Genomic DNA, 42,472 nt, shown 5'->3' with positions numbered 1-42,472 from the left:
TGGCGGTTTACGACAGCCGATGCACGCATCAAACTACAGCGACTTTACCCATCAACTGAAAATTGACAGACCACTAGAGAGTTTTGAGTTAATTCAAATCCCCTTGCGTCTTCTGCCCCCCTTGCGTCCTCTGCCTCCTATCTTTTTTAGCCTTTAGCCTTTAGCCCTTATCCTTTCTAATGTGCGCTTCCCGGAAATTACCTGCTAAGCAGCAACGGGCGATCGAAATTCTCCTGCGGCTGAAGCGTCTCTACCCTGATGCAACCTGTTCGCTAGACTACGAAACGCCCATGCAGCTTCTGGTTGCTACCATTCTGTCCGCTCAATGTACGGATGTGCGGGTCAACATGGTGACACCAGAACTGTTCCGACGCTTCCCCGATGCGGCAGCAATGGCAGGTGCTGATTTAGACGAGATTGAGACGTTAGTTAAATCCACGGGCTTTTACCGCAACAAAGCGAAGAACATCCAGGCGGCCTGTCGCATGATCATGACGGAGTTTGGCGGTGACGTGCCACAGGTGATGGAAGACTTGCTGAAGTTGCCAGGTGTCGCACGTAAAACAGCCAATGTCGTGTTGGCGAATGCGTTTGGCATCAACATGGGCGTCACCGTCGATACACACGTCAAACGCTTGAGCTTTCGGTTGGGCTTGACGAAGCATACCGACCCAGTCCGCGTTGAGCGCGATTTGATGAAGCTGTTGCCGCAGCCTGATTGGGAAAACTGGTCGATTCGGCTGATTTATCACGGTCGCGCTGTGTGTATGGCGCGGAATCCCCAGTGCGATCGCTGCGCCTTTGCCGACATCTGCCCCTCTGCAACGCTCTCTCAAAAACCACTGGCGACTCCAGAACCCGATGATCTGGCGATTACACCCGAACATCCCCAGCCTGCGAGTGTTGAGAAGTCGGGGGTCTGAGCTAGCCATTAGGCTCAGCGGTCGTTGTGCATGAAGACCCCCGACTTCTATCGGAACGCTTTAAATTTAGTTGGCAAAAAGTCCGCTTAATTCACTACAATAGTAAGCTGTGTCTTAATTTAAAGAGTATCGGAATGACTCATGGCTAAAAAGAGCATGATTGAGCGCGAAAATAAGCGCAAGAAGCTAGTGGCAAAGTACGCCGAGAAGCGGGCAGACCTGAAAGAGCAGTTCGCAGCAGCAACCTCGCAGCAGCAACGGCTGACGATCCATCGCGAGATTCAACAGCTTCCCCGCAACAGCGCTCCCACCCGCGTTCGCAATCGTTGCTGGGTGACGGGTCGTTCTAGAGGCTTCTATCGCGATTTTGGTCTGTCTCGCCACGTTTTGCGTGAAATGGCGCATCAAGGTCTATTGCCTGGTGTGGTGAAGTCAAGCTGGTAAAGGAGTTTTTAGTTGTAAAGCCCTTTGGGCATACGAGAAAGGTTTTTAGTTGTTAGTAAAAACGCTGCTTGAGCTGATTCCAGGTTTGGTTACAGCTCGTGTGTCTAACAACTAAACACTAACAGCCAACAAGTGTCTTATTGTCCACAGCACCGATCGATTCCCAAGCTGTCTAGCAGCAAATCGCTGACGGCATTGGCGACGGTGAATTCGCCAAAAAAGCTGTTTGAAAAATCAAAGGATTCCATTTCGGTGACGATCGCCATCACCAGCGAACCGAGATCGTTTTCACCTTCCATGCGCTGCCGGACAAAGATCTGAGCGGCGCGTTTTGCTATCTGCCAGTTTGCGTCTTCTGGAATAAACTCTTGATTGAGCCATTGCAACAAGGCTGCCCGCAGCCATTCCCCTTCCTGTACGGGGTTTCGGGCAGGCGGCAGTGTAATGGGAGGAATCGGTTCAGCCATGAGCACGATCGGGTTTCACACGTTGCTGCTCTTTAGTGTAAGCCTGCCGGGGGGCGTTAGCAGGCGATCGCAACGCCAAACGCTAAAATCAACTGATGCAGCCCAGAGAAACACAGCCCAGAGAAACACAGCCCAGAGACTACGATGCCGTGCTTGGTGGTTCCAGCCCTTCACCCACGGGGGCGATGGTACTGGGTGGGTTGGAGGGTGTCAAACAGCGCTTTGGTAGCCCGATCGCCACACAGCGAATCGCTGCATTGCTGGAGGCACGGAAATACGGTCAGGTCGAGCTAGAGTTGCTCATGCAGGCGCTGCACGATGAATCGCTTCAGGTGCAAAAGGCTGCCTACTTGCGGCTGCAAAGGCATAAAGATACGATCGCGCAACGTGCCTTGGAGATGTATGACCCCTATGTTCTGTTTGAGTGTCTGGGAACATTGACGGGACACATGAGTGGTGTGACAGCGGTGGCAATCAGTCCCGATGGGCGATGGCTTGTCAGTGGTAGTCGTGACGAAACCATTAAGGTGTGGGACTGGTGGGCGCAAGAAGCGATCTTTACGCTCAACGCACGCACCTTTATCTATGCCATCACCGTTAGCGAAGATGGGGAAACCTTTGCCATTCGGGGGCGTGATCAAACTGTGAAGGCATGGATTTTGCGCACGGGACAGCAGATTCGGCCAGAAAAAGGAGCGCTACGCGCGATCGCGTCTGTCACGCTTACGGACGATCGTCACCTCATTAGCAGCAGTCAGAACGCGATCAAAATTTGGAACCTGAAGACTGGACGGGAACTCTGCACCTTGAAGGGACACACCAGCTTGGTTACTGCCGTTGCAGTCAGTGCCGATAAAGAACTGATTAGCAGCGGCAGTGAAGATCGAACGGTACGGGTGTGGGGAGTAGCTTAGAAGAAAGGCTAAGGGCTAAAGGCTAAAGGCTAAAGGCTAAAGTAAAAAAGATCCTGCTTTAATTTGCAAGGCTCGATCGAGCAACTTTTGCCCACACCTCATACCCAGTTCCAAATGACTCAATCGTTGAATCAGCCTGGTAAAGATGACGTCGTTTTGGGTGGTTCTGGGGTGATTCCGACAGGGGCAGTGATTCTGGGTGGCTTAGATGGGGTTCGCAGACGGTTGACTAGTCCGCTTCCAGAGCAGCGGGCGGCAGCGTTGCCGGATGCACTCCAGTATGCGCAGCGTGGACTTAATCTGGTGATTCGGGCGTTGGGCGATCGCTCTCCAACTGTGCAGCAGGCAGCCTATGAGCTTTTGCAGGCATGCACCGAGCCCAAGGTTGTCCGAGCTGTGGAGCAGTTTTATGCGAGTGCCTATTACGATCACCTACAGCGGCTTTTGGCTGGGAAACAGTGGCAAATGGCAGACCAGGAAACACGAGTGGTGATGCTAGAGCGCTACGGTCTGGGTGTGGATGAGCCGTTGCAGGCAAATCAGCTCAGGGGCTTTCCCTGTAAGGATCTACGCACGATTGACCAACTTTGGATGAAGTATAGCCAGGGGCGCTTTGGGTTTAGCGTACAGAAGGCAATCTGGCAGAAGTACGATCGCCTTTACTGGAACAAGTCCGATGTATGGTGCGCCTTTGCCGATCGTGTGGGCTGGCGTACCCACAACCTGCTTGTAGACAACCACTGGAAACGTCACGGCGAAATTACCTTCAGCCTCAGTGCGCCTGTAGGACACCTGCCGTTTCTAGGCGATAAGTTTGGGATTTTCACGGTCGAGGCGATCGTCAATCGACTGGGTGACTGTCAGCGATGACACAGGAAGCGGTTTTCTTTACAGCCGCCAAGCGTTGATCTTCTGATCATCAAAAAAAACAGTTTTCTAATACCTCACGCTACCTGGTTCGAGGTCGAAGGTTGGTCGATATGGTTTGGGTGTGTACCTGCATTGCCTGGTTTAAGGCAGCAATGAATTGTTGGATATGCGTTCTGTCATGGGTTGCCATGAGGGTTAGGCGAAGACGACTGGTCGGCACCGTGGGTGGACGGATGGCTGGCGCAAAAATGCCCGCTTGTCGCAGCGCCGCTCCCAGGTGAAGGGCGATCGCCGGACTTGCCGCCTGTAAACACAAGATGGGTGATTCCGACGGTAGTAGCGTCAGGTCTACATCCGGATTGTCTGCAAGCTGCTGGGTTAATGCTTGCTTGAGTGCGGCGACGTTTTGCCAAAGTTGGGTGCGGCGTTGGGGTTCTTGTCGGGCGATCGCAACCCCTGTTAATGCGGCTGCGGTATCCGCCGGAGAGAGTCCCGTCGTGTAGATCCAGCCAACCGATCGGTTTCGCAGGTAATCAATCAACGTTGCCGAACCTGCAACATAGCCACCCAAACTGCCCAATGCCTTGCTGAGCGTACCCACCTGGATTAATGGACTGCCAGTGCAGCCAAAGTGTTCGACACAGCCTGCCCCTGTTGCGCCTAAGACCCCTGTGGCGTGGGCTTCATCGACCAGCAGCATGGCGTCAAATGACGTTGCTAAGGCTAAAAGCTCTGACAACGGGCACAGGTCGCCATCCATACTGAAGACGCTGTCGGTCAGCAGCAAACAGCGACGGTAGCGATCGCGGTGCTGCTCCAAACGCTGCCTCAACTGTGCAACATCGCAGTGGGGATACGTCAAAACAGTTGCACCACTCAAAATGGCACCATTCTTGAGGCTGGAGTGGTTGTATTGGTCGGACAAAATGAGATCGCGTTTGCCGACCAGAGCGCTGACCGTTCCCAAATTAGCGAGATAGCCAGAGCTAAAAACCAACGCGTCTTCTGTTTGCTTCAGCGTTGCGATCGCCCGCTCCAACTGCTGGTGAAGATCACGATGCCCACTGACTAACCGCGATCCGGTGCTGCCTGTACCGTACTCCTGGGTAGCAGCGATCGCGGCTTGAATCAGGCGATCGTCTCCAGCCAAGCCCAAATAGTCATTGCTGGCGAAGTTGATGACGGGTTGCCCATCCAGTGTCATCACTGCACCAGAACGCCCATGAAGCGTCTGCATCGATCGATACCACCCTGCCCGATGAATGGTCGCAAGGGCATCCTCCATCCAGGAATAGGGATCGGCAGTCATGAAGGGTACGCAGTCATGAAGGGTACAAAGTTAGTGAGGGATTGTAGGTAAAGAAGAAGTTGTCAGTGGTCAAAAACCAACCTGATTGGTTTCACAAACAAAGCCGAAGTTCAATTGCTCCAAGGCGTCAGGAATCAATGTTGTCCGCATAGCTGATAGCTGACCGCTGATAGCTGCTCACTCCACAACGCCTAAAAAGCCATGCCTATCTGATGCATGTAGCTGAGCAGCCAGTTGGCGATCGTGGCGCGTCGCGTTTTACGGGGTACAAGTTCGTTGACTTTATAGCCTTGAAACCCCAGTTTTTCTTTCAGTAACTGTTTGTCCTCGGCGGGAATCGATCGCGTCAGTTTCACGGTGGCTGGACGACTGGCAATAAAATCGGGCGGTTCGGGATAGGCTTCTTGCCAATCGGGTGCAACGGCGGTAATGTCCCAGCGATCGTCTGTGCCCGATCGATAGCCTAAATAGTGCCACGCCAGGCGATTGACTGTATCATCCTCCAGCGTTTCATTGAGGATTGCCCAGATGGTTTCGGTGGTTAGCGGTGGAAGGTCAGACATCAGTTTTGTTCGCGTCAATCAGCCATCAGAAGACTACAGCGGTTTGCATTTGCATTCACCCCACCCCACCCCGTTCGGCTGAGCGCTCACGTCGAAGCCCCACACCCCACACCCATATTGATCCAGCTTTGCCTGACTAATCTGATCATGGCTGTATGTTATGCCCTTTGCAAGATGCGGTTCTATTCCTGTAGGTCAGAGAATGCTCTCACCATAAATATTCGGGTGAACCGTCGTTTAGAGGGTCATTATGACAAGTGCTATTGAATTCAGCTTATTTGCACCTTACAACAAAGAAGCCGCGTTGATTGGGTCATTTTCTGATTGGAAAGCCATCCCAATGACTAAAGGCAAGGACGGTTCCTTTCGGGTCAACGTTGACTTAGAAGACGGGGTTTATCAGTATAAATTTCGAGTCCGCTCCAAAAGCTGGTTTTTTGAGCCCGAGCAGTGGGTTGATGTTACCGATCCCTATGCGACAGATGTCGATGGCACCAGCAGCGAGGAGAACGGTATTGTTCGCATCAAAGGCGGTGAGCGCATTGTTGATACTTATGTCTGGAAGCATGATGATCATCCCTTACCCGCTGATCACGAACTAGTGATTTATGAACTCCATGTCGCTGATTTTTCGGGTGGTGAGGATGATAAAAAAGCACGTGGGCAGTATAAGCATGTGCTCGAAAAGCTGGATTATTTATGCGACTTGGGCATTAATGCGATCGAACTGATGCCCATTAAGGAATATCCCGGCAGCTACAGTTGGGGCTACAATCCGCGTCACTTTTTTGCCTCCGAAACTAGCTACGGTGCCAGCAGAGACTTAAAAAAGCTGATTGATGAGTGTCACGCCAGAGGCATTCGCATTTTGATGGATGGTATTTACAACCACTCTGAAGCCTCCTGCCCGTTGACTCAAATCGATCACGACTACTGGTATCACCACGAACCCCGCGATCCCGACAACAACTGGGGCCCAGAGTTTAACTACGAACATTACGACGAAAACTTGGAAACGTACCCTGCTCGACGCTTTTCTGGCGATGCGGTTCGTTACTGGGTGGGGGAATACCACATCGACGGCATTCGTTTTGATGCGGCACGACAGATTGCCAACTATGACTTTATGCACTGGATTGTGAATGAAGCCAAACAGACGGCGGGTGCCAAGCCTTTCTATACGGTTGCAGAGCATATCCCTGAAACCCCCAGCATCACGAATGTGGATGGTCCGATGGATGGCTGCTGGCACGACAGCTTCTATCACTGCATTTTGGAGCACATCTGCGGCGATACTTTCGATCTGGAGCGGCTGAAGGATGTGCTGGATGCCAAGCGTCAGGGCTTTCTGGGTGCAACGAACGTAGTTAACTATCTGACCAATCACGACCACAATCATGTGATGGCAGAACTGGGCGATCGCGAAATTTTGGGCGAGGAAGCCTTCCGTCGCGTGAAACTTGGTGCCGTTCTACTGATGACGGCTATGGGTGTCCCACTGCTCTGGATGGGCGAGGAGTTTGGCGAGTACAAGTACAAGACGATCGAACAAGCCAAAATCGACTGGACGCTACTTAGCGGCGATCTGAACCAGGGGCTATTCGCGTACTACAAAGGCTTGATTACCCTGCGGAAGGAGAACCACGCGCTCTACACTGAAAACATTGAGTTTTTCCACGAAAACCCAGACGGCAAAGTGCTTGCCTACACGCGCTGGAATGACGAAGGTTCCCGCTTAGTGGTCGTTGCCAATTTCTCCGATCAGTTCTTGGGCGGCTACGAAGTCGTTGATTTTCCCGCCGCCGGCACCTGGCACGAGTGGACGGGCAACTACGATGTTGCAGTTGGCGATCGTCGTCTGGCGATCGATCTTGGCCCCTTTGAAGCCAAAGTGTTTGTCTGGCAGGCTTAGGATGGTGAGGGGATGAGAAAAGTTTTGAGTTTTGAGTTGTAGGACAGGAGTGAGAAGTTCTAAGCTTTGAGTTGATTCTGACCCCTCTCCCCTCTCCCCTCTCCCCTCTCTTCCCTTGAGCCTTTCCTCCACAAACTTGCCTGATCACCAAAAGGGCTATGGTAAGATAAGGGACTGCGACTCTATATCAACCAGGAAGACGTACGAGATATGCCTCTGCTGCAACAGCGTAAACAAGAACTGATTTCCGACTACCAGGTTCACGAAACCGATACTGGATCTTCGGATGTCCAGGTGGCGATGCTAACTGAGCGTATCAACCGTCTCAGCCAACACCTCAAGACCAACAAAAAAGACCACGCCTCTCGTAAAGGGCTGCTGGGGATGATTGGCCTGAGAAAGCGCCTTTTGTCATACATCCAGAAGCAGGACAATGCTCGCTATCGGGCTCTCATTACACGGCTGGGTATTCGCGGCTAAACGATTCGCGGTAAAATAAGGTCAGGGCTGTCTATGACTGCGAAGAAAAAGAAGGCTCAAAATAACGCCGCTTCTACTACTTCTACAGATAAAGAAGTAGACGAATTGATTCGTTTACCGTTTGAACCTGCTCAAACCCGTCCAAAGCCATCGAAACAAGTTGCTCCAGTCAAGCAAGGTGCGACAGTTCAGGGGGCAACATCGCCAGCAAAGGCGTTTGCTAAAAGACAGCCGAACATCTCGCCGATCCCTGAAGTCGTCAATCGCCGGATGGTGAGCCGAGCGGCAAAGTTTTGCGGCATTCCGACTGCTGGTGCATTGCTTACCTTTGTGGTTAGCTACGTTTTGATCGCCAACGATTTTTTTAAACCACCTACAGTTGTCGTACTTCTCGTTAGCCTGGGCTTTTTTGGTCTGGGCGTGTTGGGCTTGAGCTACGGTCCCCTTTCTGCCTCCTGGGATGAGGAGCGAGTGGGGCACTGGTTGGGCTGGGACGAATTCAAACTCAATTTTGGGCGGCTTCAAGAGACCTGGAAAGCTGCCAAATATGAGAAAGACTCTCCCCCTTCTGCTTGAACTTGCCTGTAACTCATCGACCAGATGTCACAGCATGCGGTCGGTTGCCCTTCCTAATTCCAATTCTTAATAGTTAGTGACGTTTTAGTGCCGCGATCGTTCAGATCCTTACCATTCTTTATTTACTAATCTATTCACTCAGCAGCAGGGAGACAGACCAATGATTGTCGTCATGAAAATCGGTGCCCCAGAAGCCGAAATTACCCGACTCACTGAGGAATTCTCTAGCTGGAATCTGAATTCAGAAAAGATTGTTGGGAAGCACAAAGTCGTCATTGGTTTGGTTGGCGACACCGTTGATATGGATCCACTCCAGATCCAGGAGTCTAGCCCCTGGATCGAGCAAGTCCTGCGAGTAGAAAAGCCATACAAGCGCACCAGTCGGGAATATCGTCACGGCGAAGCGAGTGAGGTGATTGTCCCGACGCCGAATGGGGCGGTTGCTTTTGGTGAACACCATCCTCTCGTAGTGGTGGCTGGTCCCTGCTCAGTTGAAAACGAAGCGATGATTGTTGAAACGGCGCGTCGAGTGAAAGCGGCAGGCGCACAGTTTCTGCGTGGGGGTGCGTTTAAACCCCGCACATCGCCCTATGCGTTTCAAGGGCATGGCGAAAGTGCGCTTGGCTTGTTAGCTGCTGCACGAGAGGCGACTGGTTTGGGCATCATTACCGAACTGATGGACGCGGCTGATTTAGAGATTGTCGGTGAGGTCGCCGATGTGATCCAGATTGGTGCCCGCAACATGCACAACTTTTCACTGCTGAAGAAGGTTGGCGCTCAAGATAAGCCCATTGTGCTGAAGCGCGGCATGTCAGCCACGATCGAAGAATGGTTGATGGCAGCCGAATACCTCCTTGCCGCTGGCAACCCGAATGTGATTTTGTGCGAGCGGGGTATTCGTACCTTTGACAACAAGTACGCGCGGAATACATTAGACCTGTCTGTTATTCCAGTGCTCCGATCGCTCACCCACTTGCCCATCATGATCGATCCCAGCCACGGTACCGGGCGATCGGAGTATGTGCCGTCAATGGCAATGGCGGCGATCGCGGCGGGTACTGATTCGTTGATGATTGAAGTCCACCCCAACCCCAAGAAAGCGTTGTCTGACGGCCCTCAATCGCTGACACCAGAACGGTTCGATCGTCTCATGCAAGAGCTTTCTGTCATTGGTAAGGCAACGGGGCGCTGGTTTGCCGAACCTGCAACAGTCGGCGTGTAGGAAATTTCCAGCAGACATTTTTTTAGAAATGTCCTTAGGGGCTGTAAAGAAATAACGTCATGGACTGTAGCGGTCAGCCATTAGCGGTCAGCCATTAGACAAAAGCTGACCGCTGATAGCTGATAGCTGATCCAAAAGTATGCAGTTATTTTTTAACAAGTCCTTAGCTTAAGCTGCTGCCATTCGCTTGTGCTTGGCAAGGCGAGTTTGAGGCCGTCAAGGTTTACCCTTGTTGGGTTACAGTCATAGAGCAATCGTTTCGTTCACTTTTTGCCTGTGGATTACCAAACGGCGCGGAGTTTGTTGGTCAATCAAGGGATGGCGACAGAACAAAATCCAGACGCGCTACTTACTCACCTGAAGCAGGGACAGCCTCCTATCCCGGGTCAGGTCACATCAGTTTTGCTAGCGCTGAAGGTCGTCTTTGAGTCGCTGCGAGAAAGCGCTGAGTTTGAGCGAGAACTAGCTTGCGCGCTCTATCTTTTGGCTAGTGACAGTCGGCAAGAGTTTGAAAACGGTCAGCGCTTAGGGGTTGATTGGCCACCGTTGCTGGATGAAGACCTCGCCCGCATTGCCGCAGCCGTGAAGAGTATATTTGTGGGCACGTGGCAGGGGTCAGAAAGGCTAAAGGCTAAAGGCTAAAGGCTAAAGTACCTAAAACTTATCCTTCATACTTTATCCTTTCCCCTTTTCCTCACCGATTACGCAATTCCGCTTCTAGCTTTGGTAAGTCGTCCCTCAGAAAAACGATGATTTTGCCAGAGTAGGCAAAGCCGTTCTTTTGTCGGGCAATTTCGAGCCAGTAGGCATAGCGATCGCCTTCGCGAACTTCGCCTTGCAGCGCTGCCAGCAAGGGAGTATCGCGATTGACCGCCCGATCGAGGGTGTTCTGGGTGGGATAGGCGTAAAGCGTTTTTGCCTGAGCGAAGTCCTGGTAAACGGTGGGCCCGTAGATGACGCGCAACGCTTCTTGCAGGCGATCTCGGGTCACGCCATTCTGTATATCGAAAAACGAGGTTTCTTCAGTGCGAATAATGCCACCCGTTGAACCCGACGAGGCTCTCCCAACTTGCTGTGGGGATGCGGAAAACATAAAGCGCTGAGCGGGTGTGTCACTTTTTCGCACTAGCAGCTTTTCGCCACGAACGGGGCGTAGCGTTGGATTGGCCTGAATCCACACAACTGCCTCGTCGGGCGTTTGCCCTGGCAATGCCTGAACACGTCCCGCTAGCAGACTGAGGGCAACACTGAGCCCGATCGAGAGCCGTCGAGTATAGTGCTTTTTCGGGGGGACTAAGTGCTGCGTAGGAGATGTATGAGGCCGCGTCCTACGCCCTAATCCACCCTTCAGCCGATCGTGCATCACCGCAAGTCTGTCATCCATTGTCCCTGGTCTACTTGTCTAGAGTTAAGCCATCTTGCCATCACTTTCGCCGTTTGGCACTGCAATGTCTTAACTATTCACTAGGCTCATTGGCTCAACGCGGAACGGGAACTTGGCTGAGTAAGGCACTAATTACAGTATCTACCTGGAGTCCATCAAGTTGGGCTTCGGGGCGCAGCATGAAGCGATGGCGCAGCGTCGGTGGGGCAACCGCTTTAATATCATCTGGTGTGACAAAATCACGTCCACTTAGCCAGGCGGTTGCCTTACTGGCCTGAAGCCACGCAACCGCCGATCGCGGTGATGCACCCAAGGCGAGATCGGGATGCTGGCGCGATCGCTGTACCAGGGCAAGCAGGTAATCAAGCAAAGAGTCGGCTACTTTGACCGATCGCACTCCCTGTCGTGCAGTCAGAATTTGCTCTACTGACAGCAAGGGCTTTAGCTTTGCCAGATCCAGCCGTTTTGTTTGCAGCCCTGTCTGACTGTTCAGCAGCATTTGCTTTTCGGCTTTTGGCTCTGGGTAGTCCACAATCAGCTTGAAAAGGAAGCGATCGAGCTGTGCCTCTGGTAAAGGGTACGTGCCTTCAAATTCCAGTGAGTTTTGTGTGGCAATCACCCAAAACAGATCGGGTAGAGGCAAACTTTGCCCATCCAGTGTGACCTGCTGTTCTTCCATTGCTTCTAGCAACGCCGCCTGAGTTTTGGGTGGGGTGCGGTTCACTTCGTCTGCCAGCAAAATCTGCGTAAAAACGGGGCCTTTCTTCAGCGTAAAGTTCCGAGTATTCAGGTCAAAAATATTGGTGCCCAGAATATCAGAGGGCAAAATATCAGGCGTCAGCTGAATGCGGCGAAAATCTGCCTGTACCAGTTGTGCTAACACTTTTACTAGCAGCGTTTTGCCCGTTCCTGGCACGCCTTCTAAAATGACGTGTCCGCCTGCCAGCAGTGCCACCATAAACTGCTGCACCAGCGCATTTTGCCCCACAACAATCTGGCTTAGGGCTTGGGAGAGGCGATCGAAGGCGGCGTTGAGTTCAGGCATGGGGAGGGGAGGGGAGAAGTGAGAGGGCAATTCTACTTTTAGTTTTTAGTTTTTAGCTTTTAGCTTTTAGCTTTTAGCTTTTAGCTTTTAGCCTTTAGCCTTTCCTCCCTAGCTGTTGTCGAATGGTTTTTATTTCCTGCAACCACTTTAACAAGTCTGATTCACCGATTCGGCGGGAGTGTATCGCTGGATGCAGTGCCGCTTCTAGTATGGCAGCGGGTTGTCCGGTTTGCTGTGTCCAGGCATCAAGTAGTGTGGCTAACGGTAGCGGCTCTGTGCCTAAGCCAAGGGCTTTTTGGACTTCCAACTGCTCTGCTTTACAGACAGTTGTAACAACAAACTGGCTGCTTTCAGCTTTACGCAACACGGCTGACAGCGCTTGAATATAGGCTTTGCTATTGTCAGTCGATGGCGTAGGGAGGGCGATCGCGGGGCCTAACCGTCGATTTTGTCCCCAAATGAGTACTAATAGTATGACGATCGTCTGCAGGACGACTAGTAGAACGGGCGTTTTTGCCAGGTAGCCTAGCAAGCTGCCAGATGTTTCTTGCTGAATCACATCACTATCTTTATAGCCGTGTGAATATTCGTCTACCCAGATCGGCAAATTTGGCGTGGTAACGAGTCTTGCTAAAAATTCATAGTTCCCTTGAGCATTCTGATAAGCATTCGCTGCCAGATTGGGAGTGGATGCAAAAATAATCTGTCCCTTGCCCACCGCTTGTCGCCAAACAATAGAGCCAAAGGAGTCGTTTAACAGTGGCTTGGTTTTCGCGTCGCGATCGACTCCACGACGGCTGGTCTGAATGCGGATCTCACCAACGGGATTGGCGATCGTGCTATCAAACGGCGCTTTCGTCACCGGAGTATTGACACCGAGTAGCACCAAGACGTTGCCGCGTTCCACCCATGACATACTGGCAACCGAGAGCGGCTCGCCATTGCTGATCTGGAGCAAAGTGATTGGATCGGTAGGTGCAGCGGCGGTAGCAGAGAACGCGGCAGCGCTGATCCCTGCGGTTGAGGCTCCAGGGGCAAGGGTTTCGATCGCAGGCGTTTTTGGCTCACTGGGTTGGAATAGCGACTGCAGGGGCTTTTGCCAACGGTGAATGGTCAACCCTCTGGACTCCATCAACGCGTACCAGGCTCCATAGCCATGAGGTGCTCGCCCATAAGTAGAGCCACTCTGAAGCCGATTGCCTGGAGCCGCAAAGAGACTGAGAATAACTAAGGTTGCCAGGGCGATCGACAGTAGCCAGATTTGTCGCTTAGAGAGGGACATGGGGGAGAGGAAAGAGGGGTGAGGAGAGAGGGGTGGGGGAAGCAGGGGCGGCAGAAGGCATGGGACAGGAGGCAAGAGGCGAAGAAGAGGAACGTCTTTTGAGCGTACAAGCAAGGTTTTTAGTTTTTAGAAGAAAGCTGACCGCTGACCGCTGACCGCTGACCGCTAAACGCTAACCGCTAAACGCTAACCGATTAAAACACCCCTCACTCCTTACCCCCCACCCCTCTCCTCTTCAATGTCTCGATAGGCTCTTTGACAGCGATCGAACTCAGCCACTGAAATGACGGTGTTGTCGAAACAAAGTTGTTCATGGGTGCGAATGAGTACTTGATACGGCGCAGAGCGTGGCAGCGTTTGCACGATTTGAAGATACTCGCCATCGGTCCGGCTGGGCTCGTGGGGAATCGGTTCTGTGTCATTCAAGCGCTGGAGTGCTGCCAGATAAAGGGCGCGGCAGGCTTCGCGATAGTTACCTTGTTGGGCAAAGGTACGCGATCGCTGGAGCCATGCTGCTACCGTTAAAGGGGGATTGGTAGAGGCTTTGCGATCGGTCTCTCCCGCTTGGGCGATCGACATGGCATTGAAGTAAGGCCGCGCAAGCTGGTAGATCTGCCAGCCTAGCCAGCCTAGCAAAAGACCTGCTATCACCCAAAACAGCAGCCTCAGAAGCCATTCTGGCAGTGACCAGTTGGGCAACCGGGCGCTATCGACAGGCGCAAACAACCGTTCCAGACCTTCGCCTATGCGTTGCTGCAGCAATTGAAGCTGCCACTCAGGGCTGTTTTTCTCGAAGGAGCCTGCCATTGGTTTGCGTTCCTTAGATTGCGCGATCGGTGACTGAGACGCCGGATGTTAGAGCGGAAACTGCCGACTAATCCACTTCTTCTGGGGCTGGCATTTGCACCAGGATGACACTCACACGCTGACTATCATCCAGCACAGTGAGTTGAACGTCATCAATCTGTAACGTATCGCCTGCTTCTGGGGGGCGCTGCAACTCTTCTAAAAAGAGCCCCGCCAGGGTTGCGGCTTCGTCGCGAGGTAACTGCACATCCAGTTCATTGTTCACGGTTGCAATGCTGGCACGAATTTTGAAGATGCCTTCGTGCGCGCTAATCTGGCGAAATTCGCGTTCTTCTTCAGCATCGTACTCATCGCGGATTTCACCCACAATTTCTTCCAACACGTCTTCTAACGTCACCAGTCCAGCAGTGCCACCAAACTCATCGCGCACAATGACCAGATGCAGACGATTTTGCTTCATCTCTGCCAGCAGATCAGTGGCTGACTTGGTTTCGGGGATGTAATGAACGGGACGCAACAACTCGCGAATGCCAGGAGGCTGCTCCAGCATCGGAGGCAAGGGGCGAATGAGATCTTTGACATGCAAAATGCCAACAATATTATCCAAATCGTCTTCACAGACAGGCAAGCGAGTGTGGGCGTTCTCAGAAACAATCTGACACGCTTCTTGCAAGGACGTAGTGCTTTTGAGGTACTGAATCTGTACTCTCGGCACCATGATGGCTCGTGCCGTGATGTTGCTCAACTCAACGGCACCATGAATAATGCGACGCTCTTGCTCACCTACGGCACCACCAGCTAGCCCAGCATCGATCATTGCCTTGATTTCTTCGGTGCTGACAGAGCCTTCCTCCTCGATCGCAGAATTGCCCGTTAGCTCCAAAATTAGATTGGTGGAGACGCTGATCAATTTGACGATCGGCGCTGTCAGCTTTTGCAACAGGCGTAACGGACGAATGCAAAAGAGAGAAAATTCTTCAGCATGACGAATTGCCAGTTTCTTGGGTACAAGCTCGCCAAAAATCAGGCTTACGAGAGCGATCACAGCCGTCACACCGACTAGCGAAATCTTTTCGGCTAAAGCTGGGGCAATAAACGGATGCAGCACCTCGGCAAGTGGAGTCGCCAGATTTTCAGCAGCGAAGGCACCATTAAGAAAGCCCGTTAGCGTGATGACCAGTTGAATCGTTGCCAAAAAGCGAGTGCTGTCTTGGGTTGTTGCCAGCACCAGGCGAGCACGGCGGTTACCTTGATCTGCCAGCAGTTGCAGGCGAACATCACTGGCGGAAACGAGGGCAATTTCTGATGCTGCAAAGAAGGCATTGATGGCAATCAGAGCAACGTTGATTCCAATGAGTAGGGGAATGTTGGTCGCTGTATTCATGTCGGAGGTTGGGGATAAAACGGTCTTCTCTAAGAAGACGCGCTAAATTATCCAGCCAATAATAAAGTTAGGGACTGTCCAAAGTTTAGCGTCTATCCCGTGTCCTTTCTCAAGGGGGTTCGCACAGACTCAGATTACAGTCGCGCCTTCTCCGTGAAACATGCTGTGAAACACTCCGTGAAATATGAAGATGGCAGACGGGTGTCTACTTCTCCCCCAATGAGATGAGACTTTGCGAGGCCTGATAGGGACTCTTGCGCTCTGCAGCAGCGCTACTCCGTAAACCACTCATGATAGAAGGGAGGGTGATGGGCCAAAGAAGGGAGGCCATGATCAGCATTATCCACGAGTCAAAATGGGTTTTGGGCGTCGATTCATCCTCTAAAAAGGCTTGCAGCGCTGTTGAAAAGACGAGAGCCGCAGGAATCAGATAAAACACCATAGAACAAGGAAGCAACAATAGGCACATCCTATGAGTCAGTATGAGAGGAAGTCAATGAGCAATGTGCGGAATCTAAAGCCACACACCCAGTAACGGGAACAGTATTAGCGGTGTTTACACGGTACGTGTCCGCTACTGCTTAAAGATGTGATTCAACCCATAAAAATGCTGGTTCACTTATGGTACAAACGTATTGTAGTTCAAGGGCAGAAAGATGCAGCAACGTTTGGGCATGGTGACACTGGGTGTGCAAGATTTGCCACGATCGCTGCGGTTTTACCGCGATGGGTTGGGCTGGAAGCCGGATGACGGTGAGTACGAAGATATTGCCTTTTTCTCGCTCGGTGACGTAACGCTGGCACTCTATCCACGCCTAAAACTGGCAGAGGATGCAACAGTTGAGCCGTTGGGAACAGGTTTCTCAGGCATCACGCTATCGTACAAGGCAAAAAGTCGGGTGGAAGTCGATGCCATCCTCAAACACGTTGAACAGTTAGGCGAACAGGTTGTGAAACCGGCACAGGATGTTTTCTGGGGTGGCTACAGCGGTTACTTTGCCGACCCAGATGGTTATCTTTGGGAAGTTGCGTGGAGCGCCTCCTGGGGATCTGAGACGTCGGACTCTTAAAGGTTAGGCGTGAACGAACGGTGTTGGCGCTTTTAAATCTGCCTCCCATCGCTCCGATTGCTCTGAATCAGTCTCAGCGTTAAGGGCTCTTTCCACTGCACAACTGTTTGGTGACCGCTTGTAGCGTTTTTAAGCCTTTGAGAGACCCACGCACCAGGCGAGCCGCCGCGATCGGTTGCCGCATCATCCCCAAAGCCAACGGCAGTGGTCGTAGTGCCCCATCAGCGCTAATCGCGTTCGTAAGGGTTGGTAAAGCGTGCTGTGCGTTGTCGCTAATGACCCTCAACATAGCGACAGTAACGCCCGCTTGCTGCAGGGATTCTAACGCGGCAAAGCCTTCCATATCGACAACATCTGCACTGTACTGCTGCGCAAGTTGGTGCTTTTCTTGGGCAGACGAGACGAGACGATCGCTAGTTAACGCTCTGACCAATCGTGCTTTCTGTATTAAGGTTGACTGCAGTCGTTCAGTCAGCGCTGCATCACAGGGCAAGAGGGTAGGCGGTTCGGCCCGATTGATGCACTCTCGGTAAAACACGATGTCCCCAATTGCCTGATGTTGGGTCAGCCCGCCGCATAACCCCATAACCAAAAGCGCTTGTCCAGGCACCATAGGCTGCCTCTGTTGCAATGCTTGCAGAAAGCGACTGAGTGGTGCTGGTCCGACCGGAATCGGCACCACTATTGGAGCCGTTGCGCCTCTAATGCCCCGACGTACTGCCTGATACTCTGCTCCCTGAGGGACAAGAATCAGATCAATCACTGAGCTTCGCGCCCTGAAAGGCACAGAGCACAGACGCGGGGAAGCGTTTTGGAAAGCAGGAAGACAAGATCATTTAGCTTGTAATCGTTTCGAAATTTTAACGTTTGACAACAACAGAAGCTATCTCTATCTACTTATCTACTAAAGTTGTGCGGGCTTGTTATGTTTTTACGATCGACGTCCATCGGTATGAATGCTGTGCCTATTGTGACATGATTGCAGTCGTTTCAAGCGATCACTTAAAGCACGCGAGAAAGCGAAAGAATTTAGTTGTTGAAAAAAGGTTTAAAGCCAAGCAACCACTGTGAGTAAAGACATTGATGGTTGTGTAAAGGCGCTGGCATAACAAAAAATAGTGATCTTAAATTATCTTGTAAATTAGATTAATTGAGCACAAACAAACGTTACGATCGAGAAAACTTATTCAATAAAAATCATACATTATCGATAACCGCTTGAAAAAACGGCAAGCAAGTATTTGCAGGCTGCTTGCGAGTCAGCGGCGTTACGTGAGGCGATCGACCATCAGTTTATACTCTAAAGATTTGTACGGTAAAAGATGATATATTGCTGAACGAACTGATGCTAAAACGCTGTGAGATTAGCGCTGGCTTGTGGTTATGCTATTTGTGAGATTAATACTGACATATCAGGACTATTGATATGAAGCGGTTGTGTAAACAAAAGACGTCCATCGTTTCGTTGGTAATGCTGTTTGTAGTAGCGCCTACTGGGGCAGCTACAGCTAAACCGCTGGCAGCCTCCTTAAAGATTACGTCTAGTCTGACTCAAGTGCTTAGTACGCTCACCTTTCCGTTGCCTACGAACGTTCCAGTCGGCACTTCAATCCGCATTGGTGGTTCTAGTAGCATGGAGACCATCAATCTAGTGCTGAAACGGCGGTTTGAGCAGCAGTTTGTTGGGACAGAAGTCAGGCTCAATACGCAGGGTACCGGGCCAGCTATCAAAGATCTGCTGGATGGCAATACTGACTTGGCTGCTATCGGCCGATCGCTTACAGAGCAGGAGAAAGCGCAGGGGCTGATTGCTGTGCCTGTCTCACGACACAAGATTGCGATCATTGTGGGGTCTGAAAACCCATTTAAGGGTGACTTGACCTTTGAGCAATTCGCCAAAATTTTTCGAGGTGAAATTAAAGACTGGTTGCAGTTGGGTGGCGTGCCAGGCTCCATTCGGTTTGTCGATCGCCCTGACAATAGTGACACTCGTCAAGCCTTTCGCAATTATCCAGTCTTCAAGCAAGCACCGTTTACAACGGGGAAAACGGCTAAGCAACTCGCTCAAGACAGCACCAGTCAGGTTGTTCAAGCGCTTGGAAAGGATGGCATTGGGTACGCGATCGCCGATCAGCTCCAAGGGCGAGGGGACGTGCGGGTCATCACGATGCACAAAACCTTACCGAGTAATCCCAAATATCCGTTCTCTCAACCGCTTATTTACGTTTACAAAGGACCACAGCCAAATCCATCTGCGCAAGCCTTTTTGGGGTTTGCTACGGCTCCTGCTAGCCGCAAAACGATTGAAACGGCCCGGAAGGAAGCGAGTACCGCGATCGTCACGAACACTGAAGCTGCCGCTCCTCTCCCTAAAGTGACGGTTCCCAGCCCTGTAGCCGTCTTGCCCCAGTCAACAGCTATACCACAAGGGGTTTCACCGTCTCCCAGTAGTCCCGCTGCCGATCCAACCGTTACTGATCAAGCCATACCGTGGTGGCTTTGGCTGCTAGGTCTACCGCTGTTGGGGGCGCTGCTCTGGTGGCTACTGCAAAACCGTCAGGCGCAGTTTGAGGCAGAAGCAATGATGCCGCTTCCCACGGATCAGCCCGTGCCACATGGGGGAGCGTTCGCGCCTGACCCTGCGACACCTGACCCTGCGACGCCTGACCTTACGACAATTCCACCTGTGCCCTTTGATGATGCTGCCAAGATTGGTGGCGCGGCGCTGGCAGGCGGTGCTGTAATGGCCGGCGATCGGAGCAATGTTCTGCCCAGCCCCAATGACAGCCGGATCATCCTGGTGCCTCACGATCGCAGCGATGCATACGCGTATTGGGAAGTGCCCGATGAGGCGAAAGAGTTACAACGCCAGCAGGGGGGACAGACACTGGCATTGCGCCTCTACGATGTTACGGATGGCGTTAACCTGGATCAGCGGCCATCTGGCTTTCAGCAGTTTGATGTTGATGAACTGGTGTGCGATCACCATCTCCCCATTCGCGCAGCAAACCGTGACTATATTGTAGAGCTGGGTTATGTGACCAGCCACGATCAATGGCTGAAACTAGCGCGATCGGCGGCCGTGCGGGTACCCTCGTCGCCAGGAACGGCTGTGGCTAGTGAGTTGAACACTAGTGGGTTCAATACAGGCACTGCTACGGTTACAGGTCGAGAGTCCTTTCAAGCAGACGCCTTTTCCCTGGCAACGGGGCTAGAACCAGCCAGCCTTGGATCAACTACTACGCCACTGTTTTCTGGTGAAGCGGCGCATGAGATGGCAAGCGATCGCATCCTGGATACTCAGCCGACCAGTCAAAGTCAGATTTCTCTGCTCCACCGCAATGCCCACAACGCCTACGTTTACTGGGAAGTGACCCAGGCTGATAAAGATGCACTGAAGCATCAGGGTGGGCAACAGTTGGTGCTACGAGTGTATGAGGTGACGGACACGGAGTCCGCCGCTGCTTATAGCGTGCAGCAGTTTCTGTGCAATGAATGGGATCGAGACCAGCATGTACCCATTCCAGTGAGCAATCTCGACTATGTCGCTGAACTGGGCTACACCACGCTGGATGGACGGTTTCTCACACTGGCACGATCGCCACATACTAGAGTTTCTGGCGGTTAAATAGCGGGGCGGAACCGCTTCAAGAGGATGTGGGTGGTATTGCTTGCGGTCTAAACCCCTCAAACCGTATTTGACAGAAACGAGCCACGGACGATCGCTCAATGTCGCCTGTCTGCAGCCTAAAGCGATAGGATGACTGGTAGCGTCTGCGTAGTGATTAGACTGACTTGCCTTATGTCCTTGCGATCGCGTTTTAACCTTTCCAGGCTTGCTATTGACTACCCCTGGCTCACGCTAGGCTTTTGGATCGCCGTCTCTGTGGCAGGGCTGCTAGCCTTCAGTTCGCTCAAATATGCCCTTTTCCCAGATATCACGTTTCCGGTTGTTGTGGTCAATGCGTCGGCAGAGCTGACGACGGCTCAGGCTACAGAAACCAAACTCACTCAGCCTCTAGAACAGGCGCTACAAAAGTTAGAAGCTGAGGGCTTAAGCGGTGTTCGATCGTCGACGTATCCAGGTCGGGCGATCGTCAGCCTATCGTTTGATGTCGGCACCAATTTAGAGCAGTCCGTCAAGCGCGTTGATGCAACGCTGAAGCCACTCAAGCTGCCCAATGGTGCGACGTACAAAATTACTCCGGTCAACTTGAATGAATCGGCTGTTGCCAGCTATGCCATTGAGAGCAAGACGCAGACGCTATCACGGTTAACGACCGTCACTCAGGAACGGATTCTCCCGACGATCACGCAAGTGCCGGGTGTGCTCAAAGTAAATCTGCTGGGCGTGCCTGTGGGGGCACCGGTCAAAACACCTCCCTCCAAGCCTAATGCCGCAGAACAAGTAGCGTTGGATGCGGGTTCGTCGGCTGTACGGTTTAACGGTCGGGAGGCGCTGTCGTTTGAGGTTGTCAAGCGTAGCGATGCAAACACGCTGGACGTCGTGAAGGTGGTTGACCAGGCCGTTGTAACGTTGCGATCGCAATTGCCGGATGTACAACTGACGCTAGCCGCCACTCAGGCCGACTATATTCGCGAAGCAACCGATTCGACGGTAGACGCCTTGGGCTTGGCGATCGCGCTTTCTGTCATTGTCATCTTCCCCTTCCTGTGGAACTGGAAGGCAACGTTGATCTCGGCACTGGCCATCCCCACGTCGCTGTTTGGCACCTTTATTGTCATGGCGCTGTTTGGGTTCAACCTGGAGACGATCACGCTGTTGGCGCTGGCGTTGGTGGTAGGGATCATTGTCGATGATGCGATCGTGGATGTGGAGAATATTGCTCGACATTTGGATGAAGGCGGCAAGTCGCCTCGGCAGGCAGCCATCGAAGCAACTGACGAAATTGGCCTGACGGTGACGGCCGCAACGCTGACGATCGCGGCGGTCTTTCTTCCCGTTGGGCTGATGCAAGGCGTGGTTGGACAATTCTTTCGTCCGTTTGGCATCACTGTTTCAGCAGCGGTCATCATTTCGCTGCTGGTTGCCCGGACGCTTTCCCCCTTACTGGCAGTCTATTGGCTGCGACCGCGACGCAACCATCCCACTACACACAGCTGGACAGGCTTTGTCCAGGTTTACTGGACGCTCTTGCGGTGGTCGTTGAATCATCGCGGCATTGTCATTGGCATTGCCTTGCTGAGCTTTGTGGCTGGTCTGGCACTCATTCCCATTATCCCCAAGGGGTTTATTCCAAAACTCGATCGCGGTGAATTTAACATCACCTACACGGCTCCTCTGCCCCTTGCAGCACAGGCTCAAGCAGCCCAAGCCCAAGCTGCACAACAGGCTCAAGCGACTGGTAGTAATGTGACTGGGGGTAATGCGGCGACGCTTCCTCCTGGCGTTGACCCGGCGGCGTTGGCAGCACAAGCGCCCCCAGTTAATCCGATCGCGGACTCGCTAGAGACCGCGAAAAAGTTAGAGGCGTTTGTGCTTAAGTCTCCCGAAGTCGAAACGGTCTTTACGACTGTCGGCACACGGCAACAGCCTAATAAGGGCATACTCTACGTCAAGCTGAAAAAGGGTCACACAGTTCATACCGCCGCACTGCAAGACCAATTCCGCCAGCAATTGCCTGTCATTAAGGGCGTTACGACTAGCATTGAGGACATTCAGTTTGTTGATACAGGCGGCGAGAAACCGCTTCAGATCGCCCTTGTGGGTGATGACTCGCTGGTTCTAAGCCAAACGGCAAAGACCATCAAGCAACGGCTTGAGAAACTACCAGGCTTTGCCGATGTCACCACGACAGGTAACGCAAACACCAAAGACAACATTTTTGAAATTGAGCGCTGGAATGCCCGACGGGTTGCTTATGTGAGCGCTAATCTGCGACAGGATATTGCGTTAGGCACTGCGACCGATCGTGTAGTGGCGATCACAAACGAAGTCAAGCCAGCTGCTGTGACACTCGATCTGGGTGGGGATTCTGCCAGAGTGGGCGAGATTTTTAGCAGCTTTGGTGTCACGTTGGGTCTGGCAGTGATCTCCATCCTTGTTGTGTTGCTGCTCCTCTTCCGTAGCTGGACGGATCCCTTTGTGATTGTGTTATCCCTACCGCTGTCAATCGTCGGAGCGTTGCTGGCCTCTTTATTGACTCGTAGCGACTTCGGGATGATTTCCGTCATCGGCATCATTTTTCTGCTGGGTCTAGCAAACAAAAACGCGATTCTTTTGGTAGATTACATCAATCAACTCCGGCGCAGTGGCCTATCGCGCACCGACGCCATTCTCAAAGCCGCGCCCGTTCGTCTGCGACCGATCCTGATGACGACTGCCGCTACCATCCTGGGCATGTTGCCGATCGCCCTTGGTCTGGGAGCAGGGGCTGAATTACGCGCACCCATGGCGATCGCCATCATTGGCGGCTTGATTACGTCTACGCTTCTGAGCTTGATCGTCGTTCCAGTTATTTATGCGTTATTGGACGACTTACGTCTACGCTTAACCGGCAGAAAAGGGTGAGAGGCTGAAGGCGCGCTTCCTGATCAAGTTTGTCTGTAGGGACGCAGGGCTTGCGTCCCTACAGGCGATTGGCAAACGATGGTTCATTGATTGGGTCAAACGCTCCCAACCTTAAACCCTTACCGCATGCGCAAAACGAATTTTGAGATAGTCATCTTCCATCTTTGCTCCTGCAGGATCCAGTGCGGCTAGCGCTTGTGGTAGCACCAGATTGCGACGATGATTGCCAATGCGGATGTTGAGCTCATCGCCAGATTTACTCAGTTCGATTTGATGTTTTTCAATCCCTGGTAGGTAAACTTCCAGACTGTACTGCTGTTTGTCTTGCACCACGCGCAACGTTGTTTCCTTGTAATAGACCTGCGAAGGATCTTCGTTGTTGGGATAGAGGGTTTCCTTCAGGCGATCGAGTGCTGCCAATCCACACATCTCTTCGGAGTACAGCGGCACTTCTTTGATGGGTAGCGGCGAGAAGTTTGAGTGGATTTCCTGACGATACTGCTGCTGCTGTTCTTTCCAGCGCTGAAAGAACGGATCGGAAACAGAATCAGGAAGGATGCGGTTTGCGACGACCATATCCGTTGCCACGTTATACAGGCTCAGATACGCATGAGCACGAAGCGATTCTTTGATCACCATTTTTTCGGGGTTCATGACCAAGCGCACCGAGGTTTGGGTGGCATCGGTCAACACTTTTTCTAACGCCTCGATTTGTTCATAGAACTCGTAGGGGGCATCCATCACCTCTTTGTCAGGCAGAGAAAAGCCCGCGATCGGTCGAAAAAGGGGTTCCACCAATGGACGCAAAGCAACAGAAATACCCTGAAACGGCTTGTAGAACTTTCGCATGTACCAACCGCCCACTTCCGGCAGGCTCAACAGTCGCAACGCGGTTCCTGTTGGGGCCGAGTCGATGATCAGGACATCGTATTCGCCTTCGTCGTAGTGGCGCTTCATGCGCACCAAACCGAAGATCTCATCCATACCGGGGAGGATCGCCAGTTCTTCGGCCTGCACGCCATCCATGCCGCGTGCTTGCAGGACTTGCGTGATGTAGCGTTTCACGGCACCCCAGTTGCCTTCCAGTTCCTTCAGCGCGTCCAGTTCAGCTCCCCACAGGTTAGGACGCACGAGTTTAGGATCGTGTCCCAATTCCAAATCAAAACTGTCTGCCAGAGAGTGTGCCGGGTCGGTGCTGAGAACGAGAGTACGATAGCCCAGTTCAGCGCAACGCAGTCCAGTCGCCGCAGCAACGGACGTTTTACCCACGCCCCCCTTGCCCGTCATCAAAATTACGCGCATGGCGATCGAACCTTTGCTGAGAATTGTTTACGTTCTTTTACTTTATCGAGTTTTCGACCGAAAGTGCTGCTTCAACACATCCAGACGCGAACAATGCCAGTAATCAATGTGGGACACAATCAAGCCCTCGGCATTAAGCGTGATTTCACTCCAGCCAGGAATGTTGATGCGAGGGTTCCAGGGTAGCGGTGTATGCCAACTCAGCGTCCAATCAGTGCGAATAGTGTTGCCCGTCTGCTGAATCGTGTGCAAATTCATTTGGCAGTGGCGAAACCAGGTCTGGATGAAAGCGATCGTTTGCTTGTAGCGATCGATTCCTCGAAACTCACTCGTCGGGTCTTTGAAATACACGTCATCGGCGTAGATGCTGTAGGTTTGGCTCTTCGGAAAGCGCTGATAATCCTCTCGTAAGATGGTAAGAGTATCCATTGCTATTACAGATGTAGATTTCCTTGTGCATCCAGTTCTAAGCTTACAAGCGTTTGCTGTACCGTCTCAGGAATGGCAGTAAAATCTTCGTGGTTGAGGCGTATCCAAGCCTGAATTTGTGGCAGTAAAGCCTCCCATTGGGCTGTGCTTAAACGGTGAATCAGACAAACTTCTGGGGATTCGCTGATATCTACTGCTAGCGTCATTAGCGATGTAAACATCACTTCGTTTAAGACCATTTCAACATCAGTAGGATCAGCTCCAGCAGAGCGATCGGCATAGACTAACAAAGCCATCTTTGCCTGTTGAGAATGTGTCAATATTCCTTTAAGCACGTTTTCTAGCTCTAAATAAATCGCTTCCAGTGGTTGTTGCCAATCAGGAAAGATGATTAAATTGATCGCTTTTAAATGGATTATTTGCTGTTGCTGGAGATCCTGATTCAACAGGGCATTTTGCAAATCAGTCTGAGCTGCCAGAAAATCAGGTTGAAGCTGAATTGCTTGCCGAAAACATGCGATCGCGTCGTCCACTTTACCCAATTGCTGATAGGCTAAGCCCAAATTGCGATGCGCTTCTGCCCAGTCTGGTTTCAATGCCAATGTTTCCAACGCATTACACATTGCCGTATGGTCTGCTGATGCCTGAGTTTGCCCAATTTCAGCATAGGCATACCCCAGATTTCCGTAGATGAGCGCGGAGTTGGGCTGTAGTTCTAATGCAGATTGATAGCAGCGAACAGCCTCCTCAGCCCGATTGTGCTGAATTAAGGCAACACCTAAGTTGATGTAAGCACCCACAAACGTTGGTAATAGTTGAATGACAGTCTGAAAGCAGTGAATCGCATCAGACGTCTGCCCCTGTTCCAACAAAGCACAGCCTAGTTCGTAGTGAGCTTCAGGTTCCGCAGGTTGGGTTTGTCTAACCGTAGACCAGTGCACAATGCTCGATTCTGCTTGACTGTCTAGCTGAGCATTGCATTCATGACTAAGATGCGTTGGTAGACGATCGCCCGTAAAGTAGTCTTTGATGGAGCGTTTTGAACGCCCTTGAAAATGTAGGACTTTGAATCGGATGGTTTTATCTGAATCGAGATGCTTACCGAACGGCTGTTGATGCTGGAAATGAATCGCTTTCACGCCGTTGAGCAGCTCAAAACCATCAGAGGTTGTCATGCCCGCATCATACGTCGAGTCGTCCTTAATCTCTAATAGATCGCCTACTTGATGGGGATACTGTCGCCGGTACTCTGCAAACGCAAACATATCGCTAATAGATGTTGCTAAATTGTTTTGCAACTGTGCCTTAAAGGCTGCTTCAATGATCTGAAAAGAATCAGGGTTTTGATACAGGTTAAAAACAAAGCTACAGAACCGTTCTAAAGATGCAAAGTCATTCACAAAAACGGCACTAGGAACATCAGCCGTCAAGGCAATTTGAACGTTTTTCAACCTCTGTTGATCACGCGTAATATCTTCATATAGCATCACGTCAGAGTCTAGATAAAAGCATTGTTCTAATGCCTGTCGAGACATAAAATCTTTCAAAATAAACCATCGCTGAAAGCAAAATAGTTCATATTCAATTGGATTGGTACTCAGATGCCGATAGACGTGAGCAAACTCCGTCGCTGCATCCATGTACTTGGCAAAAAAGTCATGCTCGACCAGCTCATATCGATTACTTTCATCGCCAATGAAGAAGAGCCGCGATTTCGGGTTCGTCCACTTCGCCTGAGCAATGGTATAGGGCAAGTAGTTGCTATTGCTGCGATGAATCAAAATGATTGGAATCGCCATCTTCAAGCTTTTGAGTAAAAATCACTACCTTTTCATTACGGGCGAGCAGTGCAACGAGCAAGAGCTTTTCGAACACCCTCTTACAGGTCGATTCAAGCGGGTTGGGGATCGTCTTTATAGCTCTTGCACCGTTGCTTCGTTTGTCAGCATATTAGCCTGTCAGCGTAATCGTTGCTCAAGCGTGGATGCTGCAATGCGTTTAGTCGTCATAGCGCATCAGCTTGCGATAGAACGCTTGCGAAAAATCTGCTAGACGCACGCGTTTGAAGTTCATGATGACTTCGATGAGGAAATCTACGAACTCAAAATTTGCCATCATGAGTTCGTAGCTAAGCTCTGAGTTGCCATCAAACTGAATGCGGCAGCGGGTTAAGTCGGCGGGTAAGGTCGAGACATTCCAAGTTGCAATAAACGGGATACTTTCACCGCCCTCAATTTTGCGTTGACCTTCTAAGGCCCCTTTTTGGTAGAGGCTAATTGCTAGCGGTAAGTGCGATCGCTTAGCTGCCTGTGGGTAGTAGGGCACATAAACGCCTACCTGTTGGTTAGCAGCGGGTTGCAGTTGGTCGATGGACATGCTCAATCTTCCTAAAGTGCGCTCAAATTGGAAGCTCGTTGAAGTAGAACACTGCTGACGCTACGGCAAGGCCTTGCAGTCGTGCAGGGCGAAAGAGTGTTGGGAGAAAAGAATCTGGCTGACAGTGATTTTAGCTCAAACATCGATCATGTCCGACGCGTAGCGCAACAATCTAAGTCGCTGCGGCATGGCAGAGTGCGAAACTGGCTAGTGAGAGTCGGAGATTTTAATGACATCGCGGGTTAGTGCTGAGTCAACATTCTCGTAAGATCGCTAGTGCGGCTTCTCTAATAGCCGTAGTATGCCCTAAAAAACCGAGCGATAACGCATGCATGAACAAGGCTCATACCTGCTGACAGGTTCAGTGAAAGGCGAAGAGCATTCGCTGAGCCTGTCAGCAGCTCACTATGGCAAGAATCCGAGAAGCGACCCCCAAAATACTCTATAGTTAGTTGCTTGTCTTCCTCACGCGATCGACTTATTGTGTTTTCAGCGGAGACTAAACGTTAAATAATTTATGGCACCTCTGGTTGCAAATTACTATCTGACTTACCGATGTAATGCTCGGTGTCATTTCTGCGACATTTGGGCGTTGGAGCCGAAACAAGAAGCAGATTTTGAGACGATTCGCCGCAACTTGGCAGATTTAAGGCGTCTCAATGTCAAGTATGTAGACTTCACGGGCGGAGAACCGCTGCTGCGAACGGATGTTGGGCAAATTTATGCCGAAGCCAAGCAGCAAGGGTTTGTCACTAGCATGACGACCAATACGATTCTCTATCCAAAGCGGGCGAAGGAGATTCAGGGTCTAGTCGATTTTCTGAACTTCTCGCTGGACGGTGCTGATGCCGAAACGCATGATCAATCCAGAGGTGTGAAGATTTTTGACACGCTGGTTGAGTCGGTGAAAATTGCCCATTCCTTGGGTGAACATCCGGTGCTGAATCACACGGTCACGGCTCAGAATTATCACCGCATCGGCGAAGTGGCAGAACTGGGGCAACAGCTAGAAGCAAGAGTGTGGCTAAATCCGGCGTTTACGGCTCATAGCAACTACAACTCAAAAAAGAATCCGACTCCGGAGTTGGTGACGGCGATCGAAACGGCTGCTAAACGATACAACAACGTAGGCTACAACAAAGCAGCCCTGGCATTTATTGAGGCAGGCGGCAACGATACCAGCAACCCACGCTGCAAAGCGGTGGATGCGGTCATTGCAATTTCGCCTCACGACGAATTGCTGTTGCCCTGCTATCACTTTGCCCAGACGGGTTTGCCCATTAACGGTCAGCTGTATGACCTGTATAAGCAGTCCGAAGTGGTGGAAGAGTATCGGCAATCTCAAGGTAAGCTAGCCGTGTGTGAAGGTTGCACCGTTTGGTGCTATCTGATTCCGAGCTTCTTCAAAGGTTTAGATAAATATTGGTGGTTGAATCAAGTAACTTATGCCGGAGAGTTCCTGGCCCGAAAACGATTCTTACAGCGAGCTTGAACCGCTGGGCTCGTTGTTTGTCGATCTGCCTGATCGACCTGAAGTAGACAGTGCATCCAGTGAACCTCATAAAGGTGATAACCGACGGCGGAGAGCCGCGATCGCGCTAGTTGCCATTTGGAGTGGCACGATCGGCTTGCACCTCGTTACCTGGGGCTACTGGGTTGTGATTGGCTTAACGGCGCTGATGGGGATTCAGGCAGCGAGAATTTTGTTTGCACGTCCGCTGTCAACACCAGCACTGCTATCTTCCGATAGTAGCGATGTTTTGCCACTGGTATCGATTCTGGTAGCAGCAAAAAATGAGGAAGCGGTCATTGCCAGGCTGGTCAGGACGCTTTGTGAACTGGATTACCCAACTAGTTGCTATGAGCTTTGGGTGATTGATGACAATAGTACAGACAAGACCCCCACGCTGCTACAGCAACTGTCTCAGCAATATAAGCAGTTACGCGTGTTTTACCGTCCAGCCGATGCGGGTGGCGGGAAGTCGGGTGCATTGAATCAGGTTTTGCCTCTGACAAACGGCGAAATCATTGCTGTGTTTGATGCGGATGCGCAGGTGTCACACGACATGCTGCGGCGGGTTTTGCCACTGTTCCAGCGTGAAGCATTAGGTGCCGTGCAAGTGCGCAAGGCGGTGTCCAATGGGTCGGAGAATGGCTGGACTCGCGGTCAGGTGGCTGAAATGGCGTTGGATTCGTTTTACCAGCGGCAGCGGATTGCGATCGGTGGCATTGGCGAACTCCGTGGTAACGGTCAGTTTGTCCGTCGTGAAGCGTTAGAACGTTGCGGTGGCTGGAACGAGGCGACTATTACGGATGACCTGGATTTAACGTTCCGTCTCCATTTAGATCAGTGGGATGTGGACTTTATGGCGCTGCCAGCCGTTGAAGAAGAGGGCGTAACGCAGGCGATCTCGCTCTGGCATCAGCGCAGTCGTTGGGCTGAAGGTGGCTACCAGCGCTACCTTGATTATTGGCGACCGATTCTGCAAAACCGGATGGGCACACGCAAAACGATCGATCTACTCATGTTCTGGATCATTCAATATTTGCTACCTACCGCGATCGTGCCTGATCTGTTGATGTCTGTTTTGCGCAATCGTCCGCTGTTGGTGAGCCCGCTGACGACCTTAACACTGGCTCTATCGGTCATAGGGACGGTTGCTGGGTTGCGGCAAATTCGATCGCAAACCAGCCCGCAACTCGCTCAAAACGCTAAGTACCCATCCAAACGAGCGCAGTTGAGTATGCAGCTTGTCTCATCCCTGCGGCTATTGTTCCATACGGTCTTTGGCACGCTGTATATGTTCCACTGGCTACCCGTCGTGGCTGTAACAACGGCACGATTATCGATTCGTCCCAAGCGTTTGAAGTGGGTAAAGACGATTCATCAGGGAGAGTAAGGACGTCACCTGTGATATCCTTACAGGCCGTCTAGCGGTTAGTTTCAGTTTTGACGCGCGCGATCAGGCACTCCAACCGGCGACAAGCCCGCGATCGAGCGCAAATTTTGTGTGCGCAGGAGTTCGGTAAAGTTCAGCGATCGGCCTTCGATTTCGGCGACCGCTTCAATGGCAGAAAGCAGGTGTCGTGAGGCTTCTGCTTCCTCATAGCCACGCCGCTGAGCCACTCGAAGGGCTGCTTCGTCAGCGTCTAACTCAGTTTGAGTGCTGCGGTTGCCGCGCCAAATTTGGGCACCCGCGATCGCGGTCAAGCCACCCGCTGCAATGATGCCTACCGGGTCGCCCTGGACGAGTTCCACAATGCCACCGACAACACCGGCTGCGACAACGCCTTGATATAAGCTGGGGCGAAACCACTTCACGCCTGTGAGCCAGCTTACAGTCCGTAAGATGAGTAAATCGCGCTGGGGGCGAGAGAGACGATCCCACAGGTCAAAGTTAATCCAAATCGGCCGATCGCGCACCCAGGGCATGGGAAAGGTGCTGTCTACCACGAGTCGTTGTTCGGGCTTGCTAACCAATTTCGTCGCCATCCGACCAGAGGCTGGCATGACATCCAAAAGGCGACGCATCTCAAAGTCTGGGTTCATAGCGTTTGCTGTATGTCTTCACCTGTGTGAATTGTCGCATGAACATAACGGTCGAGACTCGCTCGCTGCTGCTAGAAACCGGGTTTCTTCCGAAAATGCAATCGTTTTCTAAGTCCCATTCAGAAACCCAGCTTTTTGGCACTAAAGTGCCTGTAGGCTCGGAGCCAGCGTCTCAATTGCTGGCTGAACCTGTCCGGCTCCAGCTTCAGTTGCAGTGACAATCAGCAGCAGCATATGCTTTGGCGATGGGCGAACGAGGACAATACCACCGATCGGTTGGGCTTTGCCTGCGATGGTCAGGCTCCCTGTCCAGTTCATTAACATCCCACCCCCTGTTTCAGGTTGGGGCACTCCCGGTTGAAAGCCTTCACCGCGATGAAAGACAGTTGTGGCAACGGTTGCTAGATTCTCGTTATCCACACCAGGGGACAGGCCGATCGCGCCGTTTTGAGGTTGAGCTTGAGTGACAACGGCATATGCGAGGTTGCCATCTGTAGCTTCGACCAGCACTGAACCTGCGATCGGGCTTACAGTATAGCCTTTGAGTAATCCCACTTTAAAGCGACCCGCTGGATCTTGATACGTGCCTGCTAGTGGCAGTGGTGGAGTTGCTACAGGCGTAAGGGGGACCGCGACCGGTAATGGTGATGGTTGCGTTGGTGATGGTTTTGCTGGTGCTGAGATCGGAGCCTGAGCCAGCGAAGAGGGGCTACTAAAAGAGACGCTTAAGGGTGATCGATCGCCGCTAGCAACCGTAAGGGCGATCGCTACCAGCAGTCCCAAGAACCAATATCGCTTGTTTCGCATTTGTCGCTCCCCTGCCCTATCTGCCCAGAATACCGGGATTGTCCGTATCGAATAGCCCTGCCACACAGCCTATCATCAGGGTTGCCAGCGTTGCCGCCCAGAGTGCTTTCCATCCCACTTCCGTAATGTCTTTGCGGCGAGATGGCACTAGCCCCACTAGGCCACCGACAAAAATGCCCACTGATGGAATGTGCGCAAAGCCGCAAAGGGCATAGCTGACGATGAGCAAGGCTCGATTGCTGATCTTGCCTTCACTTGCCAGTGTTGCTAGCTGAAAGTAGGCTGGTACCTCTGTATCCAACAGCCGCCGACCAATCAGCTGCGACGCTTGCCAGAGTTCCTGCCAGTTGAGGGAGACTCCAGTCAAAAAGGTTAGAGGTAGGAATAAAGCGCCGACAATATTTTGTAGCGTGATCACCTTGAAGACCGTGCCGATCGCCCGTATCAAACCGTTGCTGCTTAGTGCAAGAGACGCCAGATTGGCAAAGAATAGGTTAACGAGGGCGACAATACCCAAAACTGCGATGAGCAGGGCAGCAATGCCGATTGCCAGCTTTGCCCCATCCATCGCGCCAATCACCAGACTTTCCATCGGGCTGAGGTGCGTGGCTGTGGGGGCATCTGTTTCTCCAGTGGTCTCTGTTCCGGCTTCTTCTTCCACCACTTTGCCTAGTGTTTGCGGCACCTGTGTTTCAGGGACAAGCAGTTTGGACATCACAAAGCACGCTGGAATGGCCATAAACGATGCTGAGACCAGATGCCCCGTGATGTTGGGAAAGACCGGACGTAAAAAGCCTGCATACAGCGCCAGAACGGTAGACGCAATGCTGCCAAAGCACGATGCTAAAATTGCGCACAATTCGCTGCGGGTCATCGTTGCCAGATAGGGACGCACAACCAGTGTTGCCTCAATGCCAACAAAAATATTAGCGGCACCGCTAAGGGCTTCTGCACCGCTGAGATTCATTGTCCGGCGAAAAAGGCGGGCAAATAGATTCACGATCGGCTGAATCAGCCCCAACGCGTAGCAAAGCGACAGCAGCGCCGAGAAAAAGATGACGCTGGGCAAGGCTCGAAAGGCGAAAACGTAGCCCACGTTGATGTTATCGGGACTCAGGCGATCGCCCGGTACTGGCACATAGGGTGGCGTAATGGCTCTAGCAATCCACCGTCCTGCTAGTACTGGCCCCGGTACCTGCGATGGCTCTGGTACCAGCACCGTACCAAAAATAAAGCGGGCTCCTGCTTCCGCCACATCCAACACGGCATTCACGCCATCGCTCAGGACAACGATTAAAGCACGCGTTGCAGGCACTAGAAAGACAAATAAACCCAGGATAAGCTGTAGCCCAATGCCCCAAAAAATCACCCTCCAGGGCACCAGTCGTCGGTTTTCAGACCCTAACCAGGCAATGCCGCAAAGACACACCATTCCCACTAAAGACAGGAGATTCAACCAGGGCATGATGACAAGCGTTCCTTACGGCATGATGCGAGTTGACCTTGATAGGAGTCAGTTTAGAGGCCGATTGACTCATAGAAGAACGGGTGAGATGAACTTGTTCACCCTCACCCGTTTTTAGGTTGTGCTCACTATACCAAACCTGCTGACACCAATACTGTTCGTGCATCGGGCGATCGGACGCTATCAAACCCGCAGGAAAACCCCTTATCGCGATCGAATATGCTCGTTACTTGCGATCGCCATCCTGCTTCACCAGCAGGACAGATTTAACGGGTCGCATAATTGGCTCACCAGCCTCATCACGCTTTCCATAAATAGTCTTGCCATCGTAATAGAGCGACGATGAACTGCCGCCATCCAGGTTCATCGCTTGCTCAACATCCAGCGTTTGCATGAATGCTGCCAACTCCTGCAACGTCATCCCACTGGCAGAAGCGCCTGGTTTTTGAGCCACCATGACCCAAAGAAGACTGCGATCGCGCGTGATACCGATCGCCGTTCTCGCATTGGGCCGACGACTTCCTAGAGCATCGCGCACAACGACTCCGTTCGCTTCTGCTACAAAACCTTCTTGCTGTGCCGTCATGGCTGGCAGCAAACGTGGGCCACCCCCTAACGCATTAACCATCTCACAGCCTGCGGGAACAGCGTCGTTGTGGAGAGCAAAAGCGTATTGGCGGCGATCGCTACACTGATACTGCCGAAACTCCGTACGATTGAGAATCTTGCTTAAGTACGGTGTCAGCTTGGGATTCTGCATCAGGCTTGCATTCTGCTGTGGGTCTGCCAGAACGTTGCCGTTCACCACTACGTAGGCCGTCGATTGCTGATTATCAGGATCAAAAAAGCCACCATTGAGAACCGCGATCGCCGCCTGCCGTTGGGCGATCGCGGTGACGGTCTCAACCGTGTCTGAGACCGCAGGCAGCACCAAAAAATGTCTCTCTATTGGGATCTTCACCGTATAGACTGTGCTATTCGCTAGGGTGTAAGACTGATATTGAATGGTTGGCGCTGGCACAGTAGCAGTAGGTGTTACTTTAGCGGTAGGACGTGGCGCAGACGATAGTAAACGCTGAACGCCCCAAAGCAATGCCCATAGACCGATCATGCTGATACCCAGTAACCAGATTGCTTTCACTTCGTTGCACCGTTACACCGTAGGCCAGAGTCAGGACATTCAAAGTCAGGACATAATTTTAAGACCGATCCTTCGCTTTTGGTTATCTGTCATGAAGGGCTAGCTGCGATGAAGACTAACGCTGTTCGTCTTTTGGATACTTTAGGGATTGCTTACGAATTACGTGAGTACGAGGTCAATCTCGATGACCTATCAGCCGAGAGTGTAGCTCAAAAGGTGGGACTACCTCCAGAACAGGTGTTTAAAACGCTGGTCATGCGTGGCGACAAGACGGGTGTTTGTCTGGCGGTCATCCCTGGCAATATGCACCTTGACCTCAAAGCGCTAGCAAAACTGGCGGGCGATCGCAATAGCCAACCCGTTCCGCTTAAAGATGTCCAACCGCTGACGGGATACGTGCGTGGTGGCGTTACTGCCCTTGCCTGCAAAAAAGAGTATCCCGTTTTTGTCGATGAACTCATTGAGGTGTTTGATATAATTTCCCTTTCTGCGGGCATGCGAGGGCTGCAAATCCTCCTCACTCCAACTGATTACTTGCGAGTAGTTAAGGGCATTATCGGCACTATTTCTCAAGAAAAAGCGTAGTTTATAGTACAAATTTACTATGATTATGATGAGAGTCTGGGGCAGAAGAGTCTGTAGAAAAAGGGAGTGCAATGAGTGTCATCACGCGACGATTATCAGTGCCAGAGTTGAGCCAGCAGATTTTAACGATGGCAAAATCAGGCGTTTATCGAGAATCGGTGTTTGAAGCGCTGCATCCGATGGCAACGAAAAAGCAAATTAGTGCTGCGATCGCCCACGCCAAGCGCTTTGGGCTTCACTCTGTTGCCAGTCTGCGTGATGACGAATTGGGCACGTATTATCAGGTTGATTTGGTGAAATATCAGTCGCTGGAACACGCGATCGCTACCCCTACTCACTTGGGCAATGATGCTGATCTGCTGGAACGGGTCATGCATGCCAACAGTGCAGTGCAGCGTATGTTAGTCATTGCCCAAGCCTCAGCGACGCTCTTGGGCGTCATTGGCATTATTTGTTTGCTAGACAACCGCAATCAACTTGGTGTTGGGTTACTCAGTGGTGCGGTGAGTGCAGCAGGTATTTGGGCACTGCAGCGATCGCTCAGCAAACAGGATTTCTGAAACGCCATCATACGTTTCGCTGTTTGCGGTTCACAATGGCTTCAACTTTAGCCGCAACAGCAGATGCACCCGGTTGATCGTTAGGATTGCGGGTGTACCACCACGCCCAGGCGATAAGCAATGCTTGCAACGGCAGTCGTGCCCAATAAAGTGCCGGATTGTGAGGAACGCCTTCCAGTTCAATATTGTTGATCGTCATATTGATATTGGCAGGAAACACCGCAATAAAGAGCGCAATCAAGCCCCAGGCTGCCGCGACGCTAACCAGCGGCATGAGTAGCCCAAGGCCACCCAAAATCTCGAAGAAACCGCTGATGTAAACGAGTTCCAATGGATAAGGTAACTGCGGTGGCATGATCTTAACGAACGGTCCAGGCTTGGCGAAGTGAATGATGCCAACCGTGATGATCGAGATTGCCAGCACGACCCGCAGAATCTCTTTGCGGTGGTGCGATCGAGGCTGAACCAGAGACATAAGGGGAAAGAGCCAAATTTAAGTAGACACTAGCAGTTCATCATTTCATGCAGCATCTGTCTGGAGTCAGCTTTTTCAACGTGAATCGCCCAATCAGCACACTCTAAAGCCGCAGCATTGAGAATGCCCAGTGCCTTAACCGATGCCAAGGCGGTTCCTTTTGGGTCTTAGTATTGGCTGAATCTTCAAAAAACGCTACCAATGCTTGTGCAGCTTTCTCTAAGCCAGTCGGATCGCCAGGGTAGTGAGCGTCTGCTGTCTCAACCAACGCCAGCATCGTTTGAGCCGTTGGCTCAATGCCACAGGCATGCAAGAGGTCAGAGGCACGTTTGATTTGATCGGCATCAAATTGAGGCAATTGCATTCTTCTCACCGGATGAATCTTGCTTTTGATCGGGTTCATCAGATGTGATGTCTGTATGCAGACATCACTCAGAAAATCGTTTATTTCTTCAGCGATCGACCTATTTCCAGGTTAAGAGAGCCTTACTTTATCTCTAAGCGTCAACTTATCTCACAGGGAGGAGAAACTGTAGACACTCAGTTGCCGTTTGCTCATCGTTCCACACGGCGCTACTCTATCTAGTAAGGTTCCCTCTTTGTGACGCAAAAATTCAAACGCAAAAACTCAGGCACAAAAAAGCCGCCCCGAAACGGGAGCGGCTACCTGGTTACACTCTTTTGGAGACACGCAAAGACTGAGACTAGTTCAGCCTTTGCATATTTGCACTAGCTCATACCAACGTGACTGCGATCGTACGTTGCCTGAAAGACTGGATTAAACGTTTCTTGAAGGCGTTCCCAGTGGCTAGCTGTAGAAGACATGCCGACTTCAGCCGCCGAGCGCACCAGCATCACCTGCTGACGTTTTTTCATTGCCCGATGATGATTCATCGTCAACGCCCGCGCTTGATCTTGGATGGAAAAAACAGGCGCTTTGGCAGAGTTCACGGCTGCTGGTTGAATCGCTGTGGCTTGTGGCAGAGCCTGTGCCGTCGGCTGCACTGTGTAGGACTGGCCACGATAGGTCAGCGCTGTGCCAGCAGACACACCCGCATTAGCAGAGACCGTTTGGGTGGAGGGCTTAATTGCGTAAGCAGACCCACGGTAGGTAAGAATGGCACCCAAGGCTCTAGCCTTGGACACTTCAGCTAGACGGTACTTTGCTCCACGAGCTTGTAGAGAAGAAGGATTGAAATCGTAGTTAACGCCACGATAAGAGAGTTTCATATTCGCCTCCTGGATGATGTGTTGCGAGAGGCGCGTTCCTTCGGGATGACTCCCTACTTCCGTCCGGTTTCTGTTTCTGGAAGACTCTTCTCGAATCGTGAGGTTTAATTCCAGGGCAGAACGCAAGATGAACGATTTACTGTTCTGTATCTAATCATACAATTTTGAGCTGAAATCGTCAATGTCTGCAAAATCGATTTGGCTCACACTCAATGTAGTGTTGCATGAAGCTTTATGTTTGCTGTTGTCTGTGCGATCATCGGCGCGATCGACCAGTTTTCCTAATCCGCCTCAATGCTGTTGGACAAACGGGCCGCTTAGCGCTAAAACAACTGTGAAATGAGCCTCAGATTGCTGAGCAAACGTGGATCGTTACAGGAGAGTGTTGGCGATATGACAGCGTATACTGATGTGACAACAGCACTAATCAAGAAGACAAGAGCACGAGAAGAGGCTCTGGGTCTGCGTGACGACGCCTGCCGTTCTCGCTTTTTGCTGCAGCCCAACGCAACGCCCAAAGTCGTTGTCTTTTTCCACGGGTTTACAGCCGCGCCAGCCCAGTTCGATGCCATTGGCGATGCGTTTTTTCAGGCAGGCTACAACGTCTTGATTCCACTCATGCCAGGGCACGGGCAGGCGGGTGATTGGAATGATGACAACCCACCGCCGTTGCCGGAGAATCCACACATTTACCAGGAGTTTGGGCAAAACTGGCTGGAAAATGCTCAGTCTCTTGGCGATCGCGTATTGGTGGGTGGTTTATCGGGTGGTAGTACTCTCGCAGCATGGCTCGCACTTGAGCATCCACAGCAGGTCGATCGCGGTTTGCTGTTTGCCCCCTATCTCAGCGGCACCAATGCCCTAGTAGACTGGGTGGTCGAACGCATGAATGTCTATTTTGAATGGAAGACGCAGCCTGGAGTCGTGGGCTTTGGCTATAGCGGGTTTCACATGCCAGCGCTACGAGTGTTCCTGGATTTAGGACAACAAATCCTCGATCGTGCTCAAGTGCAACCGTCTGCTCCGCTGCTGATTGTGTCGAGTGCGGGTGATAGCGCGGTTGATAGTGAAGAACATCAGCAACTCTTTCAGGCGGCACTTAAGTTTCAGCCGAAATGTTGGTATCACTGCTTTAATCGCAAGTTAGCCATTCCGCACAACATGATGACGCAGTTAGAGGGTAATCAATATGCCGACTTACCGATCGCGCTTGCCAAAGCTTACGCTGAAAGCAACCTCACCTGGAACGCCATTACGACCTTCAGTGAGCGCTTGCAGCAAGGAGAGGCGTTTGAGACGATCGCCAAACAACTCGACTTGAGCCCATCGCTCTCACCCGATTTGCCATCAATGCTAATGACCTTACGGCTTCTAGCGGATGACATTGCTTGACCCTGTTAGCCATAATGCAGTGCCTGTGATATTGATCACAACCTGATGTGATACTGATTACGTTTTTTGAGCCTCTGTTATCACGGTTACGACTGGAGAAGGATGACATAACTAAAGAGACCTATGTTCCAAAGTCGTCATGTCTGGTTCTTTGTTAAACAAAAGTGGTGCTGTACTGCATGCGATCGCCATTACAACTGCTCTAGCAGTGATTTCTGGCTATCTACCCATGCAACCCCTCTCGCTCTCTCTCCTCCAGTCCACGCTGCAAGCCCAGTTACAGAATAGTCAGAAGTGATCGGGTCAGCGGTCAGCATTCACTCAAAACTCAAAACTCAAAACTCTCCCCTTCCCCTCCCCCCAATTGCCTAAACTAAAGGGAACGCGCTCAAAAGGTAGTCATGGTGCGCTTAAAACTTTGGCAGTGGGTGGCGTTAGGGTTGCCGATCGCTAGTATCATCAGCTTTCTCGTCATCGCAGCAGGGTTTCAGATTCAACAGTGGGACATTAGCTGGATCTGGGGTGTTGTGGTGATCATGTTTGTCATCTGGCGCTGGTTGCTGGTGAAATGGACACAACCAGCCTTGGCACAGGTGCGAGCAGTAGTTGCTGAAGTTACAGAAGAATTGGAGGCGGCAGACTCTACAGCTGTGACAGCTGCGCCGATCGGTAGCTCCCTGCAACAGGCTGAGACAGCCATACAAACGATTTTGGAAGAGGCGCGCACTGACCCACCGCTCTGGGATGGCTGGGCTGAGTTTTGGGCACGGTGCAAACAGGTGGTCGAAGCAGTTGCCCATGCCTATTACCCACAGGTGCAGCGTCCCTTGCTTCAAATCTATGTGCCCCAGGCGTATGCGCTGATGCGAGGCACCGTAGAAGACATGGATCAATGGATGCAAAAGCTGTCGCCAGCACTTAATCAGGTGACGATCGGGCAAGCGTATCAAGCGTATGAAATCTACCAAAAGCTGGAACCATCGGCACGGAAGATTTTGCAGGCGTGGAACTGGGCACAGTGGCTTTTGAACCCAGTGGCGGCACTGGCAAGAACGGCAACGCAGCGATCGAGCAATCGCGCCACACAGGAATTGCTGGTCAATCTGGGTCAGCTTTTGCGGGAAGCGGCATTGACGAATCTGGGTAAACAGGCGATCGCCCTTTATGGCGGAATGTCTCCAGCAGCGTTAGAGCTGTCGTCTACAAAGGCTGCCCTACCCAAAGCGAAAACTCAAACCTTACGCGAGATTCTGTCTCAAGTGGAACCGGCTGAGGTGTTGGAGCAGAAGCCAATCAATATTCTGCTGGTGGGACGCACGGGAGCCGGAAAGAGTAGCCTGATCAATACCCTCTTTGTCGATCGCCGTGCTGAAGTAGATGTGCTCCCAAGCACCGATCGCGTGCAGGATTATCATTGGCAAGCGGCTGGCGGCGAAACACTCACGCTTTGGGATACGCCTGGTTACGAGCAGGCAAACCGGACTGACTTGCGAGAGCAAGTGCTGGCTTATATCACTCAGGCAGATTTGCTGCTGCTGGTCACCCCGGCGCTTGATCCAGCGCTGCAAATGGATCTGGATTTTCTCACAGAAGCGCGATCGGATGTGTCGGACTTGCCTGCGATCGCGGTGGTCACTCAGGTCGATCGCCTCCGGCCCATCCGCGAGTGGGCACCACCCTACGATTGGGAATGGGGCGAGCGTCCCAAAGAAGTTGCGATTCGGGAAGCAACAGAATATCGCGCTGGACTATTGGGTGATTTTTGCAATTTAGTGGTACCGATCGTCACAGGCGACTTGCAGACTGGTCGGGCGGCCTGGGGTGCAGAACAGCTATCGGTAGGGCTGATCCAAACGATCTCGCCTGCCAAGCAGCTGCGCCTCGCGCGGTTTCTGCGGAACCTGGATGCCCGCACGATCGCTGCCGCCAAAATTATCGACCACTACATGTTTCAAATGACTACGACACAGGGGCTCACGGCATTGCTCAAGAGTCCCGTGCTGCGGTTCATTTCCACTCTCACGACTGGATCACCAACACTGGCATATCTTCTAGCAGAACAAATTCCTGTCGAGCAATTACCAGTGGTGCTTGGCAAACTTCAGATGGCATATGACTTATTCACGTTACTTAATGACGCTTTGCCAAACACACGCAATTTTGACCTGCTGGCCTTATGGTCGCTGTTAATGAACAACGCCACGACACCCGATCGCAATGCCTGGGCGTTTGGTCATGCCGTCACAGAATACTGGACACGTTCCCTTACGACTGACCAACTTGAGGCGCAGTTTGAGCATTATCTGCAGCAGTATGCCGTGAAGTAGGTTTATGAAATGAACAAGCGGTCAGCTATCAGCTATCAGCTATCAGCTATCAGCTATCAGCGGTCGGTCATGTTATGGCGAGGTGCGGTAATCGGTCTGAGCCGGGACTTCACCTTCAGTTTGTGGTAGCGAGGGGCGTAAGGCTAGATAGCCGATCGCGCCCATGAGTGGCAGTAACGCAATCACCCAAAACAAGCGCTGATCGGTCAGCCCTCGTCGCGCCATATCATCCTTCAACAGTGCGGGAAAGAGCAGCGACAGCAAGCAAAAATCCAGGCTCATCACGTGAATAAAACGGCTCGATCGCCACTGCTGCACAAAGTCCGTCCAGTCGCCTTGACGGATGCCATAGAGTAGTAGGCTTAGTGTCGCGATCGCCAGCACCAAGCCTAACCAACGCGAATCCAGAATTTTGAGCAACCACGTTTTCTTGCCGACAAACGATGCATTTGGCTCCCGTAGCGCTAAATAAGGCACGATGGCAAATGCTCCCACTGCAAACGATGCTGTTGCAAACAGCCATGCCGGAATTTTTTGCATCCTTCCATCAATGAACAACACGCAGCTATAAATGACAGGTATCACGCCCATGATGTTGAAGAGCGCCACAATAAGCGGATTGATGCCTGCAATTTGCCCCGTTGAAAGGTGCTTGATCACCTCTAAAGTATCGGGACGATCGGGAGGAGCCAGAAAAAAAGCGTAGGTGACAAACCCAAGCCACAATAGCCAAAAGCCAATTTTTCTAACCATAGTTCACGATGCAGCGCGCTTCTCCTACACCCTACATGCTTCACCCGTGATGCTGCCAGGAATTGAGGCGGCGGTAGACAGCGGGAGGAGGCAGGGGGGCAGGAGGCAGAAGGTGAGGAAAGGCTAATAGTGCTAGGGCTAAAAAGACCGCTTTGATTGGGCTGTAGTGGTTTTTACTGAAGACTCTCTAGAGATTCACGGTCTCTTCATTAAGCTTTTACGCGTTCTTGCCCCAAAAAGAATGGCAACCTGCGATTCTAAGAGAAACTCATTTCATGCGGACAATGACAGCTCTTTTTATCGGTGTTTCGTTTCTCTTGGGCTTCTGTACTGCGATCGCTAGCATCGTTGCGCTGTTTCAGGTCTACTTCATGCCAGCAGAGTAAGCAACCTGGTGTTGAGGGTTGGTTAAAAATAAGCGCATGTTTTTTGGAAGCTCTCAGCGGTCAGCAACTGATTCGGTACTGATCACGGCGAAGTGTCGGTCGCTTCAGCGTTGCGATAGACTGACGACTCGTTGCTAAATAGTGCCTTAAAGATCACATCAGTACTGAAGGATGGAACGGCCTTCCTCTCTAAGGAACACGAATTTAATCACTCCGACGTTTCCCTTAGGGGCGCACGGCCGTGCGCCCCTACCTGCAAACAATTTGTCGATTTTATTGAATCCACGAGCCTAAGGAACGTAAATTAAATAATCTGCAAATCTGCCACTCTGTAGGGGCATGGCATTGCCCATTGGTGTCAACTTAAGGTTTCAGCCCAGATGTCAAGCGCTTGTGCCTGCCGCCTTCGCTGCCACTGTCGCTGGGCTTTAACTAAGTAGCTGAGGGTTACAAAGCTCAGGTATGTAACGGTTCATGAATGAGCCAATTTCGAGGGAAACCGAAATCGTT

General features: G+C 51.7%; 40 protein-coding genes and 1 riboswitch. Of the genes, 19 read left to right on the top strand and 21 right to left on the bottom strand.

Annotated features, from left to right (window positions below):
- The first annotated feature begins 179 nt into the window (after positions 1-179).
- Complete coding sequence (gene nth, locus C7B82_RS08495; RefSeq protein ID WP_106255868.1) at positions 180-923, top strand: endonuclease III; 744 nt, start codon at positions 180-182, stop codon at positions 921-923.
- A gap of 141 nt (positions 924-1,064) precedes the next feature.
- Entirely contained in the window at positions 1,065-1,367 is a 303-nt protein-coding gene (gene rpsN / locus C7B82_RS08490; RefSeq protein ID WP_106255867.1) for a 30S ribosomal protein S14, read from the top strand.
- Positions 1,368-1,504: 137 nt separating this feature from the next.
- Here the strand turns inward: rpsN and C7B82_RS08485 are convergent, their stop codons facing one another.
- Positions 1,505-1,834: a hypothetical protein gene (locus tag C7B82_RS08485; RefSeq protein WP_106255866.1), complete on the bottom strand. Its 330-nt coding sequence runs from the start codon at positions 1,832-1,834 to the stop codon at positions 1,505-1,507.
- A gap of 95 nt (positions 1,835-1,929) precedes the next feature.
- Between C7B82_RS08485 and C7B82_RS08480 the strand changes: the two genes are divergently transcribed.
- A complete protein-coding gene (locus tag C7B82_RS08480) occupies positions 1,930-2,748 on the top strand; it encodes a WD40 repeat domain-containing protein (RefSeq protein ID WP_106255865.1) in 819 nt (272 codons plus the stop codon).
- Between the two features lie 114 nt (positions 2,749-2,862).
- Positions 2,863-3,618: a GUN4 domain-containing protein gene (locus C7B82_RS08475; protein WP_146141100.1), complete on the top strand. Its 756-nt coding sequence runs from the start codon at positions 2,863-2,865 to the stop codon at positions 3,616-3,618.
- A 79-nt stretch (positions 3,619-3,697) separates the two neighbouring features.
- Here C7B82_RS08475 and bioF read toward each other — a convergent pair whose 3' ends face one another.
- The gene (gene bioF, locus C7B82_RS08470) at positions 3,698-4,927 is read right to left on the bottom strand and encodes an 8-amino-7-oxononanoate synthase (protein WP_106255863.1); all 1,230 of its coding nucleotides are present in this window, start codon (positions 4,925-4,927) and stop codon (positions 3,698-3,700) included.
- A gap of 191 nt (positions 4,928-5,118) precedes the next feature.
- Entirely contained in the window at positions 5,119-5,490 is a 372-nt protein-coding gene (locus tag C7B82_RS08465; RefSeq protein WP_106255862.1) for a DUF1823 family protein, read from the bottom strand.
- Between the two features lie 250 nt (positions 5,491-5,740).
- Between C7B82_RS08465 and C7B82_RS08460 the strand changes: the two genes are divergently transcribed.
- From C7B82_RS08460 to C7B82_RS08440, 5 genes are all read left to right on the top strand, one after another.
- The gene (locus C7B82_RS08460; RefSeq protein ID WP_106255861.1) at positions 5,741-7,402 is read left to right on the top strand and encodes an alpha-amylase family glycosyl hydrolase; all 1,662 of its coding nucleotides are present in this window, start codon (positions 5,741-5,743) and stop codon (positions 7,400-7,402) included.
- A 210-nt stretch (positions 7,403-7,612) separates the two neighbouring features.
- A complete protein-coding gene (gene rpsO / locus C7B82_RS08455; RefSeq protein WP_106255860.1) occupies positions 7,613-7,882 on the top strand; it encodes a 30S ribosomal protein S15 in 270 nt (89 codons plus the stop codon).
- Positions 7,883-7,915: 33 nt separating this feature from the next.
- Positions 7,916-8,458: a PAM68 family protein gene (locus C7B82_RS08450; RefSeq protein ID WP_106255859.1), complete on the top strand. Its 543-nt coding sequence runs from the start codon at positions 7,916-7,918 to the stop codon at positions 8,456-8,458.
- Positions 8,459-8,618: 160 nt separating this feature from the next.
- Positions 8,619-9,680, top strand: coding sequence for a 3-deoxy-7-phosphoheptulonate synthase (gene aroF / locus C7B82_RS08445; RefSeq protein ID WP_106255858.1), 1,062 nt, complete (start codon positions 8,619-8,621; stop codon positions 9,678-9,680).
- 276 nt (positions 9,681-9,956) lie between these two features.
- Positions 9,957-10,322: a Dethiobiotin synthetase gene (locus C7B82_RS08440; protein ID WP_106255857.1), complete on the top strand. Its 366-nt coding sequence runs from the start codon at positions 9,957-9,959 to the stop codon at positions 10,320-10,322.
- A 52-nt stretch (positions 10,323-10,374) separates the two neighbouring features.
- On the opposite strand, the gene C7B82_RS08435 is transcribed toward C7B82_RS08440, so the two are convergent.
- From C7B82_RS08435 to C7B82_RS08415, 5 genes are all read right to left on the bottom strand, one after another.
- Complete coding sequence (locus tag C7B82_RS08435; protein WP_245939797.1) at positions 10,375-11,064, bottom strand: hypothetical protein; 690 nt, start codon at positions 11,062-11,064, stop codon at positions 10,375-10,377.
- 94 nt (positions 11,065-11,158) lie between these two features.
- Positions 11,159-12,109, bottom strand: a complete 951-nt coding sequence (locus tag C7B82_RS08430; RefSeq protein WP_106255856.1) for an AAA family ATPase — start codon at positions 12,107-12,109, stop codon at positions 11,159-11,161.
- 94 nt (positions 12,110-12,203) lie between these two features.
- Positions 12,204-13,391 (bottom strand): DUF4350 domain-containing protein, encoded by a 1,188-nt coding sequence (locus tag C7B82_RS08425; RefSeq protein ID WP_106255855.1) that lies wholly within the window; start codon positions 13,389-13,391, stop codon positions 12,204-12,206.
- 213 nt (positions 13,392-13,604) lie between these two features.
- Complete coding sequence (locus tag C7B82_RS08420; protein ID WP_106255854.1) at positions 13,605-14,198, bottom strand: DUF4129 domain-containing protein; 594 nt, start codon at positions 14,196-14,198, stop codon at positions 13,605-13,607.
- Positions 14,199-14,265: 67 nt separating this feature from the next.
- On the bottom strand, positions 14,266-15,582 hold the full coding sequence (locus tag C7B82_RS08415) for a hemolysin family protein (RefSeq protein WP_106255853.1): 1,317 nt from the start codon (positions 15,580-15,582) through the stop codon (positions 14,266-14,268).
- Between the two features lie 656 nt (positions 15,583-16,238).
- On the opposite strand from C7B82_RS08415, the gene C7B82_RS08405 reads away from it, so the two are divergent.
- The gene (locus tag C7B82_RS08405) at positions 16,239-16,652 is read left to right on the top strand and encodes a VOC family protein (RefSeq protein ID WP_106255851.1); all 414 of its coding nucleotides are present in this window, start codon (positions 16,239-16,241) and stop codon (positions 16,650-16,652) included.
- Between the two features lie 79 nt (positions 16,653-16,731).
- Here the strand turns inward: C7B82_RS08405 and C7B82_RS08400 are convergent, their stop codons facing one another.
- Positions 16,732-17,415: a 5'-methylthioadenosine/S-adenosylhomocysteine nucleosidase family protein gene (locus tag C7B82_RS08400; protein WP_106255850.1), complete on the bottom strand. Its 684-nt coding sequence runs from the start codon at positions 17,413-17,415 to the stop codon at positions 16,732-16,734.
- Positions 17,416-18,078: 663 nt separating this feature from the next.
- Between C7B82_RS08400 and C7B82_RS08395 the strand changes: the two genes are divergently transcribed.
- Together C7B82_RS08395 and C7B82_RS08390 are read left to right on the top strand one after the other, a co-directional pair.
- A complete protein-coding gene (locus tag C7B82_RS08395; protein WP_106255849.1) occupies positions 18,079-20,280 on the top strand; it encodes a DUF4912 domain-containing protein in 2,202 nt (733 codons plus the stop codon).
- A 174-nt stretch (positions 20,281-20,454) separates the two neighbouring features.
- Complete coding sequence (locus C7B82_RS08390) at positions 20,455-23,184, top strand: efflux RND transporter permease subunit (RefSeq protein WP_106255848.1); 2,730 nt, start codon at positions 20,455-20,457, stop codon at positions 23,182-23,184.
- A gap of 111 nt (positions 23,185-23,295) precedes the next feature.
- Here the strand turns inward: C7B82_RS08390 and C7B82_RS08385 are convergent, their stop codons facing one another.
- The 4 genes from C7B82_RS08385 to ebsA all read right to left on the bottom strand — a co-directional run bounded on the left by C7B82_RS08385 (position 23,296) and on the right by ebsA (position 27,291).
- Entirely contained in the window at positions 23,296-24,486 is a 1,191-nt protein-coding gene (locus tag C7B82_RS08385; RefSeq protein WP_106255847.1) for a TRC40/GET3/ArsA family transport-energizing ATPase, read from the bottom strand.
- 42 nt (positions 24,487-24,528) lie between these two features.
- Complete coding sequence (locus tag C7B82_RS08380; protein WP_106255846.1) at positions 24,529-24,915, bottom strand: C6orf136 family protein; 387 nt, start codon at positions 24,913-24,915, stop codon at positions 24,529-24,531.
- 5 nt (positions 24,916-24,920) lie between these two features.
- Positions 24,921-26,714, bottom strand: a complete 1,794-nt coding sequence (locus C7B82_RS08375) for a tetratricopeptide repeat protein (RefSeq protein WP_106255845.1) — start codon at positions 26,712-26,714, stop codon at positions 24,921-24,923.
- A gap of 199 nt (positions 26,715-26,913) precedes the next feature.
- On the bottom strand, positions 26,914-27,291 hold the full coding sequence (gene ebsA, locus C7B82_RS08370) for a type IV pilus biogenesis protein EbsA (protein WP_106255844.1): 378 nt from the start codon (positions 27,289-27,291) through the stop codon (positions 26,914-26,916).
- 517 nt (positions 27,292-27,808) lie between these two features.
- Here ebsA and C7B82_RS08365 point away from each other — a divergent pair.
- Positions 27,809-28,783, top strand: coding sequence for a radical SAM protein (locus C7B82_RS08365; RefSeq protein ID WP_106255843.1), 975 nt, complete (start codon positions 27,809-27,811; stop codon positions 28,781-28,783).
- Complete coding sequence (locus C7B82_RS08360) at positions 28,737-30,191, top strand: glycosyltransferase family 2 protein (RefSeq protein WP_106255842.1); 1,455 nt, start codon at positions 28,737-28,739, stop codon at positions 30,189-30,191. Before C7B82_RS08365 ends, C7B82_RS08360 begins: the two co-directional genes overlap by 47 nt.
- A gap of 44 nt (positions 30,192-30,235) precedes the next feature.
- Here the strand turns inward: C7B82_RS08360 and C7B82_RS08355 are convergent, their stop codons facing one another.
- The 4 genes from C7B82_RS08355 to C7B82_RS08340 all read right to left on the bottom strand — a co-directional run bounded on the left by C7B82_RS08355 (position 30,236) and on the right by C7B82_RS08340 (position 34,254).
- Positions 30,236-30,841 (bottom strand): DUF3318 domain-containing protein, encoded by a 606-nt coding sequence (locus C7B82_RS08355; protein ID WP_106255841.1) that lies wholly within the window; start codon positions 30,839-30,841, stop codon positions 30,236-30,238.
- Between the two features lie 141 nt (positions 30,842-30,982).
- Positions 30,983-31,648 carry a hypothetical protein gene (locus C7B82_RS08350; protein WP_106255840.1) on the bottom strand — a complete coding sequence of 222 codons (666 nt, stop codon included), beginning with the start codon at positions 31,646-31,648 and terminating at the stop codon, positions 30,983-30,985.
- Between the two features lie 16 nt (positions 31,649-31,664).
- Entirely contained in the window at positions 31,665-33,113 is a 1,449-nt protein-coding gene (locus tag C7B82_RS08345; protein WP_181357406.1) for a NupC/NupG family nucleoside CNT transporter, read from the bottom strand.
- Positions 33,114-33,339: 226 nt separating this feature from the next.
- On the bottom strand, positions 33,340-34,254 hold the full coding sequence (locus tag C7B82_RS08340) for a phosphodiester glycosidase family protein (RefSeq protein ID WP_106255838.1): 915 nt from the start codon (positions 34,252-34,254) through the stop codon (positions 33,340-33,342).
- Positions 34,255-34,362: 108 nt separating this feature from the next.
- On the opposite strand from C7B82_RS08340, the gene ybaK reads away from it, so the two are divergent.
- The gene (gene ybaK, locus C7B82_RS08335; protein WP_106255837.1) at positions 34,363-34,839 is read left to right on the top strand and encodes a Cys-tRNA(Pro) deacylase; all 477 of its coding nucleotides are present in this window, start codon (positions 34,363-34,365) and stop codon (positions 34,837-34,839) included.
- A 71-nt stretch (positions 34,840-34,910) separates the two neighbouring features.
- Positions 34,911-35,399 carry a hypothetical protein gene (locus C7B82_RS08330; RefSeq protein WP_106255836.1) on the top strand — a complete coding sequence of 163 codons (489 nt, stop codon included), beginning with the start codon at positions 34,911-34,913 and terminating at the stop codon, positions 35,397-35,399.
- A 7-nt stretch (positions 35,400-35,406) separates the two neighbouring features.
- On the opposite strand, the gene C7B82_RS08325 is transcribed toward C7B82_RS08330, so the two are convergent.
- The 3 genes from C7B82_RS08325 to gifA form a co-directional block, all read right to left on the bottom strand.
- Complete coding sequence (locus C7B82_RS08325) at positions 35,407-35,874, bottom strand: DoxX family protein (protein ID WP_106255835.1); 468 nt, start codon at positions 35,872-35,874, stop codon at positions 35,407-35,409.
- Between the two features lie 103 nt (positions 35,875-35,977).
- Entirely contained in the window at positions 35,978-36,277 is a 300-nt protein-coding gene (locus C7B82_RS08320) for a hypothetical protein (RefSeq protein ID WP_146141099.1), read from the bottom strand.
- Positions 36,278-36,603: 326 nt separating this feature from the next.
- Positions 36,604-37,104 carry a glutamine synthetase inactivation factor IF7A gene (gene gifA / locus C7B82_RS08315; protein WP_106255833.1) on the bottom strand — a complete coding sequence of 167 codons (501 nt, stop codon included), beginning with the start codon at positions 37,102-37,104 and terminating at the stop codon, positions 36,604-36,606.
- 29 nt (positions 37,105-37,133) lie between these two features.
- A riboswitch (Glutamine riboswitch) is annotated at positions 37,134-37,240 on the bottom strand.
- A gap of 203 nt (positions 37,241-37,443) precedes the next feature.
- Here gifA and C7B82_RS08310 point away from each other — a divergent pair.
- The 3 genes from C7B82_RS08310 (at position 37,444) to C7B82_RS08305 (ending at position 40,823) form a co-directional block, all read left to right on the top strand.
- Positions 37,444-38,496, top strand: coding sequence for an alpha/beta hydrolase (locus tag C7B82_RS08310; protein WP_245939796.1), 1,053 nt, complete (start codon positions 37,444-37,446; stop codon positions 38,494-38,496).
- A 139-nt stretch (positions 38,497-38,635) separates the two neighbouring features.
- Complete coding sequence (locus C7B82_RS32090; protein ID WP_181357405.1) at positions 38,636-38,794, top strand: hypothetical protein; 159 nt, start codon at positions 38,636-38,638, stop codon at positions 38,792-38,794.
- 103 nt (positions 38,795-38,897) lie between these two features.
- Positions 38,898-40,823: a GTPase family protein gene (locus C7B82_RS08305; RefSeq protein ID WP_106255831.1), complete on the top strand. Its 1,926-nt coding sequence runs from the start codon at positions 38,898-38,900 to the stop codon at positions 40,821-40,823.
- A gap of 72 nt (positions 40,824-40,895) precedes the next feature.
- Here C7B82_RS08305 and C7B82_RS08300 read toward each other — a convergent pair whose 3' ends face one another.
- Positions 40,896-41,576, bottom strand: a complete 681-nt coding sequence (locus C7B82_RS08300) for a DUF2834 domain-containing protein (protein ID WP_106255830.1) — start codon at positions 41,574-41,576, stop codon at positions 40,896-40,898.
- Positions 41,577-42,472: the final 896 nt, after the last annotated feature.

Source organism: Stenomitos frigidus ULC18 (genome assembly GCF_003003795.1).
Classification (GTDB): Bacteria; Cyanobacteriota; Cyanobacteriia; order Leptolyngbyales; family Leptolyngbyaceae; genus Stenomitos; species Stenomitos frigidus_A.
This window is presented reverse-complemented; position numbering and strand designations above follow the sequence as displayed.

Coding starts and splice junctions, on each gene's coding strand:
- nth (WP_106255868.1), top strand. CDS start 180: ATGTGCGCTTCCCGGAAATTACCTGCTAAGCAGCAACGGGCGATCGAA.
- rpsN (WP_106255867.1), top strand. CDS start 1,065: ATGGCTAAAAAGAGCATGATTGAGCGCGAAAATAAGCGCAAGAAGCTA.
- C7B82_RS08485 (WP_106255866.1), bottom strand. CDS start 1,834: ATGGCTGAACCGATTCCTCCCATTACACTGCCGCCTGCCCGAAACCCC.
- C7B82_RS08480 (WP_106255865.1), top strand. CDS start 1,930: ATGCAGCCCAGAGAAACACAGCCCAGAGAAACACAGCCCAGAGACTAC.
- C7B82_RS08475 (WP_146141100.1), top strand. CDS start 2,863: ATGACTCAATCGTTGAATCAGCCTGGTAAAGATGACGTCGTTTTGGGT.
- bioF (WP_106255863.1), bottom strand. CDS start 4,927: ATGACTGCCGATCCCTATTCCTGGATGGAGGATGCCCTTGCGACCATT.
- C7B82_RS08465 (WP_106255862.1), bottom strand. CDS start 5,490: ATGTCTGACCTTCCACCGCTAACCACCGAAACCATCTGGGCAATCCTC.
- C7B82_RS08460 (WP_106255861.1), top strand. CDS start 5,741: ATGACAAGTGCTATTGAATTCAGCTTATTTGCACCTTACAACAAAGAA.
- rpsO (WP_106255860.1), top strand. CDS start 7,613: ATGCCTCTGCTGCAACAGCGTAAACAAGAACTGATTTCCGACTACCAG.
- C7B82_RS08450 (WP_106255859.1), top strand. CDS start 7,916: ATGACTGCGAAGAAAAAGAAGGCTCAAAATAACGCCGCTTCTACTACT.
- aroF (WP_106255858.1), top strand. CDS start 8,619: ATGATTGTCGTCATGAAAATCGGTGCCCCAGAAGCCGAAATTACCCGA.
- C7B82_RS08435 (WP_245939797.1), bottom strand. CDS start 11,064: ATGGATGACAGACTTGCGGTGATGCACGATCGGCTGAAGGGTGGATTA.
- C7B82_RS08430 (WP_106255856.1), bottom strand. CDS start 12,109: ATGCCTGAACTCAACGCCGCCTTCGATCGCCTCTCCCAAGCCCTAAGC.
- C7B82_RS08425 (WP_106255855.1), bottom strand. CDS start 13,391: ATGTCCCTCTCTAAGCGACAAATCTGGCTACTGTCGATCGCCCTGGCA.
- C7B82_RS08420 (WP_106255854.1), bottom strand. CDS start 14,198: ATGGCAGGCTCCTTCGAGAAAAACAGCCCTGAGTGGCAGCTTCAATTG.
- C7B82_RS08415 (WP_106255853.1), bottom strand. CDS start 15,582: ATGAATACAGCGACCAACATTCCCCTACTCATTGGAATCAACGTTGCT.
- C7B82_RS08405 (WP_106255851.1), top strand. CDS start 16,239: ATGCAGCAACGTTTGGGCATGGTGACACTGGGTGTGCAAGATTTGCCA.
- C7B82_RS08395 (WP_106255849.1), top strand. CDS start 18,079: ATGAAGCGGTTGTGTAAACAAAAGACGTCCATCGTTTCGTTGGTAATG.
- C7B82_RS08390 (WP_106255848.1), top strand. CDS start 20,455: ATGTCCTTGCGATCGCGTTTTAACCTTTCCAGGCTTGCTATTGACTAC.
- C7B82_RS08385 (WP_106255847.1), bottom strand. CDS start 24,486: ATGCGCGTAATTTTGATGACGGGCAAGGGGGGCGTGGGTAAAACGTCC.
- C7B82_RS08380 (WP_106255846.1), bottom strand. CDS start 24,915: ATGGATACTCTTACCATCTTACGAGAGGATTATCAGCGCTTTCCGAAG.
- C7B82_RS08375 (WP_106255845.1), bottom strand. CDS start 26,714: ATGGCGATTCCAATCATTTTGATTCATCGCAGCAATAGCAACTACTTG.
- ebsA (WP_106255844.1), bottom strand. CDS start 27,291: ATGTCCATCGACCAACTGCAACCCGCTGCTAACCAACAGGTAGGCGTT.
- C7B82_RS08365 (WP_106255843.1), top strand. CDS start 27,809: ATGGCACCTCTGGTTGCAAATTACTATCTGACTTACCGATGTAATGCT.
- C7B82_RS08360 (WP_106255842.1), top strand. CDS start 28,737: ATGCCGGAGAGTTCCTGGCCCGAAAACGATTCTTACAGCGAGCTTGAA.
- C7B82_RS08355 (WP_106255841.1), bottom strand. CDS start 30,841: ATGAACCCAGACTTTGAGATGCGTCGCCTTTTGGATGTCATGCCAGCC.
- C7B82_RS08350 (WP_106255840.1), bottom strand. CDS start 31,648: ATGCGAAACAAGCGATATTGGTTCTTGGGACTGCTGGTAGCGATCGCC.
- C7B82_RS08345 (WP_181357406.1), bottom strand. CDS start 33,113: ATGCCCTGGTTGAATCTCCTGTCTTTAGTGGGAATGGTGTGTCTTTGC.
- ybaK (WP_106255837.1), top strand. CDS start 34,363: ATGAAGACTAACGCTGTTCGTCTTTTGGATACTTTAGGGATTGCTTAC.
- C7B82_RS08330 (WP_106255836.1), top strand. CDS start 34,911: ATGAGTGTCATCACGCGACGATTATCAGTGCCAGAGTTGAGCCAGCAG.
- C7B82_RS08325 (WP_106255835.1), bottom strand. CDS start 35,874: ATGTCTCTGGTTCAGCCTCGATCGCACCACCGCAAAGAGATTCTGCGG.
- C7B82_RS08320 (WP_146141099.1), bottom strand. CDS start 36,277: ATGAACCCGATCAAAAGCAAGATTCATCCGGTGAGAAGAATGCAATTG.
- gifA (WP_106255833.1), bottom strand. CDS start 37,104: ATGAAACTCTCTTATCGTGGCGTTAACTACGATTTCAATCCTTCTTCT.
- C7B82_RS08310 (WP_245939796.1), top strand. CDS start 37,444: ATGAGCCTCAGATTGCTGAGCAAACGTGGATCGTTACAGGAGAGTGTT.
- C7B82_RS32090 (WP_181357405.1), top strand. CDS start 38,636: ATGTCTGGTTCTTTGTTAAACAAAAGTGGTGCTGTACTGCATGCGATC.
- C7B82_RS08305 (WP_106255831.1), top strand. CDS start 38,898: ATGGTGCGCTTAAAACTTTGGCAGTGGGTGGCGTTAGGGTTGCCGATC.
- C7B82_RS08300 (WP_106255830.1), bottom strand. CDS start 41,576: ATGGTTAGAAAAATTGGCTTTTGGCTATTGTGGCTTGGGTTTGTCACC.